General features: G+C 42.5%; 56 protein-coding genes (2 of these 56 running past the window's edge). 17 read left to right on the plus strand and 39 right to left on the minus strand.

The annotated features are described in order from the left end of the window. The 6 genes from astD to D0907_RS15400 form a co-directional block, all read right to left on the minus strand. On the minus strand, nucleotides 1-1461 hold the 5' portion of the coding sequence (gene astD, locus D0907_RS15375; RefSeq protein WP_065979401.1) for a succinylglutamate-semialdehyde dehydrogenase. Its footprint begins 9 nt before the window's first position; only the first 1461 of its 1470 coding nucleotides appear in the window; the start codon lies at nucleotides 1459-1461; its stop codon lies off the left edge, out of view. Nucleotides 1462-1479: 18 nt separating this feature from the next. Beyond that, nucleotides 1480-2496 carry an arginine N-succinyltransferase gene (gene astA, locus D0907_RS15380; protein ID WP_036973377.1) on the minus strand — a complete coding sequence of 339 codons (1017 nt, stop codon included), beginning with the start codon at nucleotides 2494-2496 and terminating at the stop codon, nucleotides 1480-1482. Between the two features lie 81 nt (nucleotides 2497-2577). Continuing rightward, on the minus strand, nucleotides 2578-3783 hold the full coding sequence (locus D0907_RS15385) for an aspartate aminotransferase family protein (protein ID WP_036973379.1): 1206 nt from the start codon (nucleotides 3781-3783) through the stop codon (nucleotides 2578-2580). Between the two features lie 368 nt (nucleotides 3784-4151). After that, the gene (locus D0907_RS15390; protein WP_036973752.1) at nucleotides 4152-5312 is read right to left on the minus strand and encodes an HDOD domain-containing protein; all 1161 of its coding nucleotides are present in this window, start codon (nucleotides 5310-5312) and stop codon (nucleotides 4152-4154) included. Nucleotides 5313-5359: 47 nt separating this feature from the next. Then, complete coding sequence (locus tag D0907_RS15395; RefSeq protein WP_118844719.1) at nucleotides 5360-5938, minus strand: anthranilate synthase component II; 579 nt, start codon at nucleotides 5936-5938, stop codon at nucleotides 5360-5362. 81 nt (nucleotides 5939-6019) lie between these two features. Then, entirely contained in the window at nucleotides 6020-6418 is a 399-nt protein-coding gene (locus D0907_RS15400) for an acyl-CoA thioesterase (protein ID WP_036973381.1), read from the minus strand. A gap of 36 nt (nucleotides 6419-6454) precedes the next feature. Here D0907_RS15400 and D0907_RS15405 point away from each other — a divergent pair, with 36 nt between their 5' ends. Further along, entirely contained in the window at nucleotides 6455-7159 is a 705-nt protein-coding gene (locus tag D0907_RS15405) for a 2OG-Fe(II) oxygenase (protein ID WP_065979402.1), read from the plus strand. Nucleotides 7160-7233: 74 nt separating this feature from the next. Here the strand turns inward: D0907_RS15405 and envZ are convergent, their stop codons facing one another. Next, nucleotides 7234-8529, minus strand: a complete 1296-nt coding sequence (envZ, locus tag D0907_RS15410) for a two-component system sensor histidine kinase EnvZ (RefSeq protein ID WP_118844720.1) — start codon at nucleotides 8527-8529, stop codon at nucleotides 7234-7236. A gap of 5 nt (nucleotides 8530-8534) precedes the next feature. Further along, entirely contained in the window at nucleotides 8535-9254 is a 720-nt protein-coding gene (gene ompR, locus D0907_RS15415) for an osmolarity response regulator transcription factor OmpR (RefSeq protein WP_036973384.1), read from the minus strand. A gap of 166 nt (nucleotides 9255-9420) precedes the next feature. Between ompR and greB the strand changes: the two genes are divergently transcribed. The 4 genes from greB to D0907_RS15435 all read left to right on the plus strand — a co-directional run bounded on the left by greB (nucleotide 9421) and on the right by D0907_RS15435 (nucleotide 13411). Beyond that, nucleotides 9421-9903, plus strand: coding sequence for a transcription elongation factor GreB (greB, locus tag D0907_RS15420; RefSeq protein WP_036973385.1), 483 nt, complete (start codon nucleotides 9421-9423; stop codon nucleotides 9901-9903). Between the two features lie 116 nt (nucleotides 9904-10019). Then, nucleotides 10020-10325, plus strand: a complete 306-nt coding sequence (locus tag D0907_RS15425) for a hypothetical protein (protein WP_036973387.1) — start codon at nucleotides 10020-10022, stop codon at nucleotides 10323-10325. A 52-nt stretch (nucleotides 10326-10377) separates the two neighbouring features. Continuing rightward, on the plus strand, nucleotides 10378-10959 hold the full coding sequence (locus D0907_RS15430) for a CBS domain-containing protein (protein ID WP_036973388.1): 582 nt from the start codon (nucleotides 10378-10380) through the stop codon (nucleotides 10957-10959). A gap of 136 nt (nucleotides 10960-11095) precedes the next feature. Next, nucleotides 11096-13411, plus strand: a complete 2316-nt coding sequence (locus tag D0907_RS15435; RefSeq protein ID WP_065979405.1) for a Tex family protein — start codon at nucleotides 11096-11098, stop codon at nucleotides 13409-13411. Nucleotides 13412-13502: 91 nt separating this feature from the next. Here the strand turns inward: D0907_RS15435 and D0907_RS15440 are convergent, their stop codons facing one another. The 5 genes from D0907_RS15440 to bioH form a co-directional block, all read right to left on the minus strand. After that, complete coding sequence (locus D0907_RS15440; protein ID WP_118844827.1) at nucleotides 13503-19043, minus strand: S8 family serine peptidase; 5541 nt, start codon at nucleotides 19041-19043, stop codon at nucleotides 13503-13505. A 282-nt stretch (nucleotides 19044-19325) separates the two neighbouring features. Next, the gene (locus D0907_RS15445; protein ID WP_065979407.1) at nucleotides 19326-20057 is read right to left on the minus strand and encodes an outer membrane beta-barrel protein; all 732 of its coding nucleotides are present in this window, start codon (nucleotides 20055-20057) and stop codon (nucleotides 19326-19328) included. Nucleotides 20058-20163: 106 nt separating this feature from the next. After that, on the minus strand, nucleotides 20164-21024 hold the full coding sequence (locus tag D0907_RS15450) for a putative metalloprotease CJM1_0395 family protein (RefSeq protein ID WP_118844721.1): 861 nt from the start codon (nucleotides 21022-21024) through the stop codon (nucleotides 20164-20166). A 5-nt stretch (nucleotides 21025-21029) separates the two neighbouring features. Next, nucleotides 21030-21338, minus strand: a complete 309-nt coding sequence (locus D0907_RS15455) for a hypothetical protein (protein ID WP_036973397.1) — start codon at nucleotides 21336-21338, stop codon at nucleotides 21030-21032. A 100-nt stretch (nucleotides 21339-21438) separates the two neighbouring features. Beyond that, complete coding sequence (bioH, locus tag D0907_RS15460; protein WP_118844722.1) at nucleotides 21439-22176, minus strand: pimeloyl-ACP methyl ester esterase BioH; 738 nt, start codon at nucleotides 22174-22176, stop codon at nucleotides 21439-21441. A 58-nt stretch (nucleotides 22177-22234) separates the two neighbouring features. On the opposite strand from bioH, the gene D0907_RS15465 reads away from it, so the two are divergent. Further along, nucleotides 22235-22936, plus strand: coding sequence for a ComF family protein (locus D0907_RS15465; protein WP_074989201.1), 702 nt, complete (start codon nucleotides 22235-22237; stop codon nucleotides 22934-22936). On the opposite strand, the gene D0907_RS15470 is transcribed toward D0907_RS15465, so the two are convergent. After that, on the minus strand, nucleotides 22933-25482 hold the full coding sequence (locus tag D0907_RS15470; protein ID WP_065979410.1) for a M14 metallopeptidase family protein: 2550 nt from the start codon (nucleotides 25480-25482) through the stop codon (nucleotides 22933-22935). The two genes, D0907_RS15465 and D0907_RS15470, sit on opposite strands and share 4 nt — an antisense overlap. Nucleotides 25483-25626: 144 nt before the next feature. On the opposite strand from D0907_RS15470, the gene nfuA reads away from it, so the two are divergent. After that, the gene (gene nfuA / locus D0907_RS15475; RefSeq protein ID WP_036973401.1) at nucleotides 25627-26202 is read left to right on the plus strand and encodes a Fe-S biogenesis protein NfuA; all 576 of its coding nucleotides are present in this window, start codon (nucleotides 25627-25629) and stop codon (nucleotides 26200-26202) included. 12 nt (nucleotides 26203-26214) lie between these two features. Then, a complete protein-coding gene (locus tag D0907_RS15480; protein WP_118844723.1) occupies nucleotides 26215-26484 on the plus strand; it encodes a hypothetical protein in 270 nt (89 codons plus the stop codon). Between the two features lie 4 nt (nucleotides 26485-26488). Here the strand turns inward: D0907_RS15480 and dinF are convergent, their stop codons facing one another. Beyond that, complete coding sequence (dinF, locus tag D0907_RS15485; protein ID WP_231387291.1) at nucleotides 26489-27760, minus strand: MATE family efflux transporter DinF; 1272 nt, start codon at nucleotides 27758-27760, stop codon at nucleotides 26489-26491. A 39-nt stretch (nucleotides 27761-27799) separates the two neighbouring features. On the opposite strand from dinF, the gene D0907_RS15490 reads away from it, so the two are divergent. Continuing rightward, a complete protein-coding gene (locus D0907_RS15490; protein ID WP_036973405.1) occupies nucleotides 27800-28831 on the plus strand; it encodes a polysaccharide deacetylase family protein in 1032 nt (343 codons plus the stop codon). On the opposite strand, the gene D0907_RS15495 is transcribed toward D0907_RS15490, so the two are convergent. From D0907_RS15495 to D0907_RS15555, 13 genes are all read right to left on the minus strand, one after another. After that, the gene (locus D0907_RS15495; protein WP_118844725.1) at nucleotides 28821-29852 is read right to left on the minus strand and encodes a protein-glutamate methylesterase/protein-glutamine glutaminase; all 1032 of its coding nucleotides are present in this window, start codon (nucleotides 29850-29852) and stop codon (nucleotides 28821-28823) included. The genes D0907_RS15490 and D0907_RS15495 overlap by 11 nt on opposite strands. Before the next feature lie 8 nt (nucleotides 29853-29860). Next, complete coding sequence (gene cheD / locus D0907_RS15500) at nucleotides 29861-30478, minus strand: chemoreceptor glutamine deamidase CheD (RefSeq protein WP_036973407.1); 618 nt, start codon at nucleotides 30476-30478, stop codon at nucleotides 29861-29863. Next, nucleotides 30462-31292 carry a CheR family methyltransferase gene (locus tag D0907_RS15505; RefSeq protein WP_036973409.1) on the minus strand — a complete coding sequence of 277 codons (831 nt, stop codon included), beginning with the start codon at nucleotides 31290-31292 and terminating at the stop codon, nucleotides 30462-30464. Before D0907_RS15505 ends, cheD begins: the two co-directional genes overlap by 17 nt. Nucleotides 31293-31550: 258 nt before the next feature. Further along, a complete protein-coding gene (locus D0907_RS15510; RefSeq protein ID WP_065979414.1) occupies nucleotides 31551-33878 on the minus strand; it encodes a methyl-accepting chemotaxis protein in 2328 nt (775 codons plus the stop codon). A 29-nt stretch (nucleotides 33879-33907) separates the two neighbouring features. After that, complete coding sequence (locus D0907_RS15515) at nucleotides 33908-34393, minus strand: chemotaxis protein CheW (protein WP_065979415.1); 486 nt, start codon at nucleotides 34391-34393, stop codon at nucleotides 33908-33910. Then, nucleotides 34390-36468, minus strand: coding sequence for a chemotaxis protein CheA (locus D0907_RS15520; RefSeq protein WP_118844726.1), 2079 nt, complete (start codon nucleotides 36466-36468; stop codon nucleotides 34390-34392). The genes D0907_RS15515 and D0907_RS15520 overlap by 4 nt, the downstream gene beginning before the upstream one ends. A gap of 15 nt (nucleotides 36469-36483) precedes the next feature. Further along, nucleotides 36484-36846, minus strand: a complete 363-nt coding sequence (locus tag D0907_RS15525; protein ID WP_036973415.1) for a response regulator — start codon at nucleotides 36844-36846, stop codon at nucleotides 36484-36486. 9 nt (nucleotides 36847-36855) lie between these two features. Further along, nucleotides 36856-37128, minus strand: a complete 273-nt coding sequence (locus tag D0907_RS15530; protein ID WP_036973417.1) for an STAS domain-containing protein — start codon at nucleotides 37126-37128, stop codon at nucleotides 36856-36858. Between the two features lie 172 nt (nucleotides 37129-37300). Continuing rightward, complete coding sequence (locus D0907_RS15535) at nucleotides 37301-37915, minus strand: SCO family protein (RefSeq protein ID WP_118844727.1); 615 nt, start codon at nucleotides 37913-37915, stop codon at nucleotides 37301-37303. Beyond that, nucleotides 37912-38820: a heme o synthase gene (cyoE, locus tag D0907_RS15540; protein WP_036973419.1), complete on the minus strand. Its 909-nt coding sequence runs from the start codon at nucleotides 38818-38820 to the stop codon at nucleotides 37912-37914. Before cyoE ends, D0907_RS15535 begins: the two co-directional genes overlap by 4 nt. Before the next feature lie 9 nt (nucleotides 38821-38829). Next, nucleotides 38830-39819: a COX15/CtaA family protein gene (locus tag D0907_RS15545; protein WP_118844728.1), complete on the minus strand. Its 990-nt coding sequence runs from the start codon at nucleotides 39817-39819 to the stop codon at nucleotides 38830-38832. Nucleotides 39820-39840: 21 nt separating this feature from the next. Then, entirely contained in the window at nucleotides 39841-40335 is a 495-nt protein-coding gene (locus tag D0907_RS15550) for a transmembrane cytochrome oxidase associated protein (RefSeq protein ID WP_118844729.1), read from the minus strand. Then, on the minus strand, nucleotides 40325-41065 hold the full coding sequence (locus D0907_RS15555) for an SURF1 family protein (protein WP_036973424.1): 741 nt from the start codon (nucleotides 41063-41065) through the stop codon (nucleotides 40325-40327). Before D0907_RS15555 ends, D0907_RS15550 begins: the two co-directional genes overlap by 11 nt. Before the next feature lie 14 nt (nucleotides 41066-41079). Between D0907_RS15555 and D0907_RS15560 the strand changes: the two genes are divergently transcribed. Continuing rightward, nucleotides 41080-41391, plus strand: coding sequence for a DUF2909 domain-containing protein (locus D0907_RS15560; RefSeq protein WP_074989191.1), 312 nt, complete (start codon nucleotides 41080-41082; stop codon nucleotides 41389-41391). Here the strand turns inward: D0907_RS15560 and D0907_RS15565 are convergent. From D0907_RS15565 to lexA, 5 genes are all read right to left on the minus strand, one after another. Beyond that, nucleotides 41291-42166 (minus strand): cytochrome c oxidase subunit 3, encoded by an 876-nt coding sequence (locus D0907_RS15565; RefSeq protein ID WP_036973425.1) that lies wholly within the window; start codon nucleotides 42164-42166, stop codon nucleotides 41291-41293. The genes D0907_RS15560 and D0907_RS15565 overlap by 101 nt on opposite strands. A 35-nt stretch (nucleotides 42167-42201) precedes the next feature. Continuing rightward, the gene (locus D0907_RS15570; protein WP_036973427.1) at nucleotides 42202-42732 is read right to left on the minus strand and encodes a cytochrome c oxidase assembly protein; all 531 of its coding nucleotides are present in this window, start codon (nucleotides 42730-42732) and stop codon (nucleotides 42202-42204) included. Next, nucleotides 42732-44327, minus strand: a complete 1596-nt coding sequence (gene ctaD, locus D0907_RS15575; RefSeq protein ID WP_036973428.1) for a cytochrome c oxidase subunit I — start codon at nucleotides 44325-44327, stop codon at nucleotides 42732-42734. Before ctaD ends, D0907_RS15570 begins: the two co-directional genes overlap by 1 nt. After that, nucleotides 44327-45469 carry a cytochrome c oxidase subunit II gene (coxB, locus tag D0907_RS15580; protein WP_036973429.1) on the minus strand — a complete coding sequence of 381 codons (1143 nt, stop codon included), beginning with the start codon at nucleotides 45467-45469 and terminating at the stop codon, nucleotides 44327-44329. The genes ctaD and coxB overlap by 1 nt, the downstream gene beginning before the upstream one ends. 543 nt (nucleotides 45470-46012) lie before the next feature. Further along, nucleotides 46013-46630, minus strand: coding sequence for a transcriptional repressor LexA (gene lexA, locus D0907_RS15585; RefSeq protein ID WP_036973430.1), 618 nt, complete (start codon nucleotides 46628-46630; stop codon nucleotides 46013-46015). Nucleotides 46631-46803: 173 nt separating this feature from the next. Between lexA and D0907_RS15590 the strand changes: the two genes are divergently transcribed. Further along, nucleotides 46804-47241 carry a PaaI family thioesterase gene (locus D0907_RS15590; protein ID WP_036973431.1) on the plus strand — a complete coding sequence of 146 codons (438 nt, stop codon included), beginning with the start codon at nucleotides 46804-46806 and terminating at the stop codon, nucleotides 47239-47241. Between the two features lie 3 nt (nucleotides 47242-47244). On the opposite strand, the gene D0907_RS15595 is transcribed toward D0907_RS15590, so the two are convergent. Then, nucleotides 47245-47625: a hypothetical protein gene (locus D0907_RS15595; RefSeq protein ID WP_036973432.1), complete on the minus strand. Its 381-nt coding sequence runs from the start codon at nucleotides 47623-47625 to the stop codon at nucleotides 47245-47247. A 147-nt stretch (nucleotides 47626-47772) separates the two neighbouring features. Here D0907_RS15595 and D0907_RS15600 point away from each other — a divergent pair, with 147 nt between their 5' ends. After that, nucleotides 47773-48498, plus strand: a complete 726-nt coding sequence (locus tag D0907_RS15600) for a hypothetical protein (RefSeq protein WP_118844730.1) — start codon at nucleotides 47773-47775, stop codon at nucleotides 48496-48498. Here the strand turns inward: D0907_RS15600 and D0907_RS15605 are convergent. After that, nucleotides 48473-48826, minus strand: coding sequence for a VOC family protein (locus D0907_RS15605; protein ID WP_036973434.1), 354 nt, complete (start codon nucleotides 48824-48826; stop codon nucleotides 48473-48475). The genes D0907_RS15600 and D0907_RS15605 overlap by 26 nt on opposite strands. A 114-nt stretch (nucleotides 48827-48940) precedes the next feature. Here D0907_RS15605 and D0907_RS15610 point away from each other — a divergent pair, with 114 nt between their 5' ends. The 3 genes from D0907_RS15610 to D0907_RS15620 all read left to right on the plus strand — a co-directional run bounded on the left by D0907_RS15610 (nucleotide 48941) and on the right by D0907_RS15620 (nucleotide 51700). Continuing rightward, the gene (locus D0907_RS15610; protein WP_065979422.1) at nucleotides 48941-49600 is read left to right on the plus strand and encodes an endonuclease; all 660 of its coding nucleotides are present in this window, start codon (nucleotides 48941-48943) and stop codon (nucleotides 49598-49600) included. A gap of 98 nt (nucleotides 49601-49698) precedes the next feature. After that, nucleotides 49699-51333 carry a S41 family peptidase gene (locus D0907_RS15615; protein ID WP_065979423.1) on the plus strand — a complete coding sequence of 545 codons (1635 nt, stop codon included), beginning with the start codon at nucleotides 49699-49701 and terminating at the stop codon, nucleotides 51331-51333. After that, complete coding sequence (locus D0907_RS15620; RefSeq protein ID WP_036973440.1) at nucleotides 51326-51700, plus strand: hypothetical protein; 375 nt, start codon at nucleotides 51326-51328, stop codon at nucleotides 51698-51700. Before D0907_RS15615 ends, D0907_RS15620 begins: the two co-directional genes overlap by 8 nt. Before the next feature lie 107 nt (nucleotides 51701-51807). Here D0907_RS15620 and hmpA read toward each other — a convergent pair whose 3' ends face one another. Beyond that, the gene (gene hmpA / locus D0907_RS15625; RefSeq protein WP_036973442.1) at nucleotides 51808-52971 is read right to left on the minus strand and encodes an NO-inducible flavohemoprotein; all 1164 of its coding nucleotides are present in this window, start codon (nucleotides 52969-52971) and stop codon (nucleotides 51808-51810) included. 22 nt (nucleotides 52972-52993) lie between these two features. Continuing rightward, nucleotides 52994-54226 carry an NnrS family protein gene (locus D0907_RS15630; RefSeq protein WP_074989185.1) on the minus strand — a complete coding sequence of 411 codons (1233 nt, stop codon included), beginning with the start codon at nucleotides 54224-54226 and terminating at the stop codon, nucleotides 52994-52996. A 158-nt stretch (nucleotides 54227-54384) separates the two neighbouring features. On the opposite strand from D0907_RS15630, the gene norR reads away from it, so the two are divergent. Then, the gene (gene norR, locus D0907_RS15635) at nucleotides 54385-55947 is read left to right on the plus strand and encodes a nitric oxide reductase transcriptional regulator NorR (RefSeq protein ID WP_036973447.1); all 1563 of its coding nucleotides are present in this window, start codon (nucleotides 54385-54387) and stop codon (nucleotides 55945-55947) included. On the opposite strand, the gene D0907_RS15640 is transcribed toward norR, so the two are convergent. Further along, nucleotides 55944-56837 (minus strand): LysR family transcriptional regulator, encoded by an 894-nt coding sequence (locus D0907_RS15640; RefSeq protein ID WP_036973449.1) that lies wholly within the window; start codon nucleotides 56835-56837, stop codon nucleotides 55944-55946. The two genes, norR and D0907_RS15640, sit on opposite strands and share 4 nt — an antisense overlap. A gap of 113 nt (nucleotides 56838-56950) precedes the next feature. Between D0907_RS15640 and D0907_RS15645 the strand changes: the two genes are divergently transcribed. Next, nucleotides 56951-57520 (plus strand): NADPH-dependent FMN reductase, encoded by a 570-nt coding sequence (locus D0907_RS15645; RefSeq protein WP_074989184.1) that lies wholly within the window; start codon nucleotides 56951-56953, stop codon nucleotides 57518-57520. Nucleotides 57521-57524: 4 nt separating this feature from the next. Here the strand turns inward: D0907_RS15645 and D0907_RS15650 are convergent, their stop codons facing one another. After that, nucleotides 57525-57671: the 3' portion of a tellurite resistance TerB family protein gene (locus D0907_RS15650; protein WP_065979427.1), read on the minus strand. The gene runs 300 nt beyond the window's last position; 147 of the gene's 447 nt are visible here — the last part of the coding sequence; its start codon lies beyond the right edge, outside the window — the gene reads right to left on this strand; it ends in the stop codon at nucleotides 57525-57527.

Genomic DNA, 57671 nt, shown 5'->3' on the forward strand with positions numbered 1-57671 from the left:
TTTTAAGCCAGGGCTTAATGTGGCTGGCATAGCCACTTTTTCAAGCTCAACTGACGCAACAGGGTATGCACAGTAGTCTGCTGCATAATATGCACTTGCTCTGTGGTTACCAGACGCACCAATGCCACCAAACGGAGCCGCACTCGATGCACCCGTAATTGGGCGGTTCCAATTAACAATACCAGCACGAATACGACGTAAGAAGTGGTCGTAATCAGCTGCATTGTCACTTAATAGACCCGCTGATAAACCAAAGCTTGTGTCATTTGCTTTATCAATGGCAGCATCAAAATCAGTAAAGCGGAAAACTTTAAGAAGTGGACCAAAGTGCTCTTCATCAGGGAAATTAGTCACGTTTGTACACTCTAAAATGCCTGGCGTTACAAAGCCGGTATTTTCTGTATGCGTTAACTCAACTAATACGTCAGCACCTAGTTCTACTAATTGCTGTTGTGCTGCAGCCATACCCGCGGCAGCCGCAGCTGAAATCATAGAGCCCATGAATGGCTGGTCATCAGCATCATATTCACCGACTTTAATCGCTTTGGTTGCTTTTATTAGACCCGCTAAGATGGCGTCACCTTGCTCGCCCACAGGTAAGAATAACTTACGCGCACAGGTACAACGTTGGCCTGAAGAAATAAACGCAGATTGAATTATATCGTGAATAGCAGCTTTAGTATCCGCAACGTCAGTCACGATAAGCGGGTTATTCCCCCCCATTTCTAAAGCAAGGATTTTACCCGGTTGACCTGCAAATTGTTCATGTAGGATATGACCTGTACGCGATGACCCCGTAAAGAATAAGCCGTCAATGCCTTTATGCGCCGCAAGCGCTTTGCCTGTATCAACTTCACCTTGAACAAGGTTAATAACCCCATCAGGTAAACCTGCTTTTTGCCACAGTTTTAAAGTCAGCTCTGCAACAGCGGGAGTGAGCTCAGAAGGTTTAAATACAACCGTGTTACCCGCTAGTAATGCTGGAACAATATGCCCATTTGGTAAATGACCCGGGAAGTTATACGGACCAAAAACGGCAACAACACCATGTGGTTTATGACGGATCATCGCACGGCCTTGTGGCATGGGGTTTTCAACGTCGCCGGTACGCTCTAAAAACGCTTTTTCAGAAATCGCAATTTTACCCACCATGGCGCCTGCTTCAGTGCGAGTTTCCCACAACGGTTTACCTGTTTCTTGCGCAATGATCAGCGCTAACTCTTCACTATGCTCTTTAAGCGTTTCAGCGAACGTTTTAACAATAGCTAAACGTTCTGCAAATGATTTATCCGCCCAACTATAAAAAGCTTGGCGCGCGGCATTTACAGCACTGTCTACTTGCTCAGCCGTGGCTGTATTTGCTTGCCAAATAACATCATTATTTGCAGGGTTTACAGAGTTGAATGCATGACCAAGGCCTGCTTGCCATTGACCATTAATAAATTGCGCTGCATGCGTCATTACTGTGTCTCCTAAATTCTATAGTTTTGCAACTGATACGGTGTCGCCAGCTTCTAAGTGAAGGGCTTTTGCAAGCTCACTTGAAAGGGTAATTGTATCGACATCACACGGTAGATTAATTTGTGTCACTGTGGCTCTAAAGTCAGTCAGTTTATCATTAGCGAGCATCACGGTGGTGTCGCCTTGGCTTTGACCTATTTCGACCTGCACCTTTCTTGAATTACGAATCGTAGCGATATTATCCACTTTAGCTTCAACCGTAGGACCCGCATCGAAAATGTCAACGTAGCCGTTAAAAGTGAAACCTTCACTCTTCAACAGCTCAATAGCTGGGCGAGTATTATCATGCACATGACCAATAACAGCTTGCGCATCTTTGCTTAATAGATTCACGTAAATTGGGTATTTAGGCATTAACTCGGCAATAAATACTTTTTGACCTATTCCCGTCAGGTAATCGGCTGTTGGAAAATCCATTGAGAAAAAGTGCTCTTCAAGCCATTGCCAAAATGGGCTTTCGCCATTCTCGTTTGACACACCACGCATTTCTGCAATAACTGTTTCAGCAAAACGTTCTTTATGTTGATTAATAAACATAAAACGTGCTTTTGATAGTAATTTACCATTGTTATTTTTGCGGTAACCATCTCTCAAAAACAATGTACATAGCTCTGTTGCACCGGTGTAATCATTACATAGCGTTAAGATATCAACGGCTTTATAAACGTTAAGTGTACGCGATGAATGAATCGCTTTACTTAAATGATAATGATAAAACGCGTCATCTAAACCCACGGCGGCTTCGATGGCTGAAGTACCCACTACTTCGCCTGTTTCGCTATCTTCAAGAACAAACAGGTAACCTTCATCACCAGGCTGCTGGGCTACTTTTGCAAATGAGCTCAGTGAATGATCGATTTTCTTTTGTAACAACTCTTCATTATTAGGCAAAGATGTAAAACCATGCCCTGATTCATGGGCAATTTTAAGTAATGCTGGGTAATCACTTTGCTGGATTGGGCGAAGGATCATCATGAGTCCGCTTGCTCCCTTATAAATAACGGTAAATTATGAACGCGGGCAAGCAGTGCTTGCCCTGATATGTCAGTTGAATGATTAGCCGTTAACGACTTTAGCAACTGCTTTTTCGAAACGAGCCATACCTTCGCGGATATCAGCGTCAGGAATAACAAGTGAAGGAGTAAAGCGAACAACATCTGCACCCGCTACTAATGACATGACGCCTTCTTCGGTCCCTGCCACTAAAAACTCTTTTGCACGGCCTTTGAATTGCTCAGTAACCACTGCACCCAGTAGTAGACCTTCGCCACGAATTTCACTAAATACGTTGTACTTGTCGTTGATTGCAGTTAATAGTTCGCGGAATAAAGCCGATTTTTCTTTAACGCCACTTAACACCTCTGGTGTATTCACCGTATCAAATGCAGCTTCTGCAACAGCACACGCAAGTGGGTTACCACCATAAGTAGAACCGTGTGTTCCTACTTTTAAGTGCTGAGCAATATCAGTTGTGGTGATCATTGCACCAATAGGAAAACCGCCACCTAACGCTTTAGCTGTGGTTAAAATATCAGGCGTGACATTTAAACCTTGATACGCATAAAGCTCACCAGTACGGCCGACACCTGTTTGTACTTCATCAAAAATTAGCAGTGCATTGTGCTTAGTACACAGCTCACGTACACCTTTTACAAACTCTTTTGTTGGTGAAATGATCCCGCCTTCACCTTGTAGAGGTTCCATCATAACTGCACATGTATTGTCACTGATCAGTGCTTCGAAAGCCGCTAAATCATTGTAATCACAATGTACGATATCGCCCGGCTTAGGACCGAAGCCGTCTGAATAGGCAGCCTGGCCACCTACTGTTACAGTAAAAAATGTACGACCGTGGAAACCTTTATTGAATGAGATAATTTGTGATTTTTGCTCACCAAAGTTATCAAGTGCAAAACGACGCGCAAGTTTTAATGCAGCTTCGTTTGCTTCTGCACCAGAGTTAGCAAAATAAACTTTTTCTGCGAACGTTGCATCGGTTAACTTTTTAGCTAAACGCAGTGCTGGCTCATTGGTCATCACATTTGATAGATGCCAGATTTTCTCGCCCTGCTCTTTTAATGCACTTACTAAGGCAGGGTGACAGTGGCCAAGGCAGTTAACAGCAATACCACCTGCAAAATCGATAAATTCACGACCTTCTTGGTCCCAAACTCGAGAGCCTTCGCCTCGCACAGGAATAACACTTGATGGTGCATAGTTAGGAACCATTACGTGATCAAATAATTCGCGATTGACTGTCATTTTATATCCTCTTTATCGTAAGCACACGCCATCTTAAGCGGCGCTATAAAGCTAAACTAAGCTATTTTACTAAGCTAATTGAGCTTAGAGTAAAATCACCTTAATTACTCTTTGGTTCAATTTTCATTCATCCATTATTTCAGAAAAAAATCCATCTGTCTCTTAGAAAACTTTCATGCAGCCCTTGAAAATAAAGGGTTTGAGATATTTTTTCATGGATAGTGAATAACTATTTGAGGGGTGTTTTTTATACAAAATACACTTAAAAGGCGCGCTGCTAGCAAACCACGCATGGGCACGTTATCTAAATATTGCTATCGCTCAGCATTTACAATGAATGAATAGTCGCAAAAAAATTAACAATTATTTTAATTAATTTGGATATGGAAGTTCTCAAAGTTGCATTTTGCCAGTTCATCAAGCTCATTTTGTGTAAAACCATAATGCGTAAACCAGCGTTGAACTTCATCTTTCTCAACTAACTGATGTTCGTTCAAGCTTAAAAACTGCGCATAGCACCGTGCTTTTAAAATCACTTGGGTCAGAGGAAGGTATTCATCATTTTTAGCAAGGGGTGTCGTTAATTGCTGCAAAACGGCGTTAAACGGCAAATACCGAAATGCCATTTGCTCAATCACGGTGGCTGTCACTTTAAGTGACAATTTGCTTAATAACGAACTTAAAAATAAAGGATCGGGTTTTAACTCTAATAATGCAGTATGCAAATCTTTCTTTTGTTCTTCGCGCGCCATTGCCACCTTGCGTTGCCACACTCGCTCAAAAGTGCGCAAATAGAGCCTTACTAAGGCAATTTTCCCTACATCCAATAACATGCCTAAAGTAAACGCGTGTTCTTCATTAACGCCGTTTAGCTTTGCTATTTCTTGTGCTGCAATAGCGCATGCCATTGAATTATCTCGTAAGCGGCGCTTTAATAAAGGAAAGGGTTCTGTGCTGTGAGGCATCCAGTGACGTACTGCGAATGTCGGGACCACAAATTTCAGGTTATCAAGACCAATATAACGCAATGCGAGTAACGGGTTATCAACTTTAACGGAAGTGTGTTTACTGCGTTGCTGGCGATAGTATGGCAAATTAACAAACGCGACGAGCTCACGCCCAAGCCAGGTTAAATCTTTAATTAACGGCTCTAAGCGACCTACCGATGCTGAACGTGTCGCAAGAATATCTAAAATAGCGGGCACACTGTCTTGAATGCCAATGGTTTCATGTACCACTGAATCAATATCTTCCAGCTGCTTGTTCATCGCATTTTCAATCACTTGATGTAATTGCTGACTCGCTTGAGCACGATACTTATGGTGCGCTGTACTGCTTTTTTGGCGTTTCTTTTGCGCTGCAACTTCAACTTCTAATAAAGTTCGCTGCTCCATTTGCTCGCCATAATCAATTTCTAAAGTATGAATATAGCCAATCTGACGCTGTGCAAAACTGTGGCCAAGCAAAAGATCATGCGCACGCTCATTAAGCACCATCGCAGTCCTTTGTTGTCGGATTTCATCGGTCATTTGCACAGCAGTATTGTCGTTCATATTTGTAAATAATTAGCTTAAGATTAGAAGCGAGTTAAAAAGTTGGCAAGTAATTCAAGCCCTTGTTGCGTCAAAATTGCTTCAGGATGGAATTGCACACCTTCAAGTGCGAGATCCTTGTGCATTATTCCCATTATTTCATCAAAATGCGTATTGTGTTCGGTCCACGCTGTAATACTGAGCTCACTGGGAAGACTCTGTTTATCAACCACCAGCGAATGGTAACGACATACCGTCAATGGGTTGACTAAGCCTTTAAAAACACCTTGGTTTGTATGGTGCACTAAGGAGGTTTTACCGTGCATAACCTGTCGTGCTCGTACGACCTCACCTCCCAATGCTTGCGCAATTGTTTGATGTCCCAAGCAGATACCTAAAATAGGCAGCTGCCCTTTAAACTCTTCAACCACTTGCAGCGAAATACCGGCTTCATTTGGTGAGCAAGGCCCAGGAGAAATGACAATATGTTCGGGCTTTAATTGCTTGATGTCGGCAACACTTATCTCATCGTTTCGTTTAACCAATACCTCTTGATCCAAGCGCTGAAAGTATTGCACTAGGTTGTAGGTAAACGAATCATAGTTGTCGATCATTAACAGCATTGCGTGTAACCCAAAATTACTCAGTCAAAATAATGAAGCGACATTTTACCCCAAGCGCCCAGAAATGTCGGCAAAAAACGGCTACTCAGAAACGAATAAGTGTGCAGAAAGTGCTGCTTTTTCTTGCTCATCTAACTTTTGCGAACATTTATTGGCAAAATCATACCGTACCAAGACCGTTTTACCCACCGCACAACATGTGCCTTGCTGCCACGCTTCTTGACGTAATACAAAGGAGCTTGAACCAATATGCTCAACACTCGTTTTTATCTCAACATCGTGGCCATAAAACAACTCTCCGACAAAGCTTACTTCAACCTTAGCTATAATCAATTTCCACTGATGTGGATTTAAATCCGGTGTAAAAAATCTAAAAATAGGCGCACGGGCGGCTTCAAACCACACGGGGAGTACGGTATTGTTGATATGCCCTAAGACATCCGTTTCGCTAAATCGGGGCGTGATTGATTCAATAAACATAGTAACCCTATAAAAAATATAAACTAAAGGTAGCTCATGACGGACTTTATTCGCGTATACGAAAACGCCCTTAGCAAAGAATTTTGCGATAATTTTATCACGGTATTTGAACAAAGCCCGCATTTAAAACAAGGCATTACCTCTGGTGGCGTTGATTTATCTAAAAAAGACAGCCGCGATTTATACCTAAATAATCACCCAGAATACGCCGAACAATTAAAACATATTCAACAAACCACCGCAGGGTACATCTTTAAGTATCTCGAAGAGCATATTTTTATGATGATTGGCGCGTTTGGATTAAAAGTCTATCACCCAAAAACCGGTCAACCCGTTGACTTAAACCAAGACAACTTTGAAGAAGTCGGCAAGCCGCAACTGCCTTTACTAGTCCAGCAAATTTTTAGAATGGGTAACATTCAGGCGCAAAAATACGACATCAATAAAGGGGGCTATCCATACTGGCACAGTGAGGTATACCCGCAAGTAGGTCATAACGAAGCGCTTCATCGCGTATTGTTGTTTATGTTTTACTTAAACGATGTAGAGGAAGGTGGTGAAACCGAATTTTACTATCAACAACGTAAAATATCGCCCAAGAAAGGAACGATGGTGGTGGCTCCTGGCTACTTTACCCACACTCACCGTGGCAATAAGCCAATCTCAAACGATAAGTATATTTTGACCTCGTGGATATTGTTTAATCGTGCCGAGCAAATTTACGGCCAACCACAGTCATAACGTTCAATAAGATAAGTGCGACACCCCTGTCGCACTTTTTAAGCAATCAGTCTTAATCTGTCACGTTATTTCATCTACAACGGTAAATAGATTTGTGCACTTAAGCCACCTTCGGGGCGATTAAGCAACTGCACTTTTCCGCCATGCATATCAACAATACGTTTGATGATTGCCAGCCCTAAACCGCTACCTTCACTACCACGCGCCGCATCACCTTGTTTAAACGGTTCAAACACGGTTTCAAGTTCACTCTCAGGAATACCAGGGCCTTGATCATTTACAACCACCATCGCGAATTTTTTATTGCTACTCAGGCGAGTTTCAACCTCAATATCACCCTGTGAATAACGTATCGCGTTTTCAATCATATTAGTGACAACACGTTTTATTGCCACCATGCTCACTGGTACATCATGAATACTGGGGTTTTCTTTAAAGGTGATGCTGCGATGATGCTTTTGTTCTGCTTCGACGACTTCTGCAACAATCGCATTTAAATCTTCAAGCGCAAGCTCTTCGCGCTTGTGATGACGCAAGTACTCTATAAATTGGTCAATAATCGCATTCATATCTTCGATATCATGGATTATCCCTTCGCGAAGGTAGTCTTCATCATCTGACATCATTTCTGTAGCTAAACGAATGCGCGTAAGCGGCGTTCTAAGGTCATGAGATACCCCCGCCATTAGTAAACGACGGTCGTTTTCTAATGCCGCAATACCCCGAGACATCTGATTAAAAGCACGCGTTACTTCAATGACTTCGGTTGAGCCCTGCTCTTCGAGTTTGGTGGAGAAGTCGCCCACCCCCACTTTTACAGCAGCTTGTTGCAGTGCTTTTAAAGGACGGTTCAAGTGACGCGCAAACAACCAGCCACCTAGCACACTTAAAAAACCTATACTGGACAAGTAAAAAGTTAAAAATTTCAGGTTGTTTTCTTGCAAACCCGTTAAGGGTACGCGCACCCAATAACCAGGGGCTTGCGGTGCTTCAACCCAATATACAAGCGGATCCGTTTGACTAATGCGCACACGTGCTGAACCATTTAACTCTTTAGACATGCTGCGCGAAAGCATTGAATACTCACGTGTTTCAGCCAGCCCTTCGCGCATTGCTTGGCGCTGAGTCATGACTTCTATCCCTGTTATTTCAAAGAACTTTTCAGAGGCTTCTTTGCTCACTTCAACGCCTTCTTCCCACTCGATAAACACTGTTTTAATTTGCTTAGCGAGGATCAGATTTACTTGCTCTATGGTTGGCTTTACAACATAAAAGCTGACCGTGATATAAGACACGATCTGGTTGATTAAAAGCAACGCTGCGACTAAAAAGACGGTTTGTCCAAATGCGCTTCGCGGAAACATGCCCATTATTGCTACTTTTCACCGTCTGGTACAAATACGTAGCCTAAGCCCCATACTGTTTGAATATAACGAGGATTAGCAGCGTCAACCTCAATCATGCGACGCAAACGCGAAACCTGTACGTCGATACTACGCTCAAGTGCGCTGTAGTCTCGGCCTCGCGCAAGGTTCATTAACTTATCACGACTTAACGGTTCACGCGGGTGTGTGACAAGCGCTTTTAATACCGCAAACTCACCACTGGTTAATGACATGGTGTTATCACCTTGCGTCATCTCACGCGTGGCTAAATTTAGTGTGAATTCACCAAAACTAATTTCGTTTTCCTCTGCAGCAGGCGCGCCTGGTACTTCTTTAGCGCGACGACGTAAAATCGCTTTAATGCGTGCCAATAGTTCGCGTGGGTTAAACGGTTTAGGAATATAGTCATCAGCACCGAGCTCAAGACCTATTATACGGTCTACTTCGTCACCTTTAGCTGTTAACATCACAATGGGTATATCGTTTTCTTTTTGTCGTAAACGGCGACAAATGGATAAACCGTCTTCGCCGGGTAACATTAAATCGAGTACGATTAAGTGGAAATTTTCACGCTCGAGTAAGCGATCCATCTGCTCTGAATTTGCTGCTGTACGAACAATAAACCCTTGCTCTACCAAATAACGTTCAAGCAAACTGCGTAAACGCATATCGTCATCAACAACTAATACCTTTGTCGTTTCGTGTCCCATAACTTTCATTCTTGTTGTAATGTGTTACTTGTTAATATAAATGAAAAACTTAAGAATAAAAATCGAATTGCACGCTTAGATTGTTACGGAACATTTCAAAATCCTACTCGACAAAGACAAAAGACTTTTATACCGTGCGGCAGGTTTTCTTGTGAGGCTAAGTAAAATGGCAAAAACAAATTTAATTACGCGTGAAGGTTATCAACAATTACAACAAGAACATGACTATTTGTGGCATGAGAAGCGTCCTGAAATTACCAAAATTGTCACGTGGGCAGCAAGCTTAGGTGACCGTTCTGAAAACGCCGATTATCAATTCAATAAACGTGTTTTACGACAAATAGATCGCCGCGTACGTTACCTAAGAAAACGTATGCCAGACCTAAAAATTGTTGACTACAATCCGCAACAAGCAGGCAAAGTATTTTTTGGCGCTTGGGTTGAAATTGAAAATGAACAAGGCGACATCAAACGATTTCGTATTGTGGGCCCAGACGAAATTTATGAGCGTAAAGATTATATTTCTATCGACGCACCTATGGCGCGTGCGCTATTAGGTAAAGAAGTGGATGACGAATTTTCGGTCATCACACCCGAAGGCACAAAAGAATGGTTCGTCAATGAAATAACTTACCCTAACGCACCCTAATTTATCTTTAAATATTCAGAAAACATTAATTAGTGATTGTCTACTCTAAAAATGTGTTCTATAACTAAAGAGACTCAAGACGCATTTAGTGCTTGAGGTTTTAGAAGGTAGTAAGTATGTCAAACCTAATACATCGCATCATGAGTAATGCCATTGTATTCGCGCTTTTAATGAGTGCGAGTTTGATATCTTACGCCAATGACATTGAAAGCCACTCAGACAGTGTTACGCCAACCGCACATTACATTGCGTGCGACAGTACAGACCCAGCCAATACAGATACTGACTTTGACAAACATACCCCATCGCTGATTGCCAGTGCAGCTCAACCACTGCCAGATGGCCGTGTTGCGGTGTATGTTAATCCTTGTTCTGTTATTTCTGTGTTCAGCGCGCATCAGCGAGGTCCCCCTGCTTTTTAATTAACTCAAAATTGTTTCAATTAAAGTTTTATTAAAATGTATGGTGATCAAAATGAATAATTTCAAAGAATTACGTCTACAAGACATTTCAAATGGCGCATTATCTAATGCTGTAAATGAAGTTGAGCCAACCCTAGACCTAACCTCTCCGGCGCTTAAAGTATTAAATAGCTTCACCAGTAAAGACCCGTTACGCGCTCATTACGACACAACGATTGTTAATGCTCTGAAACAAACTAGCAATCACTGTTCTGACTTTATCTTAGTAATTGATAGTGAAGATAAGTTACTGGGTATTACATCAAGTGCTGACCTGCAAAGCTCTAAGATTATGATGCTTGCACAGCGCTTAAACCTGCACCGTGACGAGATTACATTACACGATGTAATGACACCGCTTAGTAATTTAGCGGGTGCAAGCTTACAAAGCATTAGTTACGCATGCATTGGCGATGTACTACAAACAATGGAGCATCAAGGTATGATGTTCTTGCTAGTCACCAGTAAAGAGAATGAAATTTGTGGGCTAATTTCTGCGCGTCAAATTGCTAAAAAGTTACATATTCCTGTTAATATCAACCCCATTGCTAATAGCTTCAGTGAAGTGATGCAACACATCGATCACCCTCACTAAGTATTAAAATTTGCGTTGTGAAGAACTATTTCAGCGGGCCTTAAAAGCAGTGCTTTTAAGGCCTTCTTATTGTGATATTATTCAGGCAATTAATCTTCAGTTTTACTGATTTTCTATTTTTTAAAAAGGTTTATGCATGAGCAATATCTCTGCACGCTTAGCGACTGAGCTAAATGCCCAGCAACCACAAGTTGTTGCTGCAATCAAATTACTTGATGAAGGTGCCACAGTACCTTTTATCGCGCGTTATCGTAAAGAAGTAACGGGTGGCTTAGACGACACGCAACTGCGTTTACTTGAGCAACGCCTATCGTATTTACGTGAACTAGAAGAGCGCCGTAGCTTTATACTTGCCACGATTAAAGAGCAAGGAAAACTAACAACCGAGCTCAGTGCGGATATTAATAACGCGGACAGTAAAACGGAGCTTGAAGATTTATATCTGCCTTTCAAACCTAAGCGCCGTACCAAAGGGCAAATTGCAATTGAGGCAGGTATTGAACCACTTGCTGATGCCCTGTTTAATGATCCAAACTTAGACCCTGAACAACACGCCACTGACTACATCAATGCCGATGCTGGTTTTGCTGATACGAAAACCGTACTCGATGGGGCTAAGTTCATTTTAATGGAGCGCTTTGCTGAAGATGCTAAGTTGCTTGCAAAATTCCGCAGTCATATAAGTCAACATGGTCAAATTGAGAGCCGCGTTATTGCTGGCCAAGAAAATGATGGCGCAAAATACCGTGATTACTTTGAACACCAAGAGCCACTAAAAAAAGTGCCTTCTCACCGTGCTTTAGCCATGTTAAGAGCACGAAATGAAGGCGTATTGCAGCTCAATATTAACCCTGAACCCAGTGCTGAAAATCCTGCACAAATCTGCGCACAAATGATTGCCGATCATTATCGCTTAGATGTTAGCAACTCAGCAGCGAGTGCATGGTTAATGAGCGTAGTGCAGTGGGCGTGGAAAATTAAATTAAGCTTACATCTTGAAAATGAGTTTTTAGGGGCGATGCGCGAAAAAGCCGAAACCGGTGCCATTGACGTATTTGCAAAGAACTTAAAAGACTTATTAATGGCAGCTCCGGCTGGTCCTCGTACAACATTGGGCCTAGATCCAGGTTTACGCACAGGCTGTAAAATAGCTGTTGTAGACAGCACTGGTAAACTATTAACGACACAAACTATTTTTCCACATGCCCCTCAAAATCATTGGGAAAAATCACTGCGCACGCTTGAACAATTATGTCGCCAGCATAAAGTTGAGTTAATCGCTATTGGTAATGGCACCGCATCACGTGAATCAGACAAACTCGTCGCAGAGCTTATAAAAGCAAACAGCGAGCTTAACCTTAACAAAATTATGGTCAGTGAAGCTGGAGCATCTGTTTACTCTGCCTCTGAGTTTGCTGCGAATGAATTTCCTAATCTCGATGTATCGTTACGTGGTGCTGTTTCAATTGCGCGTCGTTTACAAGACCCCCTTGCAGAGCTTGTTAAAATTGAACCTAAGTCAATTGGTGTGGGCCAATACCAACACGATGTGTCACAAAGTCAGTTAGGGCAAACTTTGACTTCGGTGGTTGAAGACTGTGTAAACTCTGTCGGTGTTGATTTAAATATGGCTTCAGTGCCGTTACTTACTCGTGTATCGGGTTTAAACAAAACTCTGGCACAGAACATTGTTAACTACCGTGATGCGAATGGCTCATTCAGCAAGCGTTCTGAGCTTAAAAAAGTAGAGCGTTTAGGGCCAAAAGCATTTGAACAAGCCGCGGGCTTCTTACGTATCACTAATGGTACAGACCCTCTTGATAAGTCATCAGTTCACCCTGAAGCCTACCCGATTGTTAAGCGTATTTGCGAAAAGAACAACCTGGATGTCAATAGCTTAATTGGTAACTCAGATATACTAAACAAGCTTGTTGCGAACGACTATATTGACGACAAATTTGGTTTACCAACCGTCACAGACATCATTAAAGAACTTGATAAGCCAGGCCGCGACCCGCGCCCTGAATTTAAAACGGCCGAGTTTAAAGCCGGTGTTGAAACCATTAACGATTTAAAACCGGGCATGATTCTAGAAGGTGTGGTGTCAAACGTAGCAAACTTTGGTGCCTTCGTTGATGTAGGTGTTCACCAAGACGGTTTGGTGCATATTTCTGCTATTACGAATAAGTTTATCTCAGATCCGCGTGAAGTAGTCAAAGCGGGTGACATCGTAAAAGTAAAAGTGCTTGAAGTGGATGCTGCTCGTAAACGTATTAGCTTTACCATGCGCTTAGACGATGATGTTGATACCAGCAATAAAGCGGCAACTACAAGCAAACCTGCCGCGGCTCAAAAGGTAAAAAACACCTCTAAACCAAAACGCGACTTTGGTAATGCAGCCATGGGCAATGCCTTTGCCGATGCCTTTGCCAACGCTAAAGTTAAAAAGTAGCCATTATATTAGGCTAATAAAAAACCGCGTAAGTTAAGCTTACGCGGTTTTTTTGTTTTTAAAGGCTCACTAAAATGAGCCTTTAAAGCGATTACTTACGACGACGTAGTGCAAGTAATGGAAGGAGTAACAGGATGAAGTGACCGAATGAACCACTGTCATCATCTTCTTCTACTTCTGGGTATACACAGCTACCATCATCAGTATTAGCATTCGCATCGTAGTTTGTTGCAGCGGTATCTGTACAACCTAATTCAATACCGTCTGAAACAACTGTAAGTGCAAATTCTTCCATCAATGATTTTTCACCACTGGTTAAAGTGACTTTAACTGTCGTTGTACCATAGTAGTTAGCATCAGGCGTTACGCTGAATGACATGCCATCGACTGATGTCGTCGCATTGTCAGCATCAACAGACAGTGTGAACTCTTCAGCTGTCTCACGCGTTAAACTAACCATAATATTGTCAACTGACTCGTTTTCCATCACCGACATATCTTCTAGCGCAACAATCGCAAGATCAACGGCGGTTACTGTAACCATAAAGTCAGTTGAGATAGTAGTATCTGTGCCCGTTAATGTCACTGTTACAGGGATCTCACCATAGAAGTCAGCGTCAGGTTTAAGGCTAAATGTCATGCCATCAACCATTGATGTCGCATTATCAGCGTCTACAGTAAGAGTGAACGCTTCTTCTGTTTCACGTGATAAAGAAACAGCAATACTTTCTAACATATCGCCTTGCATCACAGTCATATCTTCAATGTCGTTAACCATCACGGGGGCTTCTTCACCATCAGACTCAACAGTCAGTAAAAACTCTTTGCTTACTTTATCTGTTGGGTTTGCTTTGTCTTGCACTGTAACAGTTACAAAAGTTTCACCGAAGAAATAAGGTTCAGGGATCAGGTTAAACGACATACCGTTCACCTCAGCTGACACATGTTCACCCGTGATTACTAGCTCATTTGGCGATTGATCAGCATCAATAACCATCACTTCAATGCCATCAATACGACCATTTTCAGCAACCGTCATATCAGCAATATCTGCCATTTTAAGATTGCTTTGTACACCAATCGAGTGCATTAATGTACCTGACTCTTGACTACCTAATAGATAATCAAGCGCGATGTCTTGCATGGTACCTTTCGCTTCTGGCTTTATTGTCGCTGTAAAGTTAAATTCAACTTCACTTTGCTCAGGGCCCACGTAATCAAAACAAATGACTAAGTCATCTTGTAAGATTTTACCAAGGTCATCGAAACCGATCACATTGCTTAGAGCACCGTCTTTGTAGCCCGCGGTTGTAGCATAAACACTGTCACCACCTTCAATAAAGATAGTGCCTGTATCAATATCAGAACCTAGATTGTCGTATGCAAAAATCGCTTCAAACTTACCTTCATGGTCATCAATACCACTGCGTAAGATCACTTCATAATCATAAGTATCACCCGTATTCTTGTCGGTAACATTATCAAATTCCATGAACAGAAGGTCACCAAGATCAGGACGTTCTTCTGCATATTGACTTGCAATTGTTAACCCTGTTGGATCGCTTGGATCACGTAGATTAGTGATTTCAAATGAACCACGCCAGAACGGGGCTAATGCTTCAACTAAGAAACCTGGACCACGGTGCGCACTCATCATCCACCAAATTGGTGTAAATTGCATAGCACCTGTTGGGTGTAAACGTACTTCGTTGTTGTTTGCTTGATTATAAACTTCAAACTTAGCGCCTTGTTTGTAGAATAACCAATCAATTGGTACATCAAAGTAAACATTTGAGCCACCTTCATACCAAGAAGCATCTGGTTGAATGCGGAAGTCACCCCATAAATCGATGTAGCCACCTGTTGAGTACTCATCGATCATTGGCGTTTTACACATTTCATTGGTGATGTTATTCGTGACAACATAATCACGCTTCACATTGCGAGTAGCCTCTTGAGTCCCTTTAATTGTTAAAGTGTTGCCCTCTACTTCCAATGAAGCAGCAACTGACTCGTTGTTAGAAGTCAATGTATCAGGCCAAACTTCCATGCCCTCAGGAATGGTTAACGCTAAAGTGTAATCGCGCGCGTCAGATTCATAGTTAGCTTTGAGTTTCACGTTAACATTTACAAGATCCATAGCGCGTGCTGAGTCTTGATCAATATTAAGGGTTAACGCTTCAGCGTCACGTTTAAAGTTAACTGATGTAAACCCTAAAGTCCCTTCAGCACCTTCTGAATCACCCAGTTCAAAACCACCGTAATACACATCGTTTAGCTGCGCTTCTGGTAGGTTCCAATTAATCGCAATTTCATAGTTGCCATTACCTGAATGTTGTTGTGGAGCCGACACACTGAACTCACCCGTATTTTGCTCTTTCACAAATGCATAGTGAGTCACTGTTTGATAACCCACATCGCGTAAACCAGCTAACGCTGCGGTAGCGAACCAGTATTTACCAGGCTTAGGATCGATAATATTACAGTAGTTATCCTCAACACTGCTTGAAGAATAACAAATCATCTCTTCGTTCAGTGCTTTAATTAATGCATTTGGATCTTCAGCAATGTCTTCATCCGACACCATGAACGAGCCACTACCATTCGCATCATAACCCACCACTAAGTGTGCTTTTTTAATTTGCCAACGCGGTTCAACGATATCTGATAAATCAGTCGTTTGCTCTGTTGATGCCACTTTAATCATCAGGCGTTTTGTACCTTCAGGTACCTCAATTGCCTGAATATCCCATGCTTTTTCTACACGGTCTTTCGTTACATAAGGTGATACACCTAAGATATTGGCTGTTACTTCAGTCGGTTTTACAAGGCCATAATAAGTTGGTGTAAACTCACTGTAGCTGTCAGTATTCACAACGATTGACTCTGATGCATTGGCACGAGCCATATCGATATCAACCATGGCTGGAAGCTCATCAATGACATTTTTAGCCGCTAATGTGAAGTGAGCATCAGGTGAATTACCATCGGTATTTTTAAAAAGTACTTTACCGTTAAACCACGCATTTTTGTTTATAATGCTGTCCCATGGTGCGCCGGGTTCTGCTGGGTCTAGTTTAGACTGAATGATATTCGGTAAATTCATCGTTACCATCACGTCTTGTGTTTCACCCGCTTTAAGTGTGAAGTTACTTGGTGTAACACTCACTTCGACACCCGCACTTTCTTGCTCGCCTTCAATACCCCAACCATAGGCTGTTGCATCCCACGAACCATCTTTAGCCGCTTTCACTGTGCGCATCCAAGAACAGGTCAGTTCACAGTCTTGGTTTACTAATGTCGGCAGGTTTAACCACTCCACTAAACCGCCATTACGCGGGTTAGCATTGTGATAGTTTTCGATTGTCTCATCCATGATAAGACCTGCATTTGCCGCTTGCGCAACATCAATTGAGCCACTTCCCGTCATGAAGTTGTAGTAAGGGTCAACTAACGTAACACCGTTAGAAATGCGCACTTTATTCGCCGTCATCATCAGAGCCGATTGTACTTCAGCAGGCGTCCAATCTGGGTGCATTTGCATCAATAAAGTCATGGCGCCGGTTACATGCGGAGTAGCCATTGACGTACCACTCATGAATGTCCAGTCTGATGCTCTAGGATTGGCAGTGAATGGTTGGTCATCAGCATTCGCAGCATAAATATCAACACCTGGTGCCGTCAAATCAGGAACAAGGTTGTTAATATAATAACTTGGGCCCATAGAGCTAAAAATAGCGAGCTGGTTGCCAGCTTCTTCGTCAAACGAATAGTTATTTTGCGGCTCACCAATAGTCGCAATTGCAGCGCCATCAGGGTTAGCATTCACCCAGTTGCGAATAGCAAAACGCGCACTTGAAGATAAGTGAATACCTGGGATCACATAGTTATCTGCAACAACGTTCTCACCAAAAGCAATATTTTGCAGGATAAAACCACCTGCGCCACCCGCAGCTACGTTTTTCGCTTTATCAACACGCGCAATATCACCACGTAAACACACCACTATTTGGTCTGCGGTGAAAGTACCCGCAGGGAATGGGGCATTACAGCTAGCTGCATCATAGCCATCGTCAGCATTAGGGTCGTCGTAATTCTCAGCTAAAACAACCTCACCAGTAATTCCACCAGCGAAACTCTTACCTGCATACTCACCAACAGAAGGTGCACGTGTACCTTGGAAGTTGTTAATGGTTTTAACACCTAATTCCATCACGCGATCATGCGTTGATGCCCCCACTGTCGTCACCCAAGGTGATGTATGATCCGCAGACATATAGTACGGACCTGAGTTACCCGCAGCAGCAGCAACAGAAATACCGGCCTCACGTGCGCTTAAAAATGCCATTTCCATTGGATCTTCCCACGGGAAGCTTTCACCGCCACCGATTGAGAAGTTAATCGCATCAACGCCATCTTCAATTGCATCTTCAAAAGCAGATAAAATCGCCGACTCAGGACAACCAGCGTATAAGTCGCCTGAGTTGCCCGCGTGACATACTTGGTATGAAATAATGTGCGCGCGCGGTGCAACACCACTGGTGTGATCAAAGGTAAATGGTAAGTTTTCACCATCACTCACTTTCTCACCTGTGGCTGCTTGAAGTGGCGTATTCTCTATGTAGTTACCCGCGGTTGTGCTTGCAGTATGTGAACCATGACCGTTGTAGTCTTCACCATTCTCTGGACGACGATCAGCACGTGCAAATCGATAGTCTGAATTCGCAGCCGTAATTTCAGGGTAAGAGCGAACACCAATTAACTTGTCATTACATAACGTAGGATCAGCTTCACAATCACCAACGAAATTACCTGCACCAAATGGATTTGATTTGCTGTACTCTTCATCGCTTGCAAACGCAGGGTGGTCAGTATTGATACCTGTATCAATAATACCTACAACCATGCCTTCGCCTTTAACACCCACTGATGATGCAGGTGTAGCGCCTTGCCATAATTGATCTGCGCCAATAAACTCTGGGCCACGGTCTGTACGTAGTTCGAAAATACGGTTTGGTGTGATGCGTTTCACACCCGATTGCTTAGCCAGTAGCTCAGCATCCGCCTGCGTCATTTCGACAACAACGGCATTGTTTGCTAACGTAAATTGCTTTTTAACATCAATGCTAGCACCCACGGCACGTGCCTTGCCTAATACAGATGTTTGGCGCTGCTTTAAGAAACCCTGATAAGCACGCACCTTATGTGCCGATGTATCCAAGCGCTCATTAACCATTAACGAACGAGATTCAGTAACCGCTGTTGCAGTAAAGCCCTGAATGTCACCTTGGTAACTCGCGACGGGCTCTTCAGTCATTTGAACGATATAAGTTTGAACACCTGTCACACCCTCTTGAGGCTGGAACACATGTTCTGGTTGTTGATTTTGATAATGTTGATTTAAACGCTCAACACTGCCCTTTAATAAGCTTGGATGATCAGCAATTTGTTTTTGTTCTTGATACTTTGCGATATCTTCAGCTGTAAATGTTGGCTGATAAAAGCCTTTGTCTGACACTTTATTAAAGCCCGGCTCTGCCGCAGCATAACCTGAAGTACCTACATACAATGCTGTAAGTACTGCAACTGAGCTCTTTTTCAAGTGTGCTATTTTATTATTGCTAGGTTGCATATGATTCCCACTGATTTAATTTAAAACAGCTTTGCTTACGCAAAAGCTGAGACACTAAATTCTATTAGCAGACAGACATATACAGGCGGCGTTATGAAGGGTCAAACTGTGAGGTATACATTTCAGACACAAAATTAACACCATGTAAACATAAGAGTGCTGATATATAAAGCGTTGCGGATTATTTATACAAAATGTAGCTTTTTGTAGAAAACACTATTGCAGGAACAGAAATAATATATAAAAAGAAGCTAGCGAAAGGTTCGCTAGCTTGCTAATTAACTAAAAATTATAACGAATTGAGAAGGTAAGATCTGAATAGTCGTTTACATCTCGATACGCTGCGGTCACTAACCAATCAGCTGTAATCGCATAATTTGCACCGACATGAAGCACGGTATTATTTTCGCTTTCTTCATCATGCAGACGCTCGTAACCGATACCCGCATTTAGCTCTATTGAATCGGTTAATAAGTGCCTAATTTGTGCATTTACAGATAAAATATCAGCTGTATCTGAATCAGAATATCTCTCAGAGTTGGTATCGAGTACTTGTTCTTGATAAGTGATATCTTGCTTGTACAGTACGTCACCTTCAAATTTTAGCTGGCCCAGCTTCGCTGAATAATCAATTTTAGTCACATCAGACAGAGAGTAAATATAGCCTAAAGCTAACTCATAACGCGTGATATCTAACTCTGTACGATAAAGATATTCGGTCTGCCCCGTACCGACTGGGTTGTTGTTCATATCATAAACAGTCACATTGTCGTAGATATCTAACTCTGTAAAGTCATCAGATACTTTTGAGTAGTGGCCTTGCACATACCAGTTTTGTGCAAATTGTTTACTGACGTTGATACCATAGCCCGTGAGAGAAAGATCATCAGCATCATCAATTTTCATTTTCTGATAGCCAGCATCAACATAATCATAGCTAAGAGGTGTGGTGTTTTGTGCCATAACAGCTGTTGATACAAGTGAAAGTGCACCGATAAGTACAGCATATTTCATGTTAAATCATCCTTATTTAAAATCGTGGACAATCTAACAGAGCTAATTTTTTACCACAATAGGAACAACCCTATTTATAGTAAGTGATGTGTAAGAAAATATGAGGTTAAATAACCGCAGAAAATTGGTTTTGAGCCGCAGCAGAGGTTGCCGCTTGATAGAAATTAGCAATTCGTTGAGCGCGTTGATCTACTTCCACGTCACGCTTTGCTGTTTTAGTCTCCGATGCACTCACTTGCGAACTATCATCATTAGCAAATTCACGGTTAATTCTAAATGACGCTTGCCCATTTTGCTGCTTATCGTCATCAGACTGAGTCGCTAACTCAGCTTGAGCCGCCGCAAGTTTTTGCGTTGCATCTGCCGCTATAGCACGGTCAGCACCTGAGGGTTCTTGTGGAGCAAGCGCTGCTGCTCGTACAGTTTGCATTTTTTCAATGGTGGCTTTTGGATCCCCCTCGATTTGTGCAACATCGATTTGAACCTCTCCACCAACAGCGTAATTAGTACCATCGGGACCGCGCTGATACTCATAACTTGGCGCACCCGCATATTGCCCACCGACAGATGCATGTGCTTGCTCGTGAATGCGCACTTCAGTATCACGGGCTTTTAATTCCTTTATTTGTTCCGCATCTTGCTGCTCTTGTTCAGCAACTTGTTGCTCTTTTTTTTGTTCTTGCTTTGTTTCTTGTTGCTCTTGTTCCGATTGCTCAGAATCGCCTTGTTGGCGTTCTTGAACTACGGTGTTGTCATCAAGACGGCCTTTCGCATCATAAGTGCCAGCGTCAGTGCCTGGTTGTCTGGCTTTTTCGCCATCGTTTAAAGTTTTATTTTCAGCGTTACTGGGTTTGGTTGCCGTAGGTGCGGGGATTACCTCGCGCAACTGGTTATCACGGCGCGCACTTTCTGTATGCACATTCGCAGTGTTTAAGTTAATGGCCGGATAAGGAGTAACGATGTTCATGATATTTATACTTTAATATCGATTAAAGTGCCCAGTACCTCATCCGCGGTTTGAATGCTATTGATATTCGCCTTGGCATTAAACTCTTCTACTTTTAAGTTGACCAACGACTCATCAATACGCGCGGGTTGTGATACTGGAGGCGTGACTGCTTCATCGGGGCGAGCGGCTTGTAATTGGCGCTGCTGCGCAAGCTGAGCATCATCTTGTTGATCTATTGAGGCACGGCTAATCTCTGCGCTTGCCTTTTCAATACCTTGGCTAGCACGGTTATAACCTTCTACCGCATTATTAAAAACAGAACCGATTGCCATGATGGTCTCCAACAGTGAGATCTAACCGTAATTATCGCTCACAAAACGAACAAAATAAAGTATAATCCCGCTATTTTTATGGCCTCAAGCTAGGTTTTGTTTAACACACTGATTTAAGAGCTGTTATAAATGCCTCTTTGTGAGAAATAAACGGGGCATGGGATGCTTTATCAATTACCTCGTAGTCAAAATTAGGCTGCAGCGCCTGCATTTTCTTAAGAGCACGATAAGGCACTAACGCATCTAAGCGACCAAAAATGCCGACTATAGGCACCGTTAACTGTGCAAACATAGCGCGTAAATCATCGTGCTGTAGTATATCGAGTCCTGCACTTAGCGCCTGCTCTTTGGGAGCGGGGTATTCATTCAATAATAATTTTAGCTGTTTTATATCATCACGAGCAGACTCACTGCCCATAGCTTGAATAGCGAGAAAGCGTTCTATGGTTTTTTCTCTATGGCTCACTAACTGATCTTTAAACGCATTCAGGACGTCCGGCTTAATACCAGGCCAATCATCGTGCTGGGCAAAAAATGGGGTTGATGCTACCAGCACAACTTTGGCCACTTTGTCAGGCCAGTGCGCAGCAATATACAAAGCAAACAGCCCTCCCAGTGACCAGCCGACAAGTATTGATCCTTCATTTAATTCGCTACTGAGCTGCTCTGCCGCAGCATGCAAAGTGTAAGGTGTTGGTATTGACTGTGCGTTACCAAACCCAGGTAAATCTAAGCAGCGAACTGCGCCATCATGAAAAAACGTAAGTTCAGGCATAATGACTTGCCACACACCTTGATTCATTCCCCAGCCATGTAACAACACCATTTCATTTTGCATATTTATAAACTCTCAACCACACTTAGCGCTCATAATAGCGTTTAAAGGAATGAATGCAATGGCGGGCTTAATTCAGGCGTTTAAAGTCGCTTTAGATGCGCTGTTCCCAAATTTTTGTTTGGGTTGCAGGGGCCACATTGAAAGTAATCAGTCACTCTGCCCACACTGTATGGATGACCTTGCACTTTTTGACTTAGCACGTCATCCAAACCTTTTACATCGCCCCGATATTTGTGACGCTTTTCCTGACTGTCATTTTGATCATCTCATTGCCTGTGCGTGGTATCAAGCACCCTATAAACAATGGCTCATACAGTTAAAATTTAACAATCAACAGCATTATAAAGTGGCTTTACAGCAAATCATAACCAAACAGCTGCAACATGCCCTTGCAGCAAACACACACTGGCCTGATGTATTTATCATAATGCCGTTACATAAAAGGCGTTTTTTATCGCGTGGCTATAACCAAGTAAGCCAAACGTGGTTACCGGTTCTAGAGGGCTTACAGCAAGACGTTATTACGCCTCTTCATAAACAAAAAGCCACCCAGCCACAATCAAAACTAAGTAAAACAAAACGGGTAAAGAATGTAAAAAATGCGTTTGTATGTCAGCAAGATCTGACAGGGAAATCGGTGGCTATTGTTGATGATGTGATGACCTCTGGTGCTACATTAAACGCAGCAACAGAGGCATTAAAACAGGCAGGGGCCAAACAAGTATGGGCAATCCTTACATGTTTGACTCCCCTTAATTAGTCACCCGATGCACTAAATGCATGACCAAAGAACAATGCATTACTTAGTAATCGGCTTGTTCCATACCAGTAACCACGAAAAACGGGATTATCAGTCATACCAATCACACTGCCTTTTCCGTAAGAGTGCGCAATTAAACCTGCAGCACCGGCTACCTGCTCCACATTGACATCATCGGTAAAGCCTGCAAGTAATGGCGTGTCTGTATAAGTAAGTACATTAACAAATGGTGCCTCCGATTTTTCAAGTAACCAAGTGCTATTTTTAAATACAGGTAAGGTATTGCGCTCAAGCGAGAACGTCAGTGGATGCGATAAGTCAACGTGAGTATTAAAGATGGCACCAGCAATGCGTTGGCGCCCTGCTAAGTCATCTTTATCGGCATAAGTAAGGCCTTTTGTATCAAATGCACTTGCAACATCACGGCGTGACAAATAATTCGCTTTTAATAGTTGCTGATCCGCTAAGAATTTTGCACCGCCTTTATGGCCCCAGATTACCCCGCCTTTACGAACCCACGCTTTTATTGCAATTTTAGTCGCATCATCAAGGCGATTATAATTACCATGCGCAAGCACAATATGGCTGTACTTATCGAGGTTAATATTATCTAAACGCTCCATTTCAATAATACTCGGGGCAATATCAACAAAGCGATCAAGGTAATACCACACTTCGCCTAACTCATACTGGCTGGTTCCTTCGCCACCAATAAGCAGTACCTTAGGTGCTTTAACAACAGCCATAGAACGAGACCCTAAATCAGCCCCTTTCACTGTTAAACCAGAGCTGATGGGAACAATTTCAATACCGAAATCTGTTTGTGCTTGGTTTAAATAACGCACCCAATTAGGGTCTGTTTGAATACCGGCTGGTAATAAAATACTGCCTGGCTCAAAAGCAACCTCACCTGCGGGTGTTTTTGCTGTAAGTGAACTAAGCGCAACACGCGCTTGAACACCTTGCTTAAGTAAGTTATTTAACATTTTAGGAGCAAGGTAGTCATCCCACTTAAATGCATAAGCATAGCTTTGTGGTAACGCAGCGAAGCTTGATTTAACCGTTTTCTGCCACGGCATTTTTGCAATGTTTAAGCCCCAATTGCTGCTCACTTTGGCAAACTCTAAATTAAATGCATGGGCCAATGTCCAGCCCGAAACATCATAAAAAGTATTGTCAACAAAGCGTTGTTGCTCGCTAAAAATCGCTTTTACTAAACGAAATTGTGGCTGTGCTAATGGCACGTAGTAGCTTTTTTCAGAAAAGCTCTGACCATTCACTTTTAAGGGCTCTTCAAGCAAATACGCATTGATTTGGTGTTGCTTTAACACGTCTAAAAAATACGCCATACGGCTATTATCAGCGCCGCCTTTTACCACATAGCCTTTAAAATCTTCATCGCCAGCAAGATCCGTAGCTTTAGTGTAAAACTCAGCTTGATAGTCTAGTAAGTCTTGGCGATTATCAATCGCTGCTTGGAATGTAGATAAGCTCGTTAACAGTTGATTTTTAATAGTAAATGGAAAACTCAACGGGCCGTTAATTGTTTCTTGTAAGTGCCCACGAGAACTGGCTTGTTCAAATAAAATACCCACGCCACCATTTACATCTGGGTAGGTTGACCCCTTGCCATAGTAAAAATCGTCAAAGCTTTCTTCAGTAAAATACAGCGCATTATGCTCATCAAGCGTCTTTGCATGATAATTTGCAATTGCTTTCGTTAATGTCACATTTTCTTCTGGTGTAATTGGGTGTTTACGCGTTGGTATTCCCGGTTGAAAGAAGAATGTGCTATTTGGGCCCATTTCATGAAAGTCAGTTAAAATATTAGGCTTCCAGTGATGGAACTGGGCAATACGCGCACGTGATTCAGGGTGTTGTAGTAACAACCAGTCACGATTTAAATCAAAAAGATAATGGTTAGTACGACTGCTCGGCCAGCTTTCACGGTGCTCACGTGTTTCAGGGTCCGATGATAAGTTCATGCCTCGATTGCTATTTGCCCAATTCGCAAAACGCGCTAAGCCATCAGGATTCAAAGAGGGGTCTAATAAAATAACGGTGTTGTTTAATAAGGTGTCAATTTCAGGCCCTTGTGCCGCAGCAAGATAATAAGCAACTAATAGCGATGCGTTGCTACCTGAAGACTCATTGCCATGCACACTGTAACCCATCCACACAACCGCAGGTTGCTTGCTTGAGTCAGTATTTCCACCGCTTAAGCGAGCTAAATGTGCTTTACGAATTTGCTCTACTTGGCCTAATTTATCTGGCGCAGTAATCGTTAACATGACCAAGGGTCGCTGCTCGTGCGTCCGGCCAATTACTTCAATGTTAATACGCTCACTTTTGTCTGCCAATATTTGCATATACTGAACAAGTTGATCATGGCGTACATGCCACTCGCCCACTTCGTAGCCTAAAACCTCTTGCGGGGTTGGAATAAGCGGATCAAATTTCACATCTTCTTCAAAATAATAGGAAAGTGGTTTTGCTAATGCTGAAAAACTCACTAGCATGGTTAATATTGTTATTATTAAACGCATAGATAGCACCTGTTATTGTTTGATGTTTTCACGCTACCATTCGATAAAATAGATGCAACTTTTTACGCTCAACACTGGCGACAACACGATGAGCGGAGTATGATAGGCAGTATCCGAGTAATTTAGTCAAGTATAGTTCGTTTTATGATTTCTATTTCTGAATCTGCACAATCTCATTTTGCTAAACTTTTAGCAGACCAAGCTGAACAAACTAACATTCGTGTGTTTGTTGTAAACCCAGGTACTTCGCAAGCTGAGTGTGGTGTTTCTTACTGCCCTGAAGACGCAGTTGAAGCAAGCGACATTCGTTTACCATTTAATGGTTTTGATGCCATTGTTGATGCAGAAAGTGCTCCTTTCTTACAAGAAGCTGAAATCGATTTTGTGACTGACAAAATGGGTACTCAGCTAACGCTTAAAGCACCGAATGCAAAAGCACGTAAGCTGACCGACGATGCGACGCTTCAAGAACGTGTTCAACATATGCTTGAAACCGAAGTTAACCCGCAACTTGCTAACCACGGTGGCCAAGTAAGCCTTGTGGAAATTACAGCCGATGGTATTGCAGTACTGCAATTTGGTGGTGGCTGTAATGGTTGTTCAATGATCGATGTGACGTTAAAAGAAGGCATCGAAAAAGAAATGATCGCTAAATTTGATGAGATCACAGGGGTGAGAGATATTACTGATCACAACCCGGGTGAGCACTCATACTACTAATTAGCGCTTAAGATGCTTAAGCAGTGGGTTTTTCGCTTAGGTAGCGACCCCAAATTAAGCCTAAAACGCTTTCTTCGCGGCTTAGCACTGTTTGTGCTAGCCGTGATATTCATTGCTATCGGCTATTATGGACCCGCAATTTTCCAGCTTGTGGGGCTTGTCATTTTAGCTGTTGCATTGTTTTTTGCATTTTGGGGCTACTTAGGTATTTTTGCGAACCGTTTCGCACAAGTGCTTAAGCGTACATCCCCTAAAGATGATGATCTTGACCTGTGGAAATAACCACTCAAATTAACAACTGTTGTTGCTTAACCATTGCGCGATAACGTAGCCATAACGTAACGCCACGCAATAACATAAAGCTTGTCATAGCGAACCATAATCCATGATTTTGCCAGTCGCTTACCAACCAAAATAACCCAAAGAAACCAAATGTCGCGCTTATTAGCATGGTATTTCGCATGTCTTTTGCGCGTGTTAAACCAACAAATACACCATCGAATAAAAAGCACCCCATGGCCGCAATGGGCAATATAATGACCCAAGGTAAGTAGTGTGTAGCCAGACTGACAACCTCAGGCACATCGGTTAAAAGGCGAATAATAGCGCCACCAAACACTAAAAAAATCAGGCTATAAAAGAGCGCAAAGAGTCCTCCCCAGAACAAGCTTAAATTCACCCAAAGTTTGATCTGTTCAACACTCTGCTCCCCTTTGGCTTTGCCTACTTTTGCTTCGCTCGCATAAGCAATACCATCTAAAGCAAAACTCACCAACATCAGAAAGTTCAGCAATACGGCATTAGCTGCTAATGTTGTTTCACCGATTCTAGCGCCATAAAAAGTCATAAAGCTAAAGCACAATTGCAGTGCCAGTGAACGAATGAAAATATCGCGGTTTAAATTAAGCAGCTCGCCTATTTTAGCTACGCTTAACCATGCTTTAACGGCCAAATTAATACCTTGCTTTTTAGCAAGTTGTAACACCAGAAAAACAGCAAAACCGAATGCGATATAATCGGCAATAAGCGAGGCCCAAGCCGCGCCCGCCACTCCCCAATTAAGAAAAACCACAAAGTAAATATCGAGCACAATATTTGTGATATTGGTAATTAATAATAAATAAAATGGACCTCGTCCATAATGTACACCGAGCATCCACCCTAATAGCACCAAATTACAAAGGGCCGCTGGCGCACTAAAAATACGAACAGAAAAATAGCTATACGCCTGTTCTAAAACAGCTTGATTGGCATTTGACAAGTAAGCCATTAAGGATTGAATTGGTGTGCTGAGCGCGATTAATAACAACGCAACCCCAGTTGCAAGCAACAAACTACGCTTTAACAGTTCACCTAGCAAAGTAAGGTCATTTTTACCATAAGCTTGTGCCACCAGCCCCGTCGTACTCATTCTTAAAAAGCCTGCCAGCCAAAATAGTAACGAAATAACCGTAGAGCCTAATGCTATCCCCGCCAAGTAGTGAGCACTTCCTAAGTGACCAATCACGGCAGTATCAACTAATCCTAACAGTGGGACAGTAATATTTGATAAGATCATTGGACCGGCTAATAACAGCAAACTTTTATGGTGTGCCTTATGACGTTTAAGAAAATGTTTCATGTAATTTTTGCAGTCCTGTTAGGTTTATCAATGCGTGCCCACGGCGCCGTTATTTTACAGTATCATCATGTGAGTGAAACCCTTCCTGCGGTCACCAGTGTCAGCAGTGAAACATTTATAAAACACATGCAGTATTTAAAAGATCATCACTTTACTGTAGTGCCATTAAATGAGCTAATTAGTTCACTGCAATCTGGCAAAGAATTAACCGATAAAACCGTCGCAATTACCTTTGACGATGGTTATAAAAACAATTATGAACAAGCCGCGCCAATTCTTGAGAAGTTCGGCTACCCCTACACTATTTTTGTTAATCCAAAACTGATTGATGAAGGTAAAAGCTATGTCATGACATGGCAGCAATTAAAAGCGCTTTCTAAAAAAGGGGCACTTATTAGTAATCACACCCAAGCGCATAATTACATGCATTTAAAGCAACAGGGTGAAACTGACGCACAATGGCAAGCACGGACTAAAAACGACATTCTCGCAGCACAAAAGCGTATCAAAGAAGAGATTGGTCATGACTATAAATACGTAGCCTATCCCTATGGCGAATTTAATAATTCACTTCAAGCACTGGTTAAGTCAATTGGCTTTGTTGGTATTGGTCAACACTCAGGTGCGGTGGGTATTCATTCTGACTTTACCCGTTTACCACGCTTCCCTGCATCAGGCTTTTACTCCAAACTTGATACATTATCGACAAAATTAGCGTCACAGGCTTTCACTATCAAAGCGTTAAATTACTCAGACAGTGTTACTAACGAGAATCCACCTAGCTTAAGCATTCAATTTGATATGCAAGACTTTCATAAAAGCCAATTTGCGTGCTATGTCTCGGGGATTGGTCAAGCAGACTTAAATTGGACAAGCAAAGACACGGTGCAAATTATCTCGCCAGCTAAATTGAAAAGTGGCCGTTCACGTTTTAATTGTACGGCCCCTTCGATTGAGAAAAAAGGCAGCTATTATTGGTTTTCACAACCTTGGGTGATCACACCTTAACGGCCTGCTTAAGCATTTGCGCGGTAATTTTATCAAGACGCACAATTTCATGAGCCGCATCCAGTTCGATAGCGGCTTTTGGCATGCCCCACACCACTGACGATAACTCGTCTTGTGCAATTGTATAAGCCCCCGCTTGTTTTAATGCCAGTAACCCTTTCGCGCCATCACTCCCCATGCCTGTGAGTAACGCAGCAATCGTGGCTTTTGGACACGCAACCAATAACGAATTAAACAATACATCCACTGCAGGTCGATGGCGATTAACTAATTCAGATGTATCGAGTTGGCAATACAAAGCAGAACCTTGTTTTACAATACTTAAATGTTGATCGCCCGGTGCAATGTAAGCCCAACCGGGGCGTAATTTATCACCGTGCTCTGCCTCTTTGACATTAATTTTACAGGTACGATCCATACGCATAGCAAACGAAGTGCTAAATACTGGCGGAATGTGCTGCGTAATGACAATAGGTGGACATTGCTCAGGCATACGCACCAAAACCTCTTTAATTGCCTCGGTGCCACCTGTCGAAGCACCAATCGCCAGCACACTATTTGCTTTAAATTGTAAGGTTGATAAGGCGCTATCGGCTTCTAGGCTCTGCTCCTTGAATGTGCGAACCCGAGCACCAGCCGCTGTACGTATTTTTTGATGTAATAAATGCGCATACCGTTGCAAACTTTGAGACACGTTAGCGGTCGGTTTTGCTATAAAATCAACCGCTCCCGTTTCAAGCGCTTCGAGGGTAATGGGCGATCCCTTTTGTGTTAATGTTGATATCATTACCACCGGCATAGGCCGTAGACGCATTAAGTTTTTAAGAAAACTTAAACCATCCATTTTGGGCATTTCAATATCAAGCGTTAACACGTCAGGGTTGAGGCGTTTTATTTGTTCTCTCGCTTCGTAGGGGTCTTCTGCAGACCCCACAACGTGAATATCATCTGCTTGCTCAAGAATCTCTTTAAGCAATCCGCGTATCAAAGGAGAATCATCAACAATAAGGACTTTGATCATATGCTCTCCTAAAATAGCTCAATATCCGTTTTTGCATCTTGTTGCTCAATTTCGTGTAAGTATTTAACTTCACGTTCTTCAAGTTTATCTGTATGTAGTTCACGTAGCTTTTTCACCTGTGCTTTTCCCGTTTGCGGATCAAAGATGATCTTACGAGGCCAAGGTCCACCTACATCGTGAGATACTAAATCTAAACCCTCTTCAAGTACATAAGCATTTGCAAAACGAATATTACCCACCCCGATATCTGTCATTGAGCGAATAATTTTACCCCCGCCGAATAACTTTACTTTTAAGTTTCGTTTTGAGGCTCCATTTTTCAGAATTTCATTGATCAAGTACTCCATAGCCCAGTTGCCATAACGGCAATTAAGGCTATGCGCATTGGCGGGATCAACGCCTTTTTCAATCGGTAACATAAAGTGATTCATGCCACCAATGCCTAACCCATCATCGTAGATACACGCTGCAATACAAGACCCTAACACCGTGGTGATGAGTTCATCCGATTTTGAAACATAGAATTCACCCGGCAATACTTTCGCTATCACCTTTTGCCTGCGGTTATCCCAAAAGCGTTTTACATGCTCAAACCCTGGTAAAACTGCTTTATAATGAGTGTTCATAGACCACCTTTTGGTAGATCGTTTGGCCTAAATTCTTAAATTCTCTGTGATCTTTACCGAGTGTCTCTGAGTGCCCCAAAAATAAATGGCCTGAGTTACTAAGTAACTCATAATAGCGTCGAAAGAGTGTATCTTTGGTCGACTTATCAAAGTAAATCACCACATTGCGACAAAAAATCACATCAAAAGGACCTTTCATTGGCCAACTTTGCAGTAAGTTTAAGCGTTTAAAAAAAATGTTTTTTTGTAGCGCTGGTTTCACTTTATAAAGCTGTCCATCGTGGCTTTTTAGAAACCAACGTTTAAGCTGACTGTCTTCTAAGCCATTTACATTCGCAGCCGTGTAAGTGCCTGCTTGTGCTTTCGCAAGCACATTAGAGTCAAGATCGGTGGCCAGTATTTTCACATCCCAATCTTTTGGAAATAAATCACTTAGGGTCATTGCAATTGTGTAAGGCTCTTCACCTGTAGAGCACCCAGCCGACCAAACACGTACTCGCTTGCTCTTCGCATTAGAAACGAGCAGCTTAGGTACAATGGTATTTTTTAGGTAACTAAAGTGATGAGGCTCACGAAAGAAAGAGGTTAAGTTGGTGGTAATTGCATTTATAAACTCGCTAAACTCATGCTCTTTATGCTCTTCTAAGTAATCTAAGTACTCTTTAAAGCTTTTAAGCTTATGAAGCCGTATACGCCTTGCTAGGCGTGAATACACCATTTCTCGTTTATGTTCAGCAAGCACAATACCGCAAGCATCATATACCTGTGACGAAATGTTTTTGAAATCACTGTCTGTCAGTAAAAACTCTTTCATGTCTGGACCCACTAGCCTCAAAGAGTGCGCGCATTATAGTCAAACCATTAACTTAAGTGGTTAATCAGTCCCGCGGGTAAAAACAGCGAGACGATCATAAGCGTGTTAAGCATGATTGCACCGATACGTAAGGTAACCCACTGCAGGTAAGCGGTTACTCATGATCCCCTTACTTTGGTCACCTTGCCGTGTCTTTTTGCTCAATAAGCTTTGTTAGTTCACACCATTGACATTCACTATGGTGAAACGGCAAGCGTATTAAAACTCTTCCCACTCATCGCCTGGGTCAACAAAGTTATTTCCTTTGGGAGCTGAGCGCCCAGACGGGCTCGATTGTTTAATCGGTGACGCTGTCACTCTGCTTGTGATGTCTGTTTCCTCTTGATTCGATAGCGAGAAGAAGTTAAGCAAGCGGCGCATATCATTGGCTTGTTCTGCCATTGATTCACCTGCTGCAGATGCCTGCTCAACAAGCGCCGCATTTTGCTGTGTCATTTCATCCATTTGTGCAATGGCTTTATTTACTTGCTCAATACCTGAGCTTTGCTCTTCCGATGCCTGCGCAATATCCGAAATCATGGCCGTTACGCGTTGTACCGCTGTGACAATTTCTTGTAACGTTGAACCTGATTCATTCACCAATAATGTGCCATCTTCAACTTTGCCGACACTGTCGCGAATAAGCTCTTTAATTTCTTTTGCCGCAGCAGCTGAGCGCTGTGCAAGATTACGCACTTCACCCGCAACAACCGCAAAGCCACGCCCTTGTTCACCAGCACGTGCAGCCTCTACCGCGGCATTTAATGCAAGTAGATTAGTTTGGAAGGCAATTTCATCAATTACACTGATGATATCTGCTATCTTCTTACTCGATTCATTAATAGCCGACATACTCGTTACGGCACGGTTGACAACCTCGCCTCCTTTTTGTGCCTTGCTACGAGTCTCTTCGGCAAGCTCGTTAACCTCTTTTGCATTATCGGCATTTTGACGAACTGTACTGGTCATCTCTTCCATACTTGATGCTGTTTCTTCAAGCGAAGATGCCTGCTCTTCAGTACGTTGACTTAAGTCTGCATTGCCTTGCGAGATTTCTTCTGCACCACTGGCCACCAATGTCGCTGATGTATTTATGCGGTTAATAACCTCCGTTAACTTATCAGCCGTGGCATTCGCATCGCGTTTTAATTTATCAAATGAACCTTGGTACTCTTGTTCAATACGCTTAGATAAATCACCATTAGCCATAGCATCAAGCATATTAGCAGTGTCTTTTACGGCATCATCTACAATACCCACTAAGCTATTTAGGCCCTGTGCTAAACGTAAGAAGAAGCCTGTTTTACCCGCAATTTCAACTCGTGCCTCTAAATCACCTTTACCTGCAGCGGTTACCAGACCAGCGATTTCTTTCTCGATAGCAACTTCTGCGGTTCTATCTTCCCACTCAACAACCGTTCCAATTCGTTCGTTTTCAGGGGTAAAAATAGGGTTAGCTACCAAACCAAAAGTACGTCCACCTACTTGAATCTCAGTGCTGTAGGTATCACTCAGTTTTGATAATAAATTACGTTGATGTGCAGGGTTTTTATGGAACACATCAATATTCTGACCGAGTAAATTACTGCTGTTAAAGTTAGGCAGGTCTTTTCGAAGATCGCTCTCTGCCACTTTCATCATATTGAGCACCGCTTCGTTCATATAGATGATGTCGTTATTCGCATCGGCAATCATGGTGTTAGTGCCTACGCGGTCAAGCGCGCGACGTACCCGTAGATTCTCTTCAGCTTCACGCTTTTCGGCTTCTGCTTTATTGACACTGTCAGTGATATCTTGCCATTCAACAATTGTCCCTAAACGCTTACCCGACGAATTAACCCAAGGGGTTGCAATCAAGCTAAAAATAAGACCCGCTAAGCGCAGTGTCGTTTTATAGGGTTCAGATAAATTCTTTAGTAATTCACGTTGATGTGAAGGATGCTTATGAAAATCATCAACACAGGTGCCAATTAAATTTTCAACAGAAAAGCTAGGCAGCACTGTTTTCAATGCGGCTTCACGTGCTTTGAGCATTTGCTTCACTTGCTCATTTACAAACACTATTTCTAAATCATTGTTAGCCATCATCACATTTGCTTGGCATACACGCAGTGCATTTGACAGGTCAGCATCACGTTTAGATTGTTTTTCAAGCTCCTTCTGTGCAGTGATATCGCTGGCGAATTTAATCACTTTGACTACGCTACCATTGCTATCAATAATTGGGTTATAGGTTGCTTGGATCCAAATTTCTTTGCCGTTTTTACCGAACCGTTTAAATTCATCCGAAATAAATTCACCGCTGCGCAAGCGCTGCCAAAACTGTTGGTATTCGGGACTTTGTGCATCTTCTTCTGCAATAAACATTGAATGATGTTGACCCTGAACTTCTTCTAGCCGATAGCCCATGGCATTTAAAAAATTTGCATTGGCAGTAATGATCGACCCAGACGGTTGAAACTCAATCACTGCAAGCGATTTATTTAATGCTGCAACAACCAAATCATTATTTGACTCAACATTTTTAGGACTGCTAAACCATCCCATACCCTTCACCTTCTTGTTAATCTACCCAATTAAATGTCCATTGTTTTTTGTAGGTCGAGTAACGCGACCATTTTTTCACCCACATTTACTAACCCCGCAACGTACTGTGCGTTATCTGAGTCAGATAGATGTGGCACTGCTTTTGCCTCATGCTCAGCAATGCTATAGACATCCGAAACAGCATCAACAACGATGCCCATAATTTTACTTGCGTTCTCTAACTCTACTTTCAGTACAATCACCACTGTGAGTGGCCCATACTCAATAGCCGGAATACCAAATCGCAACCGCAAATCAACAATAGGCACTATCGTGCCACGTAAGTTGATCACCCCCTTGACGAAATCGGGTGAGTTTGGAATAACCGTTATTTCTTCCCAACTGCGTATTTCTTGCACAGTTAAAATATCTACACCGTACTCTTCTTCAGCCATAAAGAAGGTTAGAAACTGTTTAACATCTTGGTCTTGCTCAATATTCAGCTTATTATGTAGGTCATCGTGTGCTGCAATCATGACGCCTCCAAGTTAGCTTTTGACTCTATTATTAGCTCTTGACTGCCGGGCTTTCTAAGCCCTGATAACTTAATTAAGCCACTAATATCAACAATCAGTGAAACGCGGCCATCCCCTAAGATTGTTGCCCCTGAGACGCCATCGACCTTTTGATAATTCGCCTCTAAGCTCTTAATAACAACCTGTTGCTGGGATAATAAGTCATCAACCAATAAACCAATTTTTTGGTTATCACTTTCCACCACCACCAGTAAGGTTTTATCCAGTGTTTCAATCGCACCTTGATGATTAAAAATACTGTATAGACGTAAAATCGGGATGTATTCATCGCGTAGCCGCAACACATCCAAATCTTTTCCAACTCGACTGACCTTCGTGATATCGATTTGCAACGATTCAATAATCGAAATAAGTGGAATAATGTAGGTATGCTCAGCCACACGAACAAGTTGACCATCTAATATAGCCAGCGTGAGTGGTAAGCGAATGGTGAACGTTGAACCAACACCTGGGGCAGACGACACTTCAACGGAACCACTCAAGGCTTCAATATTTCGTCTAACCACATCCATACCAACACCGCGACCCGACAAGTCGCTCACTTGGTCAGCCGTTGAAAAGCCGGGTAAGAAAATTAGTTCGTTAACTTCATTATCAGATAGATCGTCTGCTTCTGATATCAAGCCATTTTTAATGGCTTTTTCGCGTATTTTGGTGGTATTGAGGCCTTGTCCGTCATCCATAATTTCAATGACAATATTACCACCTTGATGAAAGGCATTAAGCGTCACGGTACCAACCGGATTTTTACCGGCAGCAACACGTTTATCGACCGTTTCAAGGCCATGATCAAGCGAGTTTCTAACCAAATGCACCATCGGGTCAGAAATCTTCTCCATCACCGTTTTATCTAACTCAGTTTGCTCACCAAGTAGTTTCAGTTCGACTTGTTTGTCTAGTTTTTGCGAAATATCGCGGACTAAACGAGGAAAACGACTGAACACAAAACTAATAGGCAACATTCTGATACGCATAACACTTTCTTGTAAATCGCGGGTGTTATGTGCAAGTTGAGCAAGCCCCTCTTGCAACGATGCAATCGTGGCTTCAGTAATTTCTTGCTCACCTAATTGAGTCAGCATAGCTTGCGTAATGACTAACTCACCAACCATGTTGATTAAGGAGTCAACTTTATCAATACCAACACGGATTGAGGTGGATTCGGTGTTGGTTGTTGTTGATTTTACAGCAGGGACTTTCTTTACTTCGGCATCGGGCTTGGTGGCTGCTTTTTCATTTTTGTTGTCAGTCTCGACCTGCGTTGATGGCGCCGCGCTCACAGCGACTTCATCACCAAATAAACCGCCGCATAAGGTAATCGTAATATCGGCGTCATCCTCAACCCATTCGAAAATTTCTTCGATACAACTCTGGTCTTTTTCTGTGGTTAAGAAAAAACGCCACGACAAAAAGCAATCTTCGGGGGCGAGGTCGGTAACATCAGGAACAGCATCTTGAAACGCTTGAGTTTCTAAGTCACCTAACTCAGCTAATTCACTGATCATATACAGCGGTTCATTGCCGGTTTTAAATAGGTGATGATGTGGTTTAAAATCGATTTGGAAAGTATTAATACTGTTTTCGCTGAGTGGCTCCTGCACAGGCTCTGCCACTTTACTTGCCGCACGCATACCGAGTATTTCTTCGAATTTGATTCGCAGTTCATCCGCTTCGGTTAAGTCGGGTTGCTGTTCTGCTTGCAATGCTCTAAGTAAAGCTCGTAAACAATCCACTGATTTTAGTAATAAGTTTACATGTTCGGCCGTTAAATCTCGTGAACCTTCCCGAATTTGGTCTAACAGCGTTTCTAAAACATGGGTAAAATCAGCAACAGAATTAAAGCCAAATGTACCACTGCCCCCTTTAATAGAATGCGCGGCGCGAAAAATAGTGTTGATTGTTTCTGAGTCTTCTTCGCCCGGAACTAAGTTTAATAACTCAGCCTCCATAGCATCCAGTCCTTCAAAGCTTTCTTCGAAAAACACTTCATAAAATTGGCTTAGATCTATACTCATGCCCCGCTCCTATTGTTAGCGAATCACTTTTTTTAAAACCGCTAACAATTGCTCAGGATTAAATGGTTTAACAATCCATCCCGTTGCCCCCGCTGCTTTTCCTTCGGATTTTTTATCAAGGCCAGACTCGGTCGTTAGCATCAATAAAGGGGTAAATTTATAGTTTGGTAAACTACGTAATTCACGTATGAGCGTAATACCATCCATCACTGGCATATTCACATCGGATATAACGGCATCGAAACCTTGCTGTTTAGCTATGTTCAACGCCTCACTGCCATCTTTTGCTTCCGTGACTTCAAAGCCTGCTTTTTTTAGCGTAAAACCTACCATTTGTCGCATAGATGCAGAGTCATCAACAGCTAAAATTCTTTTCATAAAAACCTCTTAATTGGTATTCTCAAGTACAAGATAATGACTTAAGCCCAAACTATTTATTGCCTCTTGCAACGGCTTGCTTTCGCCTACCCAAATAATTTTGTGTTGGACTGAAAGCAAATGCTTTTGTAATGAACATAACAGCTGAATTGAGGCCGTATCGGCACGAGTCACCTCACTAATATCAAGGCAAATATCATCGTTTGCTGACAACTCTTGCAACAAATCTTGATGTAGTGATTCGACTTGAGTGATGGCTAATTCAGTAGGAAGCTTCAACATTACTGGCACTTTCCCTGCTTAAAACAATTCATAACAAAAGCTTAGACCGAGTTATTAAAATTGCCATTAATTGAATTAAAAAATTGTAAAATTTTTTAGTAGCTTACATGTTGAAATCAAAAAAGGGAGCAATCGCTCCCTCGAAAATAATCACACTTGTCTATACAGATACTTAGTGATAATAATCTGCAATTTTTTTAAACTCTTCTGTTAACGTACTGGCGTTAATAAGCGGAACATTGCCCTGTTTAAACTCGGGCTTGAAAATTGCGCGTACCGCGCCATCGGGGTCAACCATCACGACTGACGCACTGTGATCAACAGCATATTCTTGCTCATCACTGTCATTAATCGCGTAAATGAGCCCTAAATCTCTAACAAAGGGAAAGAGCTGTTTATGAGGGCCTGATACGGCTAAAAAATCAGGGTTAAAATAATCAATATAGGCTTTGCGTTTTGCGGTGGTATCTCGTTTTGGATCAACCGCTACAAACCACACTTGTACCGTGTAATCTTGGCTCAGCTGCTGTTGCACACTGGTCAATTTAGCCAACGTCATTGGGCAAATATCAGGGCAACTTGTGTAACCTAAAAAGACTAAATTCCAATGACCTTTGAAGCGACTATTATCGGCGGCGTCGCCATGCTGATCAATCAATGTAAATGACTTAACAGGCTTGGCTTGCTGATACACCAGCGCATCCACATCGGGAGGTGATTTTTCGGGGCTACAGCCCGTTAAAAAAAACACCACTCCCAAACAAAGTGCCACTAAAAAACGCGTCATAAAAGCAACCATTTATCAATAAATAAGGCGATAAAGAGTAGCATTAAATGCACAATTGAAAAACGAAATAAGTCCATCGCGGTATCATCTTTCCCACCCAGTTTTAGCTTTAATGCTTTATAAACGAAAATGGCATTTAACGCACTTGCCGCCATTAAGTATATGCCCCCTGACATACCAATTAAATAAGGTAATACACACACCAATGCCAGTAAAACAGAGTAAGCAACCACACATGTTTTGCAAAATTCGATACCATGGGTAACGGGTAACATCGGAATTTTTGCTCGCTCATAGTCACTTTTACGCGCAATCGCTAACGCCCAGAAGTGAGGCGGAGTCCAGGTAAAAATAATCATAACAAGTAGCCAAGGCGCTGCCGCCATATGACCCGTTTCAGACACCCACCCTAATAAGGGTGGCATAGCACCGGCCAGCCCCCCTATAACAATATTTTGCGGTGTGGCACGCTTTAAAAAAGAAGTGTAAATAAATGCATAACCCACTAACGCAAAAAGTGTCAGTATCGCCGTTAAGGTGTTTGCCCAAATGATCAACATCATAAAGCCTGCAGTACCAATAGCAGCTGCAAAACTTAAAGCATGTTGCTTGCTCAAACGCCCCTTAGCGACAGGACGGTGGCGAGTACGCGCCATCTTGCTATCAATTTCACTATCAACAACATGATTAATCACCGCAGCAGCGGCTGAGAGTAAACCTATACCCAACAAACTTGCCAATTGAACAAAAAGACCTCGCCCCATATCAGGAGCAAGTGCTAAACCAACCCATGCGGTGAGAACAAGCATCGCAACGACTTTAAATTTGCTAATCGCAAGATAGTCTTTTAACAACGCATGACCATGAGAAAATATTGATTTTTCAGTACGTAATGTTAAGGCCATTATCGCCTCCTAAGTTCTTGCTTTTAAGTGGAAACATAGTCTAACCATTGTTAATAACAACATGGCTGCCATTAAGTTATGAGCAAGCGCTACGCTTAAAGGGAAATGCCAATGAACAACCGCAAGGCCTAAACAGATTTGACACAGTAAGGCTATTAACACGGTGACCGTGCAATGCTTTATTTTTCGAGAATAAGAGTGCGAATAGATACGCCACATAATGAGTGCCAATACAACACAGGTAACAAGGGCCCAAATACGGTGTAATAAGTGAATAGACATACGTGCCTGCTGCGATAAAACACCATACTCATAAGTACTGTGTTCAAGTGGCAGTTGAAAAACGCTCTTTAACGAGAAAGGTTGAGCATAACTGCACAATGGCAACCCATTGCAGTGCGGTGCCGCATAATTAGCCGCAAGCCACCCTCCTAAGGCAATCTGAAGTATCAAAACGACTAAGCCAATCAAGGCTAATCGGTAATATGGCCGAGCTCCCGCATCCCCACCCACAATGGGTTTTGTGGTTAGCCTCAAGTACAACAAGAACACTAAAGACAAAATACTGAACCCCCCAAGCAAATGCCCCATCACCACTAAAGGTTGTAAGTTCATGGTAACGGTCCACATACCTAGCGCGGCTTGAAATACCACTAATAAAAGGAGCAGTAACGTTAACTTAACTGGGGTAGTTGGGTATTGGCGTTTTAACCAAGCCAAAGCAAACAAAGCCAAAATAAATAACCCAAGCGCACCGGCAAAATAACGATGGATCATTTCTTTCCACGCTTTTGCCGCTTCAAACATCATATCTGGGTAGTTTTGTTCAACATGTAGTAATGCTGTTTCGTGCTTTGGCACCGTTAAAAACCCATAGCAACCGGGCCAGTCCGGGCAGCCTAAACCTGCATCACTGAGCCGTGTATAAGCCCCCAGTCCAACGACTAACACCGACATAAAACACGTAATTAAGACTAAATATTTATAATTTTTATACATCTTTTGCATCCTTACTGAGCTTTAACTTGAACGCGCATAATTAAGTAGTTTTTTTAGATCTTTCAGTAACCCTTTTTGAATTAATCTGTTTTGTTCTGGCTCATCAGTGTAAGGATAGTGCAGTACCACCAAGCCCATATGATCGACCAAATATAAATCTCCCGCTTTAAGCGCTGAGTTTTCATCTAATTGTCGCCAACTAGTGGCTATATCTTGCTGATTTGTAAGAACGGCAACATCAACCTTTTGCTGATTCTTACCCAAGGCAATATGAAGGTTGTCTAAGCTAGCTAACTGGGCTTCACAAACCGAGTAACAGCTTTTTGGGTAGTTAAGCGCAATCGTCCATGGTTTCGGATCGCCCTGCTGCCAATTTGCAAGCTTTACTTCTGTTTCTAACAGCTCCCCGTAATTACTTGAACCGCTGGGCAGCCAATCAAGTTTCAATGCTGTATACGCTAACGCCAGTGGCACAAAGCAACATAGAGCAAATAAACTAAGTGGATTAACTTTCATTACGTCTCCTTCTCATCGCAAAATAAGCTATAACAACACAGGCCGCACCAATGAGCAGCCACTGCACAGCGTAGGCATAATGCTTGTCTGGCCCCATCACCACACTTTCGTAATGAGGAGTCGCTATGTCATCAGCTGCAAGGCGGTAGGCTAAAAACGGTTGCAGAGGTTGCGCTAGTTGACGACTAAAAATGTCTAAATCAATTGCTTGAATACGCTTAGGCCAGCCAGCTTCAGCGCCAATTTCATCTGCTAGCGTAAAGCCTTGCAGCTGACCTTGTTTGAGTTGCACTGTGGTAGATATGTGTGAAGGTTGAGGCCAATTTACGGTGGGGAGTTGACTACGATCAACCGGTGCCTTCAACCAGCCGAAATTAACAATGACAGGCGCTATATCATCATTAATTTTTACAGCAGCAAGTAGGTCGTATCCTACTTGTCCTTGGTAAATCTGATTATCTAACAGCCAATAACGCTGCGTATTGATGAGCCCATTCAAAGTCAGCTTTAAACCTGTTTTATCAACCTGATTAGGTAATAATTGAAATGCCTGCCAGTCCATTACACCTTGCTGTTCTGACTGCTCAAGCTGGCTTAATTGCTGTTGTTTTTGCTCACCACGTTGATACTGCCACACACTCAGCCGTAAACACACCAGCACCGCAAGTGACACAACGCAAATTGCAATAATTGAGCTAAGCTTTTGTTTACGCCTTAAAATCAACTGCATCTAGGAAACCTAAAATGATAAAAATCATCATTACACTGTTATTGTTATATATCGTGTTTAATCTGTTTCGGGCGCTATTTGTGATGATGTCTACTAAGCAACACTCGCGACCTATGTCTCACTATTTAGGTCGACGAGTGTTTTTCTCTGCCATGGTACTGATCATCATTATTGCGGCATTAAAACTGGGCTTTATTCACACTAACCCATCGCCAATTCATAACGCTACAGCACGTACACAAATACAAATAAACACAACCACACCACATCAACAAAGTGCCAGTACCAAGCCGCAGCTTGAAAGGCAAAATGCTTTTCACTGGTAAAGTGACCTTTAAAAATTCGCAGCAGTACCACAAATAAAATAATCGTCCCTAAGGTCACATGCATGCCGTGAAAGCCGGTCAGCAAAAAGAAGGTATTGCCATACACTCCCGCATCAAGGGTTAGACCCAAGTCTTGGTATGCATGCATATACTCATAAACTTGCAGAGCCAAAAACACCACACCAAGCAACACAGTGAGTGATAAGAACGTTTTGAGTGCCCCCCGCTTATTGTTTTCTATGGCAACATGCGCAAAGTGGATAGTGACCGATGAAGTTAATAGAATAAGGGTATTAATCAGCGGTAAGCCTTGCCAACCCATTGCTTGTGTTGTCTCTCCCGCAGGGGTTGTCAACAATGGCCATACGGCCTCAAATGAAGGCCAAAGTACCTCGTTGGTCATGGCATTATTCCCCGCACCACCTAACCAAGGTACCGAGATCATGCGGGCGTAAAATAATGCCCCAAAGAACGCCATAAAAAACATCACTTCAGAAAAAATAAACCAACTCATACCTTGTCTGAATGAGCGATCCATTTGTGCTGAATATAACCCTTTGTGCGACTCTTCAATCACGTTTTTAAACCAACTAAAAACCATATATATGAGGATCGCAATACCAAGATATAAGACGAACTGACCACTGTTTCCTTCGCCGTTTACTTGCATTACAGTGAGGCCTGCGCCTACTGCAATTAAAAACATTGCGACAGCCCCAACAATTGGCCAAGGACTCTCGGCTGGCACATAATATTTTTCGTAATTTTGATTCATTTTGTTTGCTCCTAATTAGCAATTAGCTTGGCGGCTTAATCGTTCTTGGCCACAACTTGCCCGCTAATATCAAACACGGTGTACGACAATGTTAGCTCTTCCACGTCATCGGGTAGTTCAGTATCAACATAAAACAGTAAAGTGAATTCCACTTCTTCTCCTGCTTTTAACGGCTGTTGATCAAAACAAAAACAAGCAATTTTATGTAGATACTTTGCTGCTTTACCGGGTGAAACACTTGGGATAGCTTGCATTACCTTGTCAGTATTACTGGTATTTTTAGCACTAAACTTAACTTCTCGCATGGCGCCTGGCTGCACAGCGACGCTGTACTGCTCAGACTCCACTTTGAATGGGGCGCCACTTTGCGCATGAGTTGTAAAACTCACATCAACCTGACGTTCAGTATTTACATGCTCACTGACTTTGGCTTGTTCAAGTGAGGGTTTACCATTGAGGCCCGTAACATCACAAAACACGTCATAAAGCGGCACCAATGCGAAGGCAAATGCAAACATAGCTAAACATGCTAACAACAGCTTTTTAAGCAAAGGTGCGTGATTCATTACTTAATCTCCGGTGGCGTCTCAAAGGTGTGATACGGTGCTGGTGAGTCAACTTCCCACTCTAATCCTTCAGCGCCATCCCATACTTTAGCGGGGGCTTTTTCGCCGCCTCTGGCACACTTAAAGACCACTAAAACAAACAGCAGTTGCGATAAACCAAACGCAAACCCACCGATACTGATGATGGCATTGAAATCAGCAAATTGAAGTGCGTAATCTGGAATACGGCGGGGCATACCTGCAAGCCCCACAAAGTGCATTGGGAAAAACAGCACGTTAACGCTAACAAGCGATAACCAAAAGTGCCATTTAGCCAAGGTCTCGTTATACATATTGCCCGTCCACTTCGGCAGCCAATAATAGGCCCCAGCCATAATGGAGAACACAGCACCTGTAACTAATACATAATGGAAGTGGGCAACCACAAAGTAGGTGTCATGATACTGAAAATCGGCCGGTGTAATAGCAAGCATAAGCCCCGAAAAACCACCTAACGTAAATAACACAATAAAGGCGATTGCAAACATCATGGGTATTTCAAAGCTAATAGAGCCTCGCCACATTGTTGCCACCCAGTTAAACACTTTTACCCCAGTTGGCACCGAAATCAGCATCGTCGCGTACATAAAGAACAATTCGCCAGCAACCGGCATACCTGTCGTAAACATGTGGTGTGCCCAAACAATAAAGCTTAAGAGTGCTATTGATGAGGTTGCATACACCATGGACGCATAGCCGAATAATTTTTTGCGCGAAAAGGTCGGCACAATCGTTGAGATAATACCGAACGCCGGTAAGATCATAATGTAGACTTCAGGGTGACCAAAGAACCAGAAAATATGCTGGAACATCACCGGATCTCCGCCACCAGCAGCATCAAAAAAACTGGTCGCAAAGTACTTATCGGTCAATACCATTGTCACGGCACCTGCCAGCACGGGCATAACAGCAATCAGTAAGAAAGCCGTGATCAGCCACGTCCATACAAATAGAGGCAGTTTCATCCATGTCATACCCGGCGCTCTAAGGTTTACAATTGTCACAATGACATTGATAGCGCCCATAATTGAGCTAATACCCATAATATGCACTGCAAACACAAACAGCGCGGTATTATCGTTACTGTAAGTCGTTGAAAGCGGTGCATAGAACGTCCAACCAAAAGCGGGACCACCACCGGGCATAAGCAGCGATGCCAATAAAATAAGGAAGGCAAAAGGTAAAATCCAAAAGCTCCAGTTGTTCATTCGTGGTAAGGCCATATCTGGCGCACCTATCATCATAGGTACCATCCAGTTCGCAAGCCCTGTAAAGGCGGGCATCACAGCCCCAAATACCATGATCAACCCATGTACTGTGGTCATTTGGTTAAAAAAGTGAGGATCAACCAATTGTAAACCTGGTTGGAATAATTCAGCACGGATCACCATCGCCATGGCGCCGCCAATTAAAAACATCGTCAACGAGAAGATCAGGTACAAACTACCGATGTCTTTATGGTTGGTTGTATATAACCAACGCTTGAAACCTTTCGCTGGATGATGGTGGTCGTGATGCGCATGCTCAGTGGCTTGCTCATTAATAACGTTACTCATTAGTTCGCCTCCGCTGCTGCATCAATTGCTGCTTGAATCTGACTCGGTTGAATGACATCACCGGTATTGTTACCCCACGCATTGCGTTTATAAGTGATGACTGCTGCAAGTTGTTTTATTGAAAGCTGTTTATCAAACGCTTGCATCGCTGTACCTGGCTTACCATGTAAAACAATATCAATATGATCGTTCACATCGCCCAACACGATTGGGCTGCCTTTTAAGGCTGGAAATACACCCGGCAATCCCATGCCAGTGGGCTGATGGCAGGCTGCGCAGCTGGCCATATAGACTTGCTCGCCTAAAACAACTAATTCATCTTTCGAAAGAGTTTGATCAAGTAATGCGGCATCTGCAGCAGCGGCTTGTTCTTTCGCTTGTTTTGCGTCTGCAAGCCAAGTCGCAAACTCATCTTCTGGCAATGCCTCAACAACCACCGGCATAAAACCATGGTCTTTGCCACATAACTCTGCGCATTGGCCGCGGTACATACCGGGCTCGTTAATGCGTGTCCATGCTTCATTAATAAAGCCGGGATTGGCATCTTTTTTCACGGCAAAATCAGGAACCCACCAAGAATGTATTACATCATCAGAGGTCATTAAAAAACGTACTTTTTTGTTGATTGGTAACACCAGAGGTTTGTCGACTTCGAGTAGGTAGTGCTCTGTTTTTTCGGCTTGATTATCTATTTGATCTTTCGGTGTCGCTAAAATCGAATAGAAAGCAATATCTTCTCCCATGTATTCATAGTGCCACTTCCACTGCGACCCTGTTACTTTGATTGTAATATCTGCTTTTGAAGCATCTTCCATGGCAATAAGCGTTTTGGTGGCAGGGATCGCCATAGCGATTAAGATCACAAATGGAATTGCAGTCCAAAGTATCTCAACCTTCGTGCTTTCATGGAATTGGGCAGGCTTTGCCCCTTTAGACTTACGATGATGTATCAAAGCCCAAAACATCACCGCAAATACGATGATGCCAATCACACAACAAATAATAAATATCGTCATATGTAATTCATAAACATTATTACTTATATCAGTGACACCTTTACGCATATTGAATTGGCTATTTGCCAAAGCAAGTTGCGGAAGTGCTACCAATATAAGCCACAAGGTGTAACGCAGTTTACCCATGTGACAGCTCCTTTTAATGCTATTGCAAGACGCAAAGCGAAAAGGCGTTACAGCTGGTGCCCATTCGTTTTTTTTATTGTTTAAATACCCAAACCAATCGATGGTTGATGTGTCATCTGCAAACAGCTTGGGTCTGTGTATCATCACGACGCAGTGAACGACACACTCATTGTTTAACCCCCTTACACATTTGTTGTGTGTCTTTTTCGTAAATAGGTGTTAATACAATGTACTTAACCAATTAGTTAAAAAATGAGCAATAAGCAAGTTTTCGTGGTAATAAATGTTTATTTTGGTGCAAAAATAACAACTATAATCAGCGCGTTAATTAATACTTAAGGCAAGTATAAAAACTTAAAAAGAAAGGAAAACTGCGCCGTATAAGGCTTTATGTAGAAAGTAAGGGTTAACAAATCTTAGGTAAACGGTCAAAAACAAACAACGCACCAAATTGAATCAATTTGGTGCGTTGTTTCAAAAAAGTTTAGCAAAGCAGATAAAGGAATTACTCTGCTTGTAACGATTAACGCGTAATATAAAAAGCTACATCCAATCAGCGTTGCGAATAACCCCAACCGCTAAGCCTTCAATATTAAATGACTCATGCTCTAAGTCCACTTCAATCGGGGCAAACTCTTCATTTTCAGCATGCAAAAATACTTTACGTCCTGCTTTTTCTAAACGTTTTACAGTCACATCGTCATCGACACGTGCCACAACAACTTGGCCATTTTCTGCAACTTGCGTTTTGTGTACTGCCAGTAAGTCACCATCCATGATACCAATGTCTTTCATACTCATGCCGTTAACTCGCAATAAGAAGTCTGCAGCGGGTTTAAACAATGCAGGGTCAACCTGACAATGGCTTTCTACATGCTCTTGCGCCAAAATAGGTTCACCCGCGGCAACACGCCCAATCAGTGGTAAGCCAAGCTGTTCTGGCTCGTCTTCTTCGACTAATTGAATGCCTCGGCTTGCTCCAGGCTTCATTTTAATCATGCCTTTTTTTGCCAGTGCTTTTAGATGCTCTTCAGCGGCATTGGCACTTTTAAATCCCAATGTTTGCGCTATTTCAGCACGCGTAGGTGGCATACCAGTGTCTTTAATAAATACTTTAATAAGTTCTAAAATTTGCGATTGGCGTTTTGTTAATGGGCGCATACAACTGGTTTTCCATACAGTACATTTAACTGTGAGTATATACAGTTATCTGAAAATCGCAAATTTAAATTCCCCTTCCTCTCATGATAAAAAACAAGCATTGAACGGTGGGGATAGATACCATATTGTATACCGATATTTCACTTAAGAAGTTAGTTTGCGAAGGAAACACAATGAGCATTTGGTATCAACCATTCACCCTCGAATTATGTAAAGAACTCGAACAGGGTATTACTGGGCAAGGCACATTAATGAAAACAATGGGCATTGAAATAACCGAAATCGGCGACGATTATTTAGTGGCCACTATGCCCGCTATTCCAGAGCATCATAACCCTATGGGGATGGTCCATGGTGGTGCTAATGTTGTTTTAGCAGAGACTGTAGCAAGTTATGCAGCCAATTTTGTGGTCGACTTCACCGCATATTATGCTGTTGGCCAAGAAATAAATGCCAATCACATTAAAGCCTCTCGAAAAGGCCTCTTAACAGCCACGGCAAAGCCACTGCACTTAGGTAAGCGAACATCTGTATGGGAAATTAAAATAACGAATGCGGCAGGTGAACTATGCTGCGTATCACGAATGACCGCAGCGGTAGTCAAGCGTTAGTGATTAACGCTCAACAGGATAAATAGTAATTTCGAGCCCTGCGCCAATCGCTGAAATACGTAATAAGGTGTCTGCGTGCAGGGCTTGATTAAAACATTTAGGTGAGTCACCCGACTCAAACCCAATATCGAAAGTACGCTTTGAGCAAGACAACCATTGCTTTAATGCATTGCGTGAGCACGACTCTATAAGTTCACATAATTGGTTGATAGCTTTATCTGGTGTGCTGATATCAGCCGCGGCTTCAATACGTGCTAATTGACGGTATTCATCTTGGTCGTAATGTAAAACCATGGCGTTTTTCTTTAAATCAGCTACCAGCGCACTCATATCGTGTTTTGATTCAAGTTCCAGATCTACATTTAAAAATTGAATTTCCGACATACTCTCGTTTTTACCCTCTATTGATATCTCTGAAACTTTAACTCAGTTTTGTACATAAACCAAATTTAGAATACAGTAAATGCTGCAAGAGCGTTGAGTCGCTCTGTCTATACCGCTGCCCAATAAAAAAATAATAAGAGGTAATCAATGAATAAGCGCGTATTTAAATATGCCCGTAAAGGGCATAAGTGGCTGGGTTACTTACTCGCCATACAACTCTTTTTTTGGTTATTAGGGGGCTTAGTAATGAGCTCAATACCCCTTCAAAAAGTACATGGTAAACATTTAGCCAATCGTAGCTTAGATAATCCATTTACCTTGCATGATTACCCCGCTTCTCTTGACCAAATAACCAAACAATTTCAGCAAATTGATAGCATTCAATACCGTCATTTTTTAACCACTCCCATCATCGAAGTGACGACTAATAAAGGCGTGTTTAACTTTGACGGTCAATCAGGTCGTGCTATGAGCACACCAACTAAAACTGAAATTATTGCCAATGCAAATGCACACTTACTCATCAAGGCGGATGTCGCGGGTGCGCAGTTACTAGAAAAAGGAGCGAGAGAAGTCGGTCACCGCTCCAATGTGTGGCAAGTGAGCTATAACGATTGGTTAAATACAACCGTTTATTTAGAAGGCGACTCCGGTAAAGTCATTAGTGTTCGTAGCACCTTGTGGCGCATTTTTGACTTTTTCTGGATGCTGCATATCATGGATTATGATGAACGAGAAAATTTCAACAACCCATTACTAATTAGCTTTGCCGCAAGTAGCGTATTATTTTGTATTACGGGCATTATTTTATTACTACAAAATGTCCGTATCAGACGCCGTAAACCGATTACACGTGCTGATCAATCAAAATAGGGTTACCATCAGGGTCGGTGACAATAAAACTGGCATCACCGACCTTTTGTACCGCCAGCCCCTGTTGTTTAAAGTGCGCCTCTAGTTCATCATAAGCACTAAACTCACTTAAAGGTCTCGCACTTTGGTCCCAGCCAGGGTTAAAAGTCAGCATGGTTTTATCAAACATCCCCTGAAACAAACCTATTAAATGTTCACCGTTTTTCATAATCAACCAATTATGCTCTATCTCACCCGCAAACTGAGTAAACCCCAACTTCTCGTAAAATAGCTTTGAAGCATGGATATCTTGTACATTTAAACTCACAGAAAACGCACCTAACCGCATTGTTCAACTCCCATAGACTGTATTTATTAATGACTATAGTTTACTTTTGGCGCGTGCTCTTTTTCTTTTCAGCTCTGCGTTTTACAATAGTGTTTCCAGTAGTTCACTTATGTGATGGATATGCGTTTACTTTTATCAGCAACTTTATGCCTGTTGTTATGCTTTACGGCGTCTGCGGAACAGTTTTCAAACTTTTCTAGCGCCAAAAAATACCTTATTAAAACCTTACCCGAAAACGCTAAAAGCTTATATTGCGGGTGTGATATTAAACGCCAAGGAAAAAAACTGGTGCCCGACCCGAGCGTCTGCGGGTACATACCACGTAACGAAATCACTCGCTCTGGTAAAGAAAATGCACGCGCGAAACGAATTGAATGGGAACATATAGTCCCTGCGTGGGAGTTTGGGCACCAATTACAATGTTGGCAAAATGGCGGGCGTAAAAACTGCCGAAAAGTCAGTGAAAAGTTTCGTAAAATGGAGGCTGACATCCATAATCTAGCCCCTGCAATTGGTGAAATAAATGCCGACCGCTCAAATTTTCGCTATGGAATGGTTGCAACGAGTAGCGCCAACTACGGCGCATGCCCTGTGAAAATAGATTTTAAACAGCGCGTATTCGAACCTCCACTTTATGCAAGAAAACGTATAGCAGACACCTATTTTTATATGCAAAAAACCTATGACTTAAAAATATCAGATAAGCAACGCACCTTGTTTGAGTCATGGCAAAAACTCGAGATAGCCGAAATAAGCAATAGAAAAGCACTGTAAAATTTGTACACCTGTTTACAAAACTACAACCTTACTCTATTGCCTTACCTCTTTCTTGTTGATACTTTTTAAACAATTATTTACAGGAAAGTAGACAAATGTTTAAAAATAACAAACTCGCAGTAGCAATCTTTTTTGCAGTGTCAGGCCTCTCTTTATCTGGCTGTGGTGGCGGAGGTTCATCAACGCCAACCAACCCAGATACAAGCACGCCTACACCACCCCCAACAAATTCTGGACCAACATGGACTGCGGGTACTTTTGCCTCATCGAGTGAATTTAAAGACCAATGTGCAATACCACGCACGGGCACTGATCCTTACAACAATAACCAACCATACCCAGATAAAGCAGGCTCTGAATTTACAGAGAAAATGTGGTTACGCTCTTGGAGCAATGAAACTTACCTTTGGTACGATGAAATTGAAGATAATAACCCAGATAACTTTAATTCAGTGGCCGCTTATTTTGCACAGTTAAAAACGTTCCAAAAAACAGACTCAGGTGCTAACAAAGATAACTTCCACTTTAGCGAACCGACCGAAGATTACTTTAAAGAAGCGCAATCAGGTGTCGTATCTGGCTACGGAATTAACTGGGCATTTATTAAGAATACTCCTCCGCGTGAGTTGCGCGTTGCTTATCTAGAAGATGATTCGCCAGCCGCTAAAGCAGGTTTACAGCGCGGCGATACTATTCTATCGGTTGACAATGTAAGCATTGATAGCAATACCGCAGCAGGCGTCGATACATTAAACGAAGTACTTTTTAGTCCAACAGCTGGCGAATCTCACAACTTTAAGTTGCGCAGCAATGATGGCACTGAAAAGTCGATTAATATCGTCGCCGGAAATATCACCCAAACGCCGGTGCAAAACGTTGGCACCATCACTACCGAAAACGGTTTCAAAGTTGGCTACATGCAATTTAATAGCCATATTAGTATTGCTCAGCAAGGACTTATTGATGCGGTCAATCAGTTTAAAGCCGACAATATTGATGAACTCGTAATCGACTTTAGATATAACCGTGGCGGCTTGTTAGCGCTGTCATCGCAGCTTGCTTATATGGTCGCAGGCCCTGCTAATACTCAAGGTTACTATTACTATCAAACCATTAAAAACGACAAACAACCTGTTGAAAACCCATTTCCGTTCGTTGATATTGAAGTGGACTACTCAACTTTTGAGGTAACTAATAATACCCTGCCAGATCTTAACTTAGCAAAAGTCTATGTACTGAGCACTGAAAGTACTTGTTCTGCCTCAGAAGCTTTTATAAATGGCTTAAAAGGCATTGATGCTGAAGTTATTTTAATTGGTGGTAAAACCTGTGGTAAACCCTATGGCTTTACCCCAACGCATAACTGCGCCACGACGTATTACACCATTCAGTTTACCGGTGCCAACTTTAAAGGTTTTGGTGAATACGCCGATGGCTTAAACCCAACACCAACACCACAATTTGCAGCTGATGTGAAAGGATGTGTCGTTGCTGATGACTTTGATCACTCTTTAGGCGACCAACAAGAAGGACTCCTCGCGGCCGCTCTTTATCATATTGAAAATGATAGCTGTCCTGTTGTGGCGCAAGCATCAGCAACTAAACAGCTAAACTTTGCATCACAAGCAGAACAAGAGACTGGGTTATCGCTTTCACCAAATCGTCCTATTTACAGAGAAAACATGGATTTAACTCGTCCAGTTTCAGCGAAAGGAAAGAGCAATGAGTAAAAAACATGTGCTGGCTGTCGCTATGTTAACAAGCTTAGTGGCGTGTAAAAGTACCCAAGCCGAACAACCACAAAATGCCACACTAACGCGAGTCAACCCAGGTGTCATCACTCAGTTGCAACAAGCGATTCAGTCAGCCAAAGGTGGTAGCTTAGTAACGCTCGCTGATGATGTGTTTACAAAAAGCGCAGAACTATTGATTGATCACGGCACCAGTAAAGGTCCAGATGGTATGCCAATTATGGGGGCACATAGCATTCCATCTGAAAAGTTCATATTGCAAAAAGCCGCTGATCAATGCGTACTTTACTACCCTAAAAAAGAGTTGCGTATTCCACTGCCCAATGTGGAATGCGAAGTCAAATAGCAAAAAAGGCGCAGTATGTTACTGCGCCTTTCATTTTCTAGTGCTTCTGATGAATAGCGTTGCTATCCATGCAATTGTCAATAATTAACCCTTGTCAGATATCGCTATTATAGGCTTTGATGAGGACCAAACACTTCGTAATGAATACGCTCGGCTGCCACACCTAAATTAACAAGTTGCTGTTTAATCAAAGCCATAAAAGCAATGGGTCCACAGATATAAAACGCGCCATCGCTAAGCGGTAACTTTTCAGCCAGTAAAGCAACATCCATCAAACCAGTAAAATCGGCTCCGGCTCCTTCTTTAAACCATGTAAAACAACTCAGCCCTTGGTGTGTATTAACTTCTGACAGCAAATAATCTTTAAATGCATATTGCGCAGCGTTATCACAGGCATGTAAATAATGGATAGGCTGACTAGGTTGCTTGTCAAGTAAGCTTTGCAGCATGGCCAACAAGGGTGTTTGACCAACCCCTGCAGAAATGAATACCACAGGGCTGTTACTTTCACGTAAAACAAAATCACCCGCGGGTGGGTAGACCTCTATGTGCTCGCCCTCATCTAAACTATGTAAATAATTAGAAACCAGTCCTTCTCGCTTCACACTGATCCGATAGTTTTCACCGTTACTTTTTTGTGAGATAGAGTACTGGCGAATTTGAGTATTCTCAGTCTTTTTAGAGTGGACTTTTATACCTAAGTATTGACCAGGTAAGTGCGACACAACGGGCTTTCCATCACAAGGAGTGAGGGTAAAGCTGGTAATAGAATCTGACTCAACGTGTTTTTTAGTGATCGTAAACAAACGAGTACCAAACCAGCCCCCTTTAGCTTGTTTAGTTTTTTGATATAGCGCCATTTCTTCTGTAATGCATACATCGGCAAGCAATGCATATGCTTCACGCCACGCATATTCAACCTCAGGGGTAAATTGCTCTGGCAATAACTCTTTTAAGGTCGCAATTAAATGCCCACCAACAATCGAGTAGTGTTCTGGCAAAATATGGTAACTCGTGTGTTTATGGTTAATACGCGCTAACGCACTTTTTAAGACCTCAAGATTATCAATATTTGCAGCATAAGCAGCTAACGCATTGAATAATGCAAATTGCTGATGCCCTGATTTTTGATGGGTCATATTAAAAATATTTTTTAGCTCAGGATTATAACTAAACATACGATCATAAAAGTACTCAGTAACTTGCGGACCTGCTTCTGCAAGCAAAGGCAGTGTACTTTTTACAACCTGGATCGTTTTTTCAGATAACATATTTTTTCCTATTCAAGAGTAGTTAACCTGGACGGCCATCAACACGACGTTTAAGTAAAATGGGCGCACAATGAAATAAAAATAAAATAAAACCCAGCACCCATAGCAATGCACTTAATTGCCACGCAAGGTGATGGTTTAAAATAGCGGGGAGCAGAGCACGGACAATGGCAGCTCCTGCAATAAGCATAAAGGCGACATTCACGAGTACAGGCACCTGTAAAGGACGACTTGTATGGCCATGCGATACACGCACCATCATGGCAAGAATCATTAAGCCAATCGTGCCAACAGTGACAAGATGCAACGCATCTTTAAAGAGTATGAGTGGGCTGTAAAAGCTAACAGCGATTAACGCTAAACCTATTGCCAGTGCCCAATAAGCAAAATGCAGAGACCACAATAAAGGCACTTTTAATACACCTGCATGCCACCACAAAATACTGCGATAAAAATGCAAGGTAGCTAGCCATGCGAATACCCAGCCAACACTCAATGTGTTAAAAAATAACTGGCTTAAGAAATACCAAGCAATGGCAAATAACGAACTGAATAGCAGTAGCTTATCAAGCTTAGGGCTGCGCACTTGTTCAGTAATATTAAGACCGCGTGCGGTAAAAAAAGGCACAACACGCCCCGCAACAACCCCCACCAATAACACCATGAGTAAAACGGCGGTATCAACAATACTTAGCGCAAAGGAAAACTTTTGCAAAACGACCAAACTGAGGAAAATCATATTGCACGCGCATAGCATGGCGGTAATAAAAATGAACAAATAATTATGACGGCTTTTAGCCTGTAAGAGCATATCAGTCAAAATAGCAATACCAGCCAACCACCACACAAGCTGAAATCCCCCTACCAAGTAAAGGTTAAGTTGACTAATACCATTTACGTCAACAAAGAAACTGCCGCGTGCGATAACCCAAGTCACACTAAGTAAACACAATTTAATACCGCTAACACTTGGCACACCTGTCCACGTTTGCGCTGCGGTCAGTAAGAATCCCATAGCAACGACCCCTGCAAACCCAAATAGCATTTCATGGGCATGCCACAGCGTAGCAGGCATTGTTAACTGCCAACTTGCATAGCCACTCAGAATTAGCAGCCAGTAGCTCATAGATAAAACAGCCAAAATACCAGCCCCTAAAAAGAAAGGTCTAAATGCTAATCCCCATACTGGCCATTTACTTAGCTGATAAACATGGATTTTTTTTGGCATTGGCTCTGTTAAATTAATGACTTTCATTGCAACCCTTATTTGCCCGAATTAGTCAGCCTATTGCACAGTTCACGCCAAAAATAAAAACCATTTATTTTCAATCAATTAAAAACAAATCATTGCCTTATGTGTCATAATGACTCACCATTATAAAAGACAAAAAAACACATTTAGGTCAATTTGACATGACAAGCCAAAAAAGCATCCTCGATATTGCATTGGCACTTGCCCACGTAAATCCAAACAAAAACGACTTCAGCGATCTACTAAGCTGTATAAGTGAATGGATACACTGTGATGCCGTTGCCCTACTTATTAAGCAGGGCGAAACGTTAAAACCCGTCGCCCAGCGCGGCTTGTCTCAAGACACTCTTGGCAGACGCTTTGAGATAAACGAGCACCCTCGTTTATTTGAAATTTGCAGAAGCACCCAACCGCTCAAGTTTGCTAAAGAGTGTGAGCTTCCTGACCCTTATGATGGTTTATTACAAAGTCGTGAGGGGGATTTTCCTGTACATGCATGCATGGGGCTGCCCCTTTACAGTCAACAGCAAGATTCACAATTACTGGCTGTTTTAACCTTTGATAGCCTCAACGAATATGCTTTTGATGATGTCCCCCATACTCAGCTCACACAGCTTATGCAATTAGTCGCAGCACATGTTGAAACCCTCCTTACAGTGCAACATTACCAGCAACATGCACAGCACAATCACCAACTAGCTCAGCAACTTAATCTTGAGGCTTTAACCCGAGAAGGTGTTGAAATAATTGGTAATAGCCACTGTATGCAAATACTAAAAAATGATATTCAATTAGTGGCTGCATCGGAGTTTAGCGTACTGATACAAGGCGATACTGGAGTCGGGAAAGAGCTTGTTGCACGTAATATTCATCTCAATTCGAAGCGACGAGAACAACCCTTAATCCACCTTAATTGTGCTTCGTTACCTGAGAATCTGGCAGAAAGTGAATTTTTTGGGCACAGCAAAGGCGCATTTACTGGCGCCCATTCAACTCGCCAAGGTAAATTTCAACTCGCTGATGGCGGAACACTTTTTCTTGATGAAATTGGTGAATTACCCTTAGCAATGCAAAGTAAGTTGTTGCGCGTACTGCAAAGTGGCGAAGTGCAAACCGTGGGTGAAGATCAAAGTCGTTACGTTGATGTACGCGTTATTGCAGCAACAAATCGCGATTTAAAACAAGAAGTTGCTGAAGGACGTTTTCGCGCAGATCTTTATCATAGGCTGCGCGTTTACCCACTTAACGTACCCGCACTAAAAGAGCGCGAAAATGATGTGATTCTTTTGGCTGGCTTTTTTGTTGAGCAAACTGCGCGCAAACTTGCTATAAAACAGCTAAAACTGGGTATCGACACGCAAATATTGCTACGCCAATATGATTGGCCTGGTAATGTGAGAGAGCTTGAACACGTGATAAGTAGAGCTGCTTTGAAAGCCAAACAACAACAATGGCAACAGAAAATCATCACCATTGAACCACAGCACTGTGATATAGAAAAACGTGCTACAAACACGCACACAACGACTCAGCTTATCAATACCAATACATCCTCGCTGTCATTAAAAGAAGCTACCGATGCGTTTAGTTATCAGATGATTATGCAGCAACTAGAACAGCACAACTTAAACTGGGCAGCCACTGCCCGCACGCTTAAAGTCGACAGGGCCAACCTTGTGAGGCTGGCCAAACGCTTGGGTATTAACGTAAAAAAGTCGCTCTAGTTTTTTAATTTTTTAAAATAGGCTTTTAGTAGCTGGCTAAATGCCTGTACTTTCGCGGTGCGGTGCACCAAGTGATGTGTTACCAACCAGAGGTCGGTCGGCCAAACGAGTTCTTTTGCAAGCACAGGCACTAAATCTGGGTATTGATCTGCGACCTCATGCTGTAAACCACCAATGCCCAGCCCCCTAACAATAGCACGCGTTGCTTCTGATGTTTCTGATACTCTAAGCTTGATTTGTGCGGGTGCTATGTGCTCATCAACCCAAGCAAAATAAGGCACTTTAGCGTTGTAACCAGCTACACCCGACACAAAACTATGCTGCTCTAACTGCTGTAAGGTTTTCGGCAAACCATATTTTTCAATGTAGCTTTTTGAAGCATAAAACCCGGACGATAACTCAGCCAAATGCTGAGCAATATAATCTCCTTCATCAGGGCGAGGGCCTGCACGTACAGCAATATGAGCTTGACCATGGTCAAGACGTAATCGGTTTTGGTCAAGGATCACTTCAAGCCGTACTTGCGGGTGTAGGCTCTGAAACTGTTCGCATACTTCACTTAATACATCAATGAAACCACTGACCGTTGTCAGTAATAAACTGCCACGCAGTTGACTGTCGGCAGCAATAATATCGTTGTGTAGCTTTTCGAGCTCTGCATTAATCGCTTTCGCTGTCGCAAAGAGCTTTGCACCTATTTCTGTCACGGTGTAACCACGCGCATGGCGATGAAATAAGCGTGCATCAAGATTCTCTTCTAAGTTATTAACCCTTCTGAGTACCGTGCTGTGATGAACACCCAAAGATTCTGCCGCGGCAGTTAATGTGCCTAGTCGTGCGACTTCATAAGCAACTTTTACATCTTGCCAATCATCAAATTGAATTGCCATAGCGCCCTCTTGTGTGCGTATATGCACATAAGTTTTGCGTTTATTTGGCTTTTCTGCAAGCTGTTTTTTGCTAAAGTTAAGGTATCAACCGTGAAGCTTAAAAGGAAGCCATCATGACAGCACCAAAAATCATTGCCCTCGCAGGCAGCTTACGTAAAGACAGCTTTAATCAAAAACTAATTAATGAAGCAGCACGCTTCGCCCTTGAAAGCGGTGCTGAAGTAGAAGTGCTTAAACTAAGCGATTTAGACTTACCACTATTCGATGAAGATATAGAAGCACAAGGTACACCTGCAGGTGCACAACGTTTAAAAGATAAACTACGTGCTGCCGACGGTATTTTATTAGCAAGCCCAGAATATAATGGCTCTATTACAGCACCTTTAAAGAATGCCATCGACTGGGCTTCGCGAACTGAGCAAGGTGCAGTGCCTGCATTTCGTAACAAAGTAACGGCACTTTTTGCGTCATCACCTGGTGGTTTAGGCGGCCTACGTGGTTTAAATCATGTACGCGATATTTTATCCGGCATCGGTAGCCTAGTATTAGCTGACCAACTTGCAGTGCCCGCTATCCACACGAAATTAGATGAACACGGCCGCATTAACGATGCCGATACTGCCGAACAAGTTGCCAGCCTTGCACAGCAACTTGTCAGTGTCGCCAGTAAATTAAATAAGTAAGCGTTTAGCTCAACTTTGTCGCTGCTAATTTTGCAGCGATGAAGTCTTCATGAGTCACATACAGAAGACTCGCGACACGGCGAATAACTAATTCTTCATGTTTATCAAGTTCGCCATCAGCGTACGCTAAACGCCATAACAGCTCGATGAT

Source organism: Pseudoalteromonas lipolytica (assembly GCF_003515105.1).
GTDB lineage: Bacteria > Pseudomonadota > Gammaproteobacteria > Enterobacterales > Alteromonadaceae > Pseudoalteromonas > Pseudoalteromonas lipolytica.

Bases quoted from the DNA above. Each gene is read 5' to 3' on its own strand.
- D0907_RS15490 (WP_036973405.1), top strand. From the start codon at position 27,800: ATGACGTTTAAGAAAATGTTTCATGTAATTTTTGCAGTCCTGTTAGGT.
- D0907_RS15600 (WP_118844730.1), top strand. From the start codon at position 47,773: ATGAATAAGCGCGTATTTAAATATGCCCGTAAAGGGCATAAGTGGCTG.
- D0907_RS15495 (WP_118844725.1), bottom strand. From the start codon at position 29,852: ATGATCAAAGTCCTTATTGTTGATGATTCTCCTTTGATACGCGGATTG.
- D0907_RS15450 (WP_118844721.1), bottom strand. From the start codon at position 21,024: ATGAACATCGTTACTCCTTATCCGGCCATTAACTTAAACACTGCGAAT.
- D0907_RS15550 (WP_118844729.1), bottom strand. From the start codon at position 40,335: ATGAAAGTTAATCCACTTAGTTTATTTGCTCTATGTTGCTTTGTGCCA.
- D0907_RS15545 (WP_118844728.1), bottom strand. From the start codon at position 39,819: ATGTATAAAAATTATAAATATTTAGTCTTAATTACGTGTTTTATGTCG.
- D0907_RS15520 (WP_118844726.1), bottom strand. From the start codon at position 36,468: ATGAGTATAGATCTAAGCCAATTTTATGAAGTGTTTTTCGAAGAAAGC.
- cheD (WP_036973407.1), bottom strand. From the start codon at position 30,478: ATGAACACTCATTATAAAGCAGTTTTACCAGGGTTTGAGCATGTAAAA.
- D0907_RS15590 (WP_036973431.1), top strand. From the start codon at position 46,804: ATGAGCATTTGGTATCAACCATTCACCCTCGAATTATGTAAAGAACTC.
- lexA (WP_036973430.1), bottom strand. From the start codon at position 46,630: ATGCGCCCATTAACAAAACGCCAATCGCAAATTTTAGAACTTATTAAA.
- D0907_RS15555 (WP_036973424.1), bottom strand. From the start codon at position 41,065: ATGCAGTTGATTTTAAGGCGTAAACAAAAGCTTAGCTCAATTATTGCA.
- D0907_RS15390 (WP_036973752.1), bottom strand. From the start codon at position 5,312: ATGACCGATGAAATCCGACAACAAAGGACTGCGATGGTGCTTAATGAG.
- D0907_RS15605 (WP_036973434.1), bottom strand. From the start codon at position 48,826: ATGCGGTTAGGTGCGTTTTCTGTGAGTTTAAATGTACAAGATATCCAT.
- hmpA (WP_036973442.1), bottom strand. From the start codon at position 52,971: ATGTTATCTGAAAAAACGATCCAGGTTGTAAAAAGTACACTGCCTTTG.
- norR (WP_036973447.1), top strand. From the start codon at position 54,385: ATGACAAGCCAAAAAAGCATCCTCGATATTGCATTGGCACTTGCCCAC.
- bioH (WP_118844722.1), bottom strand. From the start codon at position 22,176: ATGCAAAATGAAATGGTGTTGTTACATGGCTGGGGAATGAATCAAGGT.
- D0907_RS15505 (WP_036973409.1), bottom strand. From the start codon at position 31,292: ATGAAAGAGTTTTTACTGACAGACAGTGATTTCAAAAACATTTCGTCA.
- D0907_RS15405 (WP_065979402.1), top strand. From the start codon at position 6,455: ATGACGGACTTTATTCGCGTATACGAAAACGCCCTTAGCAAAGAATTT.
- D0907_RS15535 (WP_118844727.1), bottom strand. From the start codon at position 37,915: ATGACGCGTTTTTTAGTGGCACTTTGTTTGGGAGTGGTGTTTTTTTTA.
- D0907_RS15385 (WP_036973379.1), bottom strand. From the start codon at position 3,783: ATGACAGTCAATCGCGAATTATTTGATCACGTAATGGTTCCTAACTAT.
- D0907_RS15470 (WP_065979410.1), bottom strand. From the start codon at position 25,482: ATGCGTTTAATAATAACAATATTAACCATGCTAGTGAGTTTTTCAGCA.
- envZ (WP_118844720.1), bottom strand. From the start codon at position 8,529: ATGGGCATGTTTCCGCGAAGCGCATTTGGACAAACCGTCTTTTTAGTC.
- D0907_RS15510 (WP_065979414.1), bottom strand. From the start codon at position 33,878: ATGGGATGGTTTAGCAGTCCTAAAAATGTTGAGTCAAATAATGATTTG.
- D0907_RS15615 (WP_065979423.1), top strand. From the start codon at position 49,699: ATGTTTAAAAATAACAAACTCGCAGTAGCAATCTTTTTTGCAGTGTCA.
- D0907_RS15560 (WP_074989191.1), top strand. From the start codon at position 41,080: ATGATAAAAATCATCATTACACTGTTATTGTTATATATCGTGTTTAAT.
- dinF (WP_231387291.1), bottom strand. From the start codon at position 27,760: ATGATCTTATCAAATATTACTGTCCCACTGTTAGGATTAGTTGATACT.
- D0907_RS15400 (WP_036973381.1), bottom strand. From the start codon at position 6,418: ATGTTTATTGAATCAATCACGCCCCGATTTAGCGAAACGGATGTCTTA.
- D0907_RS15645 (WP_074989184.1), top strand. From the start codon at position 56,951: ATGACAGCACCAAAAATCATTGCCCTCGCAGGCAGCTTACGTAAAGAC.
- D0907_RS15430 (WP_036973388.1), top strand. From the start codon at position 10,378: ATGAATAATTTCAAAGAATTACGTCTACAAGACATTTCAAATGGCGCA.
- D0907_RS15515 (WP_065979415.1), bottom strand. From the start codon at position 34,393: ATGATTGCAGCACACGATGACCTACATAATAAGCTGAATATTGAGCAA.
- cyoE (WP_036973419.1), bottom strand. From the start codon at position 38,820: ATGGCCTTAACATTACGTACTGAAAAATCAATATTTTCTCATGGTCAT.
- D0907_RS15395 (WP_118844719.1), bottom strand. From the start codon at position 5,938: ATGCTGTTAATGATCGACAACTATGATTCGTTTACCTACAACCTAGTG.
- coxB (WP_036973429.1), bottom strand. From the start codon at position 45,469: ATGGGTAAACTGCGTTACACCTTGTGGCTTATATTGGTAGCACTTCCG.
- D0907_RS15610 (WP_065979422.1), top strand. From the start codon at position 48,941: ATGGATATGCGTTTACTTTTATCAGCAACTTTATGCCTGTTGTTATGC.
- D0907_RS15570 (WP_036973427.1), bottom strand. From the start codon at position 42,732: ATGAATCACGCACCTTTGCTTAAAAAGCTGTTGTTAGCATGTTTAGCT.
- D0907_RS15480 (WP_118844723.1), top strand. From the start codon at position 26,215: ATGCTTAAGCAGTGGGTTTTTCGCTTAGGTAGCGACCCCAAATTAAGC.
- D0907_RS15435 (WP_065979405.1), top strand. From the start codon at position 11,096: ATGAGCAATATCTCTGCACGCTTAGCGACTGAGCTAAATGCCCAGCAA.
- nfuA (WP_036973401.1), top strand. From the start codon at position 25,627: ATGATTTCTATTTCTGAATCTGCACAATCTCATTTTGCTAAACTTTTA.
- astA (WP_036973377.1), bottom strand. From the start codon at position 2,496: ATGATGATCCTTCGCCCAATCCAGCAAAGTGATTACCCAGCATTACTT.
- greB (WP_036973385.1), top strand. From the start codon at position 9,421: ATGGCAAAAACAAATTTAATTACGCGTGAAGGTTATCAACAATTACAA.
- D0907_RS15595 (WP_036973432.1), bottom strand. From the start codon at position 47,625: ATGTCGGAAATTCAATTTTTAAATGTAGATCTGGAACTTGAATCAAAA.
- D0907_RS15445 (WP_065979407.1), bottom strand. From the start codon at position 20,057: ATGAAATATGCTGTACTTATCGGTGCACTTTCACTTGTATCAACAGCT.
- D0907_RS15425 (WP_036973387.1), top strand. From the start codon at position 10,020: ATGTCAAACCTAATACATCGCATCATGAGTAATGCCATTGTATTCGCG.
- D0907_RS15630 (WP_074989185.1), bottom strand. From the start codon at position 54,226: ATGAAAGTCATTAATTTAACAGAGCCAATGCCAAAAAAAATCCATGTT.
- ctaD (WP_036973428.1), bottom strand. From the start codon at position 44,327: ATGAGTAACGTTATTAATGAGCAAGCCACTGAGCATGCGCATCACGAC.
- ompR (WP_036973384.1), bottom strand. From the start codon at position 9,254: ATGGGACACGAAACGACAAAGGTATTAGTTGTTGATGACGATATGCGT.
- D0907_RS15530 (WP_036973417.1), bottom strand. From the start codon at position 37,128: ATGTTGAAGCTTCCTACTGAATTAGCCATCACTCAAGTCGAATCACTA.
- D0907_RS15565 (WP_036973425.1), bottom strand. From the start codon at position 42,166: ATGAATCAAAATTACGAAAAATATTATGTGCCAGCCGAGAGTCCTTGG.
- D0907_RS15525 (WP_036973415.1), bottom strand. From the start codon at position 36,846: ATGAAAAGAATTTTAGCTGTTGATGACTCTGCATCTATGCGACAAATG.
- D0907_RS15465 (WP_074989201.1), top strand. From the start codon at position 22,235: ATGGCGGGCTTAATTCAGGCGTTTAAAGTCGCTTTAGATGCGCTGTTC.
- D0907_RS15455 (WP_036973397.1), bottom strand. From the start codon at position 21,338: ATGGCAATCGGTTCTGTTTTTAATAATGCGGTAGAAGGTTATAACCGT.
- D0907_RS15640 (WP_036973449.1), bottom strand. From the start codon at position 56,837: ATGGCAATTCAATTTGATGATTGGCAAGATGTAAAAGTTGCTTATGAA.
- D0907_RS15620 (WP_036973440.1), top strand. From the start codon at position 51,326: ATGAGTAAAAAACATGTGCTGGCTGTCGCTATGTTAACAAGCTTAGTG.
- D0907_RS15440 (WP_118844827.1), bottom strand. From the start codon at position 19,043: ATGCAACCTAGCAATAATAAAATAGCACACTTGAAAAAGAGCTCAGTT.